Origin of the sequence: Brevundimonas terrae (assembly GCF_011761985.1) — a bacterium.
GTDB classification, from domain to species: domain Bacteria; phylum Pseudomonadota; class Alphaproteobacteria; order Caulobacterales; family Caulobacteraceae; genus Brevundimonas; species Brevundimonas terrae.
The window spans coordinates 672,633-726,403 of record NZ_JAASQT010000002.1; the positions used below are offsets into that span (position 1 = coordinate 672,633).

General features: G+C 57.9%; 66 protein-coding genes and 7 tRNA genes (2 of these 73 cut by a window edge). 42 read left to right on the top strand and 31 right to left on the bottom strand.

Features of this window, described 5'->3' with window-relative positions:
* Positions 1–471, top strand: partial view of a thiamine-phosphate kinase gene (gene thiL, locus FHS64_RS07975; RefSeq protein ID WP_167177472.1) — the end only. It extends 519 nt beyond the left edge of the window; the window shows 471 of its 990 coding nt (coding positions 520–990); its start codon lies off the left edge, out of view; its stop codon occupies positions 469–471.
* A 37-nt stretch (positions 472–508) separates the two neighbouring features.
* Positions 509–943 carry a hypothetical protein gene (locus FHS64_RS07980; protein ID WP_167177474.1) on the top strand — a complete coding sequence of 145 codons (435 nt, stop codon included), beginning with the start codon at positions 509–511 and terminating at the stop codon, positions 941–943.
* Between the two features lie 57 nt (positions 944–1,000).
* Here the strand turns inward: FHS64_RS07980 and FHS64_RS07985 are convergent, their stop codons facing one another.
* The gene (locus FHS64_RS07985) at positions 1,001–1,480 is read right to left on the bottom strand and encodes an outer membrane protein assembly factor BamE (protein ID WP_167177476.1); all 480 of its coding nucleotides are present in this window, start codon (positions 1,478–1,480) and stop codon (positions 1,001–1,003) included.
* A 91-nt stretch (positions 1,481–1,571) separates the two neighbouring features.
* Here FHS64_RS07985 and FHS64_RS07990 point away from each other — a divergent pair, with 91 nt between their 5' ends.
* From FHS64_RS07990 to FHS64_RS08020, 7 genes are all read left to right on the top strand, one after another.
* Complete coding sequence (locus tag FHS64_RS07990) at positions 1,572–2,099, top strand: ubiquinol-cytochrome C chaperone family protein (protein WP_167177478.1); 528 nt, start codon at positions 1,572–1,574, stop codon at positions 2,097–2,099.
* Positions 2,096–2,617, top strand: a complete 522-nt coding sequence (locus FHS64_RS07995; RefSeq protein ID WP_167177480.1) for a YceD family protein — start codon at positions 2,096–2,098, stop codon at positions 2,615–2,617. The genes FHS64_RS07990 and FHS64_RS07995 overlap by 4 nt, the downstream gene beginning before the upstream one ends.
* An 81-nt stretch (positions 2,618–2,698) precedes the next feature.
* The gene (gene plsX / locus FHS64_RS08000) at positions 2,699–3,766 is read left to right on the top strand and encodes a phosphate acyltransferase PlsX (protein WP_167177482.1); all 1,068 of its coding nucleotides are present in this window, start codon (positions 2,699–2,701) and stop codon (positions 3,764–3,766) included.
* Complete coding sequence (locus tag FHS64_RS08005) at positions 3,763–4,740, top strand: beta-ketoacyl-ACP synthase 3 (RefSeq protein WP_167177484.1); 978 nt, start codon at positions 3,763–3,765, stop codon at positions 4,738–4,740. Before plsX ends, FHS64_RS08005 begins: the two co-directional genes overlap by 4 nt.
* A 73-nt stretch (positions 4,741–4,813) precedes the next feature.
* On the top strand, positions 4,814–5,122 hold the full coding sequence (locus tag FHS64_RS08010; protein WP_167177486.1) for an integration host factor subunit alpha: 309 nt from the start codon (positions 4,814–4,816) through the stop codon (positions 5,120–5,122).
* Positions 5,123–5,124: 2 nt separating this feature from the next.
* The gene (locus FHS64_RS08015) at positions 5,125–5,508 is read left to right on the top strand and encodes a MerR family transcriptional regulator (RefSeq protein ID WP_167177488.1); all 384 of its coding nucleotides are present in this window, start codon (positions 5,125–5,127) and stop codon (positions 5,506–5,508) included.
* Positions 5,509–5,583: 75 nt separating this feature from the next.
* Positions 5,584–5,660 (top strand) — tRNA-Pro (locus FHS64_RS08020).
* A 66-nt stretch (positions 5,661–5,726) separates the two neighbouring features.
* On the opposite strand, the gene FHS64_RS08025 is transcribed toward FHS64_RS08020, so the two are convergent.
* Both FHS64_RS08025 and FHS64_RS08030 read right to left on the bottom strand, forming a co-directional pair.
* Entirely contained in the window at positions 5,727–5,957 is a 231-nt protein-coding gene (locus tag FHS64_RS08025) for a DUF2842 domain-containing protein (protein WP_167177490.1), read from the bottom strand.
* Positions 5,957–6,208 (bottom strand): transglycosylase, encoded by a 252-nt coding sequence (locus FHS64_RS08030; RefSeq protein WP_167177492.1) that lies wholly within the window; start codon positions 6,206–6,208, stop codon positions 5,957–5,959. Before FHS64_RS08030 ends, FHS64_RS08025 begins: the two co-directional genes overlap by 1 nt.
* A gap of 138 nt (positions 6,209–6,346) precedes the next feature.
* On the opposite strand from FHS64_RS08030, the gene FHS64_RS08035 reads away from it, so the two are divergent.
* Complete coding sequence (locus FHS64_RS08035) at positions 6,347–7,405, top strand: COX15/CtaA family protein (protein WP_167177494.1); 1,059 nt, start codon at positions 6,347–6,349, stop codon at positions 7,403–7,405.
* Positions 7,406–7,449: 44 nt separating this feature from the next.
* On the opposite strand, the gene FHS64_RS08040 is transcribed toward FHS64_RS08035, so the two are convergent.
* Complete coding sequence (locus FHS64_RS08040) at positions 7,450–7,821, bottom strand: hypothetical protein (RefSeq protein ID WP_243862860.1); 372 nt, start codon at positions 7,819–7,821, stop codon at positions 7,450–7,452.
* Complete coding sequence (gene phaC, locus FHS64_RS08045) at positions 7,821–9,530, bottom strand: class I poly(R)-hydroxyalkanoic acid synthase (protein ID WP_208380810.1); 1,710 nt, start codon at positions 9,528–9,530, stop codon at positions 7,821–7,823. Before phaC ends, FHS64_RS08040 begins: the two co-directional genes overlap by 1 nt.
* A gap of 345 nt (positions 9,531–9,875) precedes the next feature.
* Here phaC and FHS64_RS08050 point away from each other — a divergent pair, with 345 nt between their 5' ends.
* From FHS64_RS08050 to FHS64_RS08085, 8 genes are all read left to right on the top strand, one after another.
* On the top strand, positions 9,876–10,313 hold the full coding sequence (locus FHS64_RS08050) for a hypothetical protein (RefSeq protein WP_341771114.1): 438 nt from the start codon (positions 9,876–9,878) through the stop codon (positions 10,311–10,313).
* A 117-nt stretch (positions 10,314–10,430) separates the two neighbouring features.
* Positions 10,431–12,236, top strand: a complete 1,806-nt coding sequence (gene recJ / locus FHS64_RS08055; RefSeq protein WP_167177500.1) for a single-stranded-DNA-specific exonuclease RecJ — start codon at positions 10,431–10,433, stop codon at positions 12,234–12,236.
* Between the two features lie 105 nt (positions 12,237–12,341).
* Positions 12,342–12,416, top strand: a tRNA-Glu gene (locus FHS64_RS08060).
* A 134-nt stretch (positions 12,417–12,550) separates the two neighbouring features.
* Positions 12,551–12,625: transfer RNA gene (locus tag FHS64_RS08065), tRNA-Glu, on the top strand.
* A 60-nt stretch (positions 12,626–12,685) separates the two neighbouring features.
* Positions 12,686–12,760: transfer RNA gene (locus FHS64_RS08070), tRNA-Glu, on the top strand.
* 227 nt (positions 12,761–12,987) lie between these two features.
* Positions 12,988–13,506, top strand: coding sequence for a cold-shock protein (locus FHS64_RS08075; protein WP_167177502.1), 519 nt, complete (start codon positions 12,988–12,990; stop codon positions 13,504–13,506).
* A gap of 30 nt (positions 13,507–13,536) precedes the next feature.
* Positions 13,537–14,010, top strand: a complete 474-nt coding sequence (locus FHS64_RS08080; protein WP_167177504.1) for a DUF192 domain-containing protein — start codon at positions 13,537–13,539, stop codon at positions 14,008–14,010.
* 55 nt (positions 14,011–14,065) lie between these two features.
* A tRNA-Pro gene (locus FHS64_RS08085) sits at positions 14,066–14,142 on the top strand.
* A gap of 28 nt (positions 14,143–14,170) precedes the next feature.
* On the opposite strand, the gene FHS64_RS08090 is transcribed toward FHS64_RS08085, so the two are convergent.
* Entirely contained in the window at positions 14,171–14,788 is a 618-nt protein-coding gene (locus FHS64_RS08090) for a polysaccharide biosynthesis/export family protein (protein WP_341771115.1), read from the bottom strand.
* A gap of 199 nt (positions 14,789–14,987) precedes the next feature.
* Here FHS64_RS08090 and FHS64_RS08095 point away from each other — a divergent pair, with 199 nt between their 5' ends.
* Positions 14,988–16,430 (top strand): GumC family protein, encoded by a 1,443-nt coding sequence (locus FHS64_RS08095; RefSeq protein ID WP_167177508.1) that lies wholly within the window; start codon positions 14,988–14,990, stop codon positions 16,428–16,430.
* A gap of 43 nt (positions 16,431–16,473) precedes the next feature.
* Entirely contained in the window at positions 16,474–17,172 is a 699-nt protein-coding gene (locus FHS64_RS08100; RefSeq protein WP_167177510.1) for a CpsD/CapB family tyrosine-protein kinase, read from the top strand.
* Here the strand turns inward: FHS64_RS08100 and FHS64_RS08105 are convergent.
* Genes FHS64_RS08105 through FHS64_RS08120 form a run of 4 tightly spaced genes read right to left on the bottom strand, consistent with a single transcriptional unit; the run spans position 17,169 to position 21,932 of the window.
* The gene (locus tag FHS64_RS08105) at positions 17,169–18,107 is read right to left on the bottom strand and encodes a glycosyltransferase family 2 protein (RefSeq protein ID WP_167177512.1); all 939 of its coding nucleotides are present in this window, start codon (positions 18,105–18,107) and stop codon (positions 17,169–17,171) included. The two genes, FHS64_RS08100 and FHS64_RS08105, sit on opposite strands and share 4 nt — an antisense overlap.
* Positions 18,104–19,033 (bottom strand): glycosyltransferase family 2 protein, encoded by a 930-nt coding sequence (locus FHS64_RS08110; protein ID WP_167177514.1) that lies wholly within the window; start codon positions 19,031–19,033, stop codon positions 18,104–18,106. The genes FHS64_RS08105 and FHS64_RS08110 overlap by 4 nt, the downstream gene beginning before the upstream one ends.
* On the bottom strand, positions 19,030–20,442 hold the full coding sequence (locus FHS64_RS08115) for an oligosaccharide flippase family protein (protein WP_243862861.1): 1,413 nt from the start codon (positions 20,440–20,442) through the stop codon (positions 19,030–19,032). The genes FHS64_RS08110 and FHS64_RS08115 overlap by 4 nt, the downstream gene beginning before the upstream one ends.
* Positions 20,443–20,483: 41 nt before the next feature.
* The gene (locus tag FHS64_RS08120; RefSeq protein ID WP_243862862.1) at positions 20,484–21,932 is read right to left on the bottom strand and encodes an exopolysaccharide biosynthesis polyprenyl glycosylphosphotransferase; all 1,449 of its coding nucleotides are present in this window, start codon (positions 21,930–21,932) and stop codon (positions 20,484–20,486) included.
* A 242-nt stretch (positions 21,933–22,174) separates the two neighbouring features.
* On the opposite strand from FHS64_RS08120, the gene FHS64_RS08125 reads away from it, so the two are divergent.
* The 7 genes from FHS64_RS08125 to egtD all read left to right on the top strand — a co-directional run bounded on the left by FHS64_RS08125 (position 22,175) and on the right by egtD (position 28,832).
* Positions 22,175–22,266: transfer RNA gene (locus FHS64_RS08125), tRNA-Ser, on the top strand.
* 399 nt (positions 22,267–22,665) lie between these two features.
* Complete coding sequence (locus tag FHS64_RS08130; RefSeq protein WP_425542294.1) at positions 22,666–23,982, top strand: ammonium transporter; 1,317 nt, start codon at positions 22,666–22,668, stop codon at positions 23,980–23,982.
* A gap of 180 nt (positions 23,983–24,162) precedes the next feature.
* Positions 24,163–24,843: a TorF family putative porin gene (locus FHS64_RS08135; protein ID WP_167177520.1), complete on the top strand. Its 681-nt coding sequence runs from the start codon at positions 24,163–24,165 to the stop codon at positions 24,841–24,843.
* Between the two features lie 123 nt (positions 24,844–24,966).
* Positions 24,967–25,269: an SCP2 sterol-binding domain-containing protein gene (locus tag FHS64_RS08140; protein WP_167177522.1), complete on the top strand. Its 303-nt coding sequence runs from the start codon at positions 24,967–24,969 to the stop codon at positions 25,267–25,269.
* Positions 25,270–25,383: 114 nt separating this feature from the next.
* The gene (locus FHS64_RS08145) at positions 25,384–26,595 is read left to right on the top strand and encodes an acyl-CoA dehydrogenase family protein (protein WP_167177524.1); all 1,212 of its coding nucleotides are present in this window, start codon (positions 25,384–25,386) and stop codon (positions 26,593–26,595) included.
* 84 nt (positions 26,596–26,679) lie between these two features.
* Positions 26,680–27,933: an ergothioneine biosynthesis protein EgtB gene (gene egtB, locus FHS64_RS14255; RefSeq protein WP_243862863.1), complete on the top strand. Its 1,254-nt coding sequence runs from the start codon at positions 26,680–26,682 to the stop codon at positions 27,931–27,933.
* Positions 27,909–28,832, top strand: coding sequence for an L-histidine N(alpha)-methyltransferase (egtD, locus tag FHS64_RS14260; protein WP_243862864.1), 924 nt, complete (start codon positions 27,909–27,911; stop codon positions 28,830–28,832). Before egtB ends, egtD begins: the two co-directional genes overlap by 25 nt.
* Before the next feature lie 48 nt (positions 28,833–28,880).
* Here egtD and FHS64_RS08155 read toward each other — a convergent pair whose 3' ends face one another.
* Positions 28,881–29,123, bottom strand: coding sequence for a con-10 family general stress protein (locus tag FHS64_RS08155; RefSeq protein ID WP_167177526.1), 243 nt, complete (start codon positions 29,121–29,123; stop codon positions 28,881–28,883).
* A 145-nt stretch (positions 29,124–29,268) separates the two neighbouring features.
* Complete coding sequence (locus FHS64_RS08160; protein WP_279588493.1) at positions 29,269–29,997, bottom strand: MBL fold metallo-hydrolase; 729 nt, start codon at positions 29,995–29,997, stop codon at positions 29,269–29,271.
* 143 nt (positions 29,998–30,140) lie between these two features.
* Between FHS64_RS08160 and tig the strand changes: the two genes are divergently transcribed.
* The 6 genes from tig (at position 30,141) to FHS64_RS08190 (ending at position 35,477) form a co-directional block, all read left to right on the top strand.
* The gene (gene tig / locus FHS64_RS08165; RefSeq protein WP_167177528.1) at positions 30,141–31,484 is read left to right on the top strand and encodes a trigger factor; all 1,344 of its coding nucleotides are present in this window, start codon (positions 30,141–30,143) and stop codon (positions 31,482–31,484) included.
* 216 nt (positions 31,485–31,700) lie between these two features.
* Positions 31,701–32,660 carry a hypothetical protein gene (locus tag FHS64_RS08170; protein ID WP_167177530.1) on the top strand — a complete coding sequence of 320 codons (960 nt, stop codon included), beginning with the start codon at positions 31,701–31,703 and terminating at the stop codon, positions 32,658–32,660.
* Between the two features lie 104 nt (positions 32,661–32,764).
* Positions 32,765–33,730, top strand: coding sequence for a hypothetical protein (locus FHS64_RS08175; RefSeq protein WP_167177532.1), 966 nt, complete (start codon positions 32,765–32,767; stop codon positions 33,728–33,730).
* Positions 33,731–33,838: 108 nt separating this feature from the next.
* A complete protein-coding gene (locus FHS64_RS08180; protein ID WP_167177776.1) occupies positions 33,839–34,480 on the top strand; it encodes an ATP-dependent Clp protease proteolytic subunit in 642 nt (213 codons plus the stop codon).
* Positions 34,481–34,577: 97 nt separating this feature from the next.
* Complete coding sequence (locus FHS64_RS08185; RefSeq protein WP_167177534.1) at positions 34,578–35,111, top strand: cytochrome b; 534 nt, start codon at positions 34,578–34,580, stop codon at positions 35,109–35,111.
* A gap of 45 nt (positions 35,112–35,156) precedes the next feature.
* Positions 35,157–35,477, top strand: a complete 321-nt coding sequence (locus tag FHS64_RS08190) for a hypothetical protein (RefSeq protein ID WP_167177536.1) — start codon at positions 35,157–35,159, stop codon at positions 35,475–35,477.
* A gap of 5 nt (positions 35,478–35,482) precedes the next feature.
* Here FHS64_RS08190 and FHS64_RS08195 read toward each other — a convergent pair whose 3' ends face one another.
* The gene (locus tag FHS64_RS08195; protein ID WP_341771117.1) at positions 35,483–36,070 is read right to left on the bottom strand and encodes an HAD-IB family hydrolase; all 588 of its coding nucleotides are present in this window, start codon (positions 36,068–36,070) and stop codon (positions 35,483–35,485) included.
* Positions 36,071–36,338: 268 nt separating this feature from the next.
* On the opposite strand from FHS64_RS08195, the gene clpX reads away from it, so the two are divergent.
* From clpX to FHS64_RS08215, 4 genes are all read left to right on the top strand, one after another.
* Positions 36,339–37,607, top strand: coding sequence for an ATP-dependent Clp protease ATP-binding subunit ClpX (gene clpX / locus FHS64_RS08200; RefSeq protein ID WP_167177540.1), 1,269 nt, complete (start codon positions 36,339–36,341; stop codon positions 37,605–37,607).
* 256 nt (positions 37,608–37,863) lie between these two features.
* Complete coding sequence (gene lon, locus FHS64_RS08205; RefSeq protein ID WP_167177542.1) at positions 37,864–40,263, top strand: endopeptidase La; 2,400 nt, start codon at positions 37,864–37,866, stop codon at positions 40,261–40,263.
* Positions 40,264–40,371: 108 nt separating this feature from the next.
* On the top strand, positions 40,372–40,647 hold the full coding sequence (locus tag FHS64_RS08210; protein WP_167177544.1) for an HU family DNA-binding protein: 276 nt from the start codon (positions 40,372–40,374) through the stop codon (positions 40,645–40,647).
* A gap of 53 nt (positions 40,648–40,700) precedes the next feature.
* A tRNA-Val gene (locus tag FHS64_RS08215) sits at positions 40,701–40,777 on the top strand.
* A 97-nt stretch (positions 40,778–40,874) separates the two neighbouring features.
* On the opposite strand, the gene FHS64_RS08220 is transcribed toward FHS64_RS08215, so the two are convergent.
* From FHS64_RS08220 to FHS64_RS08285, 14 genes are all read right to left on the bottom strand, one after another.
* Entirely contained in the window at positions 40,875–42,065 is a 1,191-nt protein-coding gene (locus FHS64_RS08220) for a tyrosine-type recombinase/integrase (protein WP_167177546.1), read from the bottom strand.
* A gap of 220 nt (positions 42,066–42,285) precedes the next feature.
* Complete coding sequence (locus FHS64_RS08225; protein ID WP_167177549.1) at positions 42,286–42,630, bottom strand: hypothetical protein; 345 nt, start codon at positions 42,628–42,630, stop codon at positions 42,286–42,288.
* Positions 42,624–42,842, bottom strand: coding sequence for a hypothetical protein (locus FHS64_RS08230; RefSeq protein ID WP_167177551.1), 219 nt, complete (start codon positions 42,840–42,842; stop codon positions 42,624–42,626). Before FHS64_RS08230 ends, FHS64_RS08225 begins: the two co-directional genes overlap by 7 nt.
* Positions 42,842–43,084: a hypothetical protein gene (locus tag FHS64_RS08235; protein WP_167177553.1), complete on the bottom strand. Its 243-nt coding sequence runs from the start codon at positions 43,082–43,084 to the stop codon at positions 42,842–42,844. Before FHS64_RS08235 ends, FHS64_RS08230 begins: the two co-directional genes overlap by 1 nt.
* Positions 43,081–43,239 carry a hypothetical protein gene (locus tag FHS64_RS08240; protein WP_167177554.1) on the bottom strand — a complete coding sequence of 53 codons (159 nt, stop codon included), beginning with the start codon at positions 43,237–43,239 and terminating at the stop codon, positions 43,081–43,083. Before FHS64_RS08240 ends, FHS64_RS08235 begins: the two co-directional genes overlap by 4 nt.
* Complete coding sequence (locus FHS64_RS08245; RefSeq protein WP_167177556.1) at positions 43,236–43,652, bottom strand: TetR family transcriptional regulator; 417 nt, start codon at positions 43,650–43,652, stop codon at positions 43,236–43,238. Before FHS64_RS08245 ends, FHS64_RS08240 begins: the two co-directional genes overlap by 4 nt.
* Complete coding sequence (locus FHS64_RS08250; protein ID WP_167177558.1) at positions 43,649–44,026, bottom strand: helix-turn-helix domain-containing protein; 378 nt, start codon at positions 44,024–44,026, stop codon at positions 43,649–43,651. Before FHS64_RS08250 ends, FHS64_RS08245 begins: the two co-directional genes overlap by 4 nt.
* A gap of 88 nt (positions 44,027–44,114) precedes the next feature.
* Positions 44,115–44,348, bottom strand: a complete 234-nt coding sequence (locus FHS64_RS08255) for a hypothetical protein (RefSeq protein WP_167177560.1) — start codon at positions 44,346–44,348, stop codon at positions 44,115–44,117.
* Complete coding sequence (gapR, locus tag FHS64_RS08260; protein WP_243862865.1) at positions 44,345–44,581, bottom strand: nucleoid-associated protein GapR; 237 nt, start codon at positions 44,579–44,581, stop codon at positions 44,345–44,347. The genes FHS64_RS08255 and gapR overlap by 4 nt, the downstream gene beginning before the upstream one ends.
* A gap of 47 nt (positions 44,582–44,628) precedes the next feature.
* Positions 44,629–45,303, bottom strand: a complete 675-nt coding sequence (locus FHS64_RS08265; RefSeq protein ID WP_167177562.1) for a hypothetical protein — start codon at positions 45,301–45,303, stop codon at positions 44,629–44,631.
* Positions 45,300–45,605, bottom strand: coding sequence for a hypothetical protein (locus FHS64_RS08270; protein WP_167177564.1), 306 nt, complete (start codon positions 45,603–45,605; stop codon positions 45,300–45,302). Before FHS64_RS08270 ends, FHS64_RS08265 begins: the two co-directional genes overlap by 4 nt.
* On the bottom strand, positions 45,602–45,790 hold the full coding sequence (locus tag FHS64_RS08275) for a KGG domain-containing protein (RefSeq protein ID WP_167177566.1): 189 nt from the start codon (positions 45,788–45,790) through the stop codon (positions 45,602–45,604). Before FHS64_RS08275 ends, FHS64_RS08270 begins: the two co-directional genes overlap by 4 nt.
* The gene (locus tag FHS64_RS08280) at positions 45,787–46,014 is read right to left on the bottom strand and encodes a hypothetical protein (protein ID WP_167177568.1); all 228 of its coding nucleotides are present in this window, start codon (positions 46,012–46,014) and stop codon (positions 45,787–45,789) included. Before FHS64_RS08280 ends, FHS64_RS08275 begins: the two co-directional genes overlap by 4 nt.
* Positions 46,015–46,172: 158 nt before the next feature.
* Positions 46,173–46,568, bottom strand: coding sequence for a helix-turn-helix domain-containing protein (locus FHS64_RS08285; protein WP_167177570.1), 396 nt, complete (start codon positions 46,566–46,568; stop codon positions 46,173–46,175).
* Positions 46,569–47,504: 936 nt separating this feature from the next.
* On the opposite strand from FHS64_RS08285, the gene FHS64_RS08290 reads away from it, so the two are divergent.
* The 5 genes from FHS64_RS08290 to FHS64_RS08310 all read left to right on the top strand — a co-directional run bounded on the left by FHS64_RS08290 (position 47,505) and on the right by FHS64_RS08310 (position 50,492).
* Complete coding sequence (locus tag FHS64_RS08290) at positions 47,505–47,933, top strand: hypothetical protein (protein WP_167177571.1); 429 nt, start codon at positions 47,505–47,507, stop codon at positions 47,931–47,933.
* On the top strand, positions 47,930–48,613 hold the full coding sequence (locus tag FHS64_RS08295; protein ID WP_167177573.1) for a hypothetical protein: 684 nt from the start codon (positions 47,930–47,932) through the stop codon (positions 48,611–48,613). The genes FHS64_RS08290 and FHS64_RS08295 overlap by 4 nt, the downstream gene beginning before the upstream one ends.
* A 476-nt stretch (positions 48,614–49,089) precedes the next feature.
* Positions 49,090–49,791: a hypothetical protein gene (locus FHS64_RS08300; protein WP_167177575.1), complete on the top strand. Its 702-nt coding sequence runs from the start codon at positions 49,090–49,092 to the stop codon at positions 49,789–49,791.
* Between the two features lie 73 nt (positions 49,792–49,864).
* Complete coding sequence (locus FHS64_RS08305; RefSeq protein WP_167177577.1) at positions 49,865–50,053, top strand: type II toxin-antitoxin system HicA family toxin; 189 nt, start codon at positions 49,865–49,867, stop codon at positions 50,051–50,053.
* Positions 50,054–50,096: 43 nt separating this feature from the next.
* Complete coding sequence (locus tag FHS64_RS08310; RefSeq protein WP_167177579.1) at positions 50,097–50,492, top strand: type II toxin-antitoxin system HicB family antitoxin; 396 nt, start codon at positions 50,097–50,099, stop codon at positions 50,490–50,492.
* A 5-nt stretch (positions 50,493–50,497) separates the two neighbouring features.
* On the opposite strand, the gene FHS64_RS14385 is transcribed toward FHS64_RS08310, so the two are convergent.
* The 4 genes in view from FHS64_RS14385 to FHS64_RS08330 are tightly spaced (at most 32 nt apart) and all read right to left on the bottom strand, a layout consistent with a single transcriptional unit that may run on beyond the window.
* A complete protein-coding gene (locus FHS64_RS14385; RefSeq protein ID WP_424945234.1) occupies positions 50,498–50,857 on the bottom strand; it encodes an Ogr/Delta-like zinc finger protein in 360 nt (119 codons plus the stop codon).
* A gap of 32 nt (positions 50,858–50,889) precedes the next feature.
* Positions 50,890–51,933, bottom strand: a complete 1,044-nt coding sequence (locus FHS64_RS08320) for a contractile injection system protein, VgrG/Pvc8 family (RefSeq protein WP_167177583.1) — start codon at positions 51,931–51,933, stop codon at positions 50,890–50,892.
* Positions 51,930–52,346 (bottom strand): phage tail protein, encoded by a 417-nt coding sequence (locus FHS64_RS08325; RefSeq protein ID WP_167177585.1) that lies wholly within the window; start codon positions 52,344–52,346, stop codon positions 51,930–51,932. The genes FHS64_RS08320 and FHS64_RS08325 overlap by 4 nt, the downstream gene beginning before the upstream one ends.
* Before the next feature lie 2 nt (positions 52,347–52,348).
* A protein-coding gene (locus tag FHS64_RS08330) for a phage tail tape measure protein (protein ID WP_167177587.1) crosses the window boundary here: on the bottom strand, positions 52,349–53,771 show its 3' portion. It continues 1,139 nt past the right edge of the window; the window shows 1,423 of its 2,562 coding nt (coding positions 1,140–2,562); the start codon falls outside the window, past its right edge; the stop codon is at positions 52,349–52,351.

The window sequence follows — 53,771 nt, forward strand, 5'->3', positions numbered from 1 at the left end:
CAGGCCTGCCAAGGCACGTTGAAGCTGGAGCAGGACCGGCTGGACTATCTGTGCCGTGCCTATCGCCAGCCCTTGCCACAGACCGAGTTTGCCGATGCCATCCTGAAATCGGCAACTGCCAGCGCCGATGTGTCGGATGGATTGATGGCAGACGCAGGCCGCATTGCCGAAGCCAGCGGTGTTTGCATCGAGCTGGATCTGGAAGTCACCCCCTTGTCGGCGGCGGCCGATAGCTGGTTTGCCGGACGGGTCGATGAAGAGGCGGCGCTGGAACAGTTGGCCAGTGGTGGCGACGATTACCAGATCATCTTTACCGTTCCTGCCTCTCAGGAAGAGGCCATGCGTCGTGAGGCCGACCGGCGTCATGTGCGCTTGACCCGCGTCGGTCAGGTTGTCGAGGGTAACGGGCTTGTGGTTCGCTATCGCGGCGAGGATGTAACCCCCGCCAAAACGGGTTGGACCCACGACTAGCAATCAGTTGCTAAGAGCTGTGCCATATTATGGGATCATGCAGAGACGCACACTGATCCTCTCGATGGCTGCTTTGGCGCTTGGCGCAAGCTCAGTCATGGCCGCACCGGAAGCTTCGACCCCCGAGGCCGCATCTGTCACTATGACGGGTCTGGGACTGCCCGTTTTCGTGGACGGGCGGGTCCGTAACCACATTTTTGTCGAACTGAAACTGCACCTGAAGGCAGGCTTTGCTGTCGAACAGGCCCGCGCAAAAGATACCATCATGCGCGATGCCCTGATCCGTGAAGGCCACAGGCGTTCTTTCGGCATGGCCGATAACTGGAACCGTATCGACGAGCGTGCGCTGGCGTCGGCGGTGATGCAGATTGCCAATACCCAACTGGGACGTGGCAATGTGGTGCGGGTGGAGATCGTGCGACAGACCCCGCGTATGCGTGTGCGGACAGTCGCTGCGGCACCAACCCGCTGAACAAACAAAAACGGCCCCGATTTTTCGGGGCCGTTTTGATTTTTGGCTGACGACAGCTTAGTCGCGGCGCTGCTGGCCGGGCTGGTCTTCGTCTGTGCGGGGCAGCTGACCGCGGCCGACGTTACCCAGAAGCTGTTCCAGAACCGTCAGCGAACGGCCACGTGTCGGAGTTTCGCGCTTGTTCATTGCGATATCGACCTTGTCGTCCAGGTTCAGGCTGCGAACAGCCGTCACCGTACCGCTGTCCTCGTTAAAGGTGATCTCGGTGATGTTGCGCTGGGTGACCTTGGGCGTGCTGTAGGTATAGCGCTCGGTCGTCTGCGAGATGTAGTACCAGACGTTTTCGGCCTCGAAGGTCGAAGCGGTCGAAGGCGAACCCAATTTCGTCAGGACGGATTCGCGGGTATCGGTGCCGACGACAATGTCTTCGGGCTTGTTGTCGATGACCTGAAAACCCTGTGGCGAGACGCGCGGCGCACAGGCAGCGGTCAGAACGGTCAGGGAAATCACGGCAAGAAGCGACTTGGTGCGGAGCATCTGCGATAGGCCTCTGCGAAAACTGTTCTTTGACCTAACCTCCGGAGCGCCTTAGTGCAACGTCGCGGAGTCACGAGGGCCATGAAATAATATGTTCAAATCACTATTCAGACCCAAACCCGTCGAACGTGACGCGCTGGAGCTGTATGCCAAGGCGGTAGATCAGGCGCGCCAGCCGGTCTTTTATACCGATCTGGGTGTCGCAGACCGTATCGATGCGCGATTCGAGATTTATACGCTCCACGTCCTGCTGCTGTATGTGCGCCTGCGCCATGAAAACGAGCGCGGTGCGGTACTGGCCCAGAAGCTGTTCGATCACTATGTATCCGCACTGGATAATGTGCTGCGCGAACTCGGCGTCGGCGATGTTGCGGTAGGCAAGAAGATGCGCAAGCTGGGCGAGGCTCTGTATGGCCGTATGGCCAGCTATGAAAAGGCGCTGTCGGAAGGTGACCGCGAGGCTCTGGTCGTTTCCATTGCCCGCAATGTCTATGAAGCCGAGGATGCCCCGCACGCCAACGCCCTGGCTGACTACACCCTTGCCAGCCACCAAGCCCTGAGCCGTCAGACGATGGCCGAGATTGAACAGGCGCCGCAATGGGCGCAAATTAACGGATGACCCAGATTCAACTCCCCTATAGCGAGCCTGTCCGGCTCCATCAGATCGGCGCAAGTCTAGAGCGCACCCTTGTGCCCGAGGCGGCCGATCTCGTGCGTATTGCCAAGGCGCTTAATCTGGCGTCGCTGGCTTCTCTGTCTGTCGATATGACGCTGGTTCCGACCGTTTCGGGATTTCGCATGGACGGGCGCGTAAAGGCCGAGGCCGAGCAGACCTGCGGTCTGTCGCTGGAGCCGATGCCGGTTAGCGTGGATCGTCCCTTCACCGTGTATTTCGTCCACGAAGCCGAACCGCAGAATAACGAAGACGGCGAAATCGACATCGAACTCGATGACAACTTCCCCGATGTTATCGAGGAAGGAAAAATCGACCTTGGCCAACATGCGGTCGAACAATTGTCGCTGTCGCTTGATCCATTCCCGCGCAAGGAGGGTGCCGTGTTCGTGCAGCCGCCGGAGCCGGTGGATATTTCACCGTTTGCGGCACTGAAAGCGTTGAAAGATACGAGCCAAGGTTGACCTAGGGTTGCCTTGGTAGCATCCACACTGAATCTTACCCCCACTAAGTGCAGCAACAGCTGTGCTGGAGAACCGAAGCCTTTGGCATCCAAGACCCTGATTTCTCTAGACGCCATGGGTGGCGATCACGGCCCGTCGGTCGTCGTCCCCGGTATTAAGGCTTACCGTGCCCGTTTCGGCGGCGAACAGGTTCATTTCCATCTGCATGGTGATGAAGCCCTTATTCGCGCCGAAATGGACAAGCACGGCCTGACGGATGCTGACTGCACCATCTTCCACACCGACAAGGTTGTGGCGATGGACGAAAAGCCTGCCCAAGCCATGCGTCGTGGCAAGGGTTCCAGCATGTGGAACGCCATCGAAGCCGTGAAAACCGGCGCGGCTCAGGCCGTGGTTTCGGCGGGTAATACCGGCGCGTTGATGGCGATTTCCAAGCTGCAACTGCGTATGGCGGCAACGGGTCTGGAGCGTCCGGCGATTGTGGCTTCGTGGCCGACCCTGCGCGGCACCACGGCGGTTCTGGATGTCGGGGCCAATATTGGCTCGGATGCCAAACAACTGGTTGAGTTCGCCATTATGGGCGAGGCCTTCCAGTCGGCTGTCCACGGCATTGAAAAGCCGACAGTCGGCGTTCTGAACGTCGGTTCCGAGGAAATGAAGGGTCATGACGAGGTACGCGAGGCACATGCCATGCTGCGTTCCGGTCATCTGCCGATCAACTATTACGGTTTCGTCGAGGGCGACGATATCGCCAAGGGCACGGTCGATGTGATCGTCACCGACGGCTTTACCGGCAATATCGCGCTGAAGACCGCCGAGGGTACGGCCCGCTTTATCGGCACTCTGCTGAAAGATGCGCTGAAGTCGGGTCTGCAATCCAAGATCGGTGCGTTGATCGCCATGCCGGCGCTGAAAAAGATGTCGCGCAAGATTGACCCCAGCACCGTGAATGGCGGCCCGCTTCTGGGCTTGAACGGTCTGGTTGTGAAAAGCCACGGCGGGGCAACCGCCGAAGGGTTTGGAAATGCTATTCGCGTCGCCGTTGATCTGGCGCGCAGTGATTATCTGTCCAAGGTCGGCACCAATCTGGCCCGCATGGCCGAAATGGCCGATATGGGCGCAAAGACGGACGGGGGAGTAGACGAGTGAGCGTAGTTCGGACGGCTGTAACGGGTGTGGGTTCCTATCTGCCCCCGCACATTGTCACCAATGAAGAGCTAAGCAAGACCGTCGATACATCCGACGAATGGATCATCGAGCGGACAGGTATTCGCCAGCGCCACAAGGCGGCTGACGACCAGCCGACCAGTGATCTGGCCGTAGAAGCCGCGCTTCGTGCACTGGCCGATGCCGGCAAGACGGCGGCGGATGTCGACCTGATTATCGTCGCTACCACGACGCCGGATAATACCTTCCCGGCGACGGCGGCTATTGTTCAAAAGAAACTTGGCGCACCTGTCGGCATCGCTTTCGATGTTCAGGCTGTCTGCTCGGGCTTTGTCTATGCCATGAGCGTGGCTGACGGTTTCGTTGCGCGTGGTCATTCCAAATGTGCGCTGGTGATCGGTGCCGAGGAAATGACCCGTCTGATGGACTGGGAAGACCGCACGACCTGCGTTCTGTTCGGTGACGGGGCAGGGGCGTTTGTTCTGGAGCCGCGCGAAGGTCAGGGCACCAAGGACGATCAGGGCCTTCTTGGCTTTGCCTTGCGCTGTGACGGGTCCAAGACCGATCTGCTTTATGTCGATGGTGGCCCTTCGACGACGGGCACAGTCGGACATCTTCGTATGACCGGCAATCAGGTGTTCCGCCATGCTGTGGTGAACATTTCCGAAGCCATCGTGGCCGCAACCGAAGCGGCGAGCATCGCCATTCCGGATGTGGACTGGTTTGTGCCGCATCAGGCGAATGCGCGAATCATCCGTGGTGTCGGTGAACGGCTGGGTCTGGACGAGAACCGCGTAATCTCGACCGTCGATCTGCATGCCAATACTTCTGCGGCTTCGATCCCGCTGGCTATGGATACTGCGATCAAGGATGGCCGCATAAAACGCGGTGATTTGGTTGTTATCGAGGCCATGGGCGGAGGTTTGACGTGGGGAGCATGCGCTTTCCGTCTATGATTCCGCAAAGAGTGCTTTGATTTTTCGTAGTTTTGGCTTTGTATGACTCCTGATTGACAGCGGGGAGACGCAAGTGTCGGGACAGCACACCCTTACCCGGGCAGATCTGTGTGACGCGGTTCACGATGAAGTGGGCCTTTCACGTCAGGAATGCTCTAATCTTGTAGAGCGTACACTCGAGTTGGTGGTTGAATCTCTGGAGCGCGGCGAGACGGTCAAACTGTCCGGCTTTGGCGTGTTCCAGGTTCGAGAAAAGCGGGCCCGTATGGGCCGTAACCCGAAGACAGGTGAACCGGCGGCGATTAACCCGCGCCGTGTCATCAGTTTCCGCGCTTCCCAAATCATGAAATCGAGGGTCCACGACGCCGTAGTCGAGGATTGATTTTGACTAAAAGCCCACAAGCCTTTCGTTCCATTTCCGAAGCCGCCGACGAAGTCGGAGTTCCGCAACACGTTCTGCGGTTTTGGGAAGGGAAGCTGGACTTTATCCAGCCGGTAAAGCGTGCGGGCGGCCGGCGCTTCTATCGCCCCGAGGACATCCAGATTCTAAAGGATGTCCGTCGCCTTCTTCATGATGAAGGTATGACCATCAAGGGCGTAGAGCGCCTGTTTAAAGACAAGTCGGTTCGCTCGGGCAAAACGCCAGCGACCGTAAAGGCGCTGAATAAACCGGAAACGGTGTCTTCGGGCGTAAACCAGCCTCATCTTGTCCGTGTTCTGGAGCAGATCGAGGCGGCGCAGGCGCGACTGAACGCTGTCTTGGCATAATAGTCGCAGCTTATTGTTCATAAGCCACTTTTTTGGTTTGCGATCGACGATTTGCCCGTCTATACGAAGCGTCTTCGGAGCGTGGCGCAGCCTGGTAGCGCACTTGACTGGGGGTCAAGGGGTCGCAGGTTCGAATCCTGTCGCTCCGACCATTTCCTCCAAGGAATTGGTTGAAATGAAAAGGGCACCCTCGGGTGCCCTTTTTTCGTATCTGGATTCTATCGAGGATCAGCGGGATGATTCTGTGCGCCCTTGCCTGGCTTTTCAGCCCAGCGCAACATGGGGATCAGCGGAACGCCCCAGCCAATCCCTGCAATGGCGTAATAGATGGCCTCCACCCAGAAGATATCGGGCAAGAAGCCGGACAGGGTGACAGCGCCCCACACCCAGAAGGTCAGGAAGGCCATGACCATAATGGTGGCAATCAGTTTTCTGAGACGTGGCGGCATCAGCGTTTCTTCCGGAAGATAAAATACAGCAGCAGACCGGCGACAGCGCCGCCAGCAGCCCATACGGGCCATATCCAGCTATCCAGCGTGACGAGCGCAAACACCCGCAAGACAAGGAATACGCCGCAGATGGCCCCCGCATAGGCCACAATAAAGAAGGCCGGCATTTCACGGCGGCCAGCCAGAAGGTCGGCCAAAAGAGCCAATACGGACACGACCACAACGGTCACGGCCAGTTCAATATAGGGCATAGGCAAATTGCCTCCTCAAACAACCGTGACGCTTAATGCAAGAATGCGACTCGAAATCGTAGCGAGACAGGGGCATACCCCTCTGTTCTCCGTCTGACGATAGACGGTCACCATATCGGGGCAAAGAGCAGGCGTCGAATGATGCGTATAGGCGAAGTCACCCACAGCCGGTCTGTGGCAATCTGGTTGTTTGTGTGTGCGGTCCTGGTGTTTGCCATGGTCGTTGTTGGCGGTGCGACGCGTCTGACCGGATCGGGTCTGTCGATTACGGAGTGGAAGCCGATCATGGGGGCTATTCCCCCGATGACGCACGCGCATTGGCTTGAGGCGTTTGAAAAGTACAAGGCGATTCCGCAGTACCAGTTGGTCAATGCGGGTATGACCCTTGGCGAGTTTCAGGGCATTTTCTGGTGGGAATGGATCCACCGCCTTCTGGGCCGTCTGATTGGTATAGCGTTTGCGGTACCGTTCCTGATTTTCGTGGTGTTCCGCATCATGCCGCGCCGTCTGGTGCTGCGCTGTGCGATTCTGCTGGGTCTGGGCGGTTTGCAGGGGCTTATCGGCTGGTGGATGGTGACATCCGGCCTGAGCGAGCGTGTGGATGTGGCACCCGAGCGTCTGGCGACGCATTTGGGGCTGGCTTTCATCATTTTCGCGGGTCTGATCTGGGCTGGCCTCGAGGCATGGTCGGGCGAGCAGTTTAACCGCCCTTCGCGTGGCTGGAATATTGCGGCTAATTTGCTGTTGGCCGCAGTGTTCATCCAGTGCCTGTTGGGCGGTCTCGTGGCCGGTTCCAAGGCTGGCATGGTCTTTACGGACTGGCCTATGATGAGCGGTGCCATATTCCCGCCGGTCGAATGGGGGCAGGGCGGTCTGGCCTTCCTGCACGATCAGGGGCTGGTGCAGTTCAATCACCGTCTGGGTGCCTATATCCTGCTGGCCTTCGGTACGGTCTATGCTGTTCAGGCATGGCGCTGGCGTTTGTCCGAAGGCTCGGGCGCGGCGGCCTATGCGCTGGCGCTGAGCCTGTGGCTACAAGCTGTTCTGGGTATTCTGACCCTGATGCATGCCGTGCCGATCACGCTTGGCGTGGTTCATCAGGCAGTGGCTGCGCTTGTACTGGGTCTGGCGACAGTGAACCTGTGGTTGGTGCGCCGAGCGCGTCCCCGGATATTTAATTCTGGGCCTCGTAGTTGAACCAAAAGAAAAGCGCCGGAGACATCCTCCGGCGCTTTTTTGTATCAGGCTTTGCGGGCCGCGATCGCCGAAGCCACGGTACCTGCAAACCAGACCGAGGCGATGACGATCAGCAGACCGTAATCGTGCCCCATCCAGATAACGGGGATGAAGGCCGCCAGAGCGATGACCGCCGGAAACATGTTCGACCACATGGCCGAAACCTGTGATTCCAGATGGATCAGCGGGCGGACCTCTTGTCCGGCACGTTTCTTCATCCAGCTGTTCAGCGGGACGTAAAGAGCAGTCACGACAACCGCGATCAGCACATATTTCAGCAACTGGCCGGCCTCGCCAAAAATGGCGGCACTGCCGATCAGAACGCCCAGCGCACAGCCAGTCGTGACGGCGAGCAGGGCATTGGGTTCAAAACGCATCAAGACTTGACCTTAACATAGGATCCGGGTGCGGGCTCCAGCGGAGCCAGCACGCCCTTGGCAGGATCGCGTGCGGGGATTTGTTTGCCGGACAGAGCCGACAGCCATTCCCCCCAGTGCGGCCACCAGCTACCCGGATGTGGTTCAGCGCCCGCTTGCCATTCTTCCAGCGTTTCGGGAAGCGATGGATTGGACCAGTGCTGATATTTTCCGGCATCGGGGTGGTTGATGACGCCCGCAATATGGCCCGATCCGGCCAGCGTATAGGTGACGGGACCGCCAAACAGGCGTGCCGAGCGATAGACCGAGCGCATGGGCGCAATATGGTCTTCGCGACTGGCCTGGAAATAGACCGGTACAGTGATGCGACCCAGATCAATGGTTTCGCCGCCCATGGTGATCTCGCCCTTGGCCAGAGCATTCTGGCCGTACATGCGGCGCAGATAATCCAGATGCAGAGTCTTGGGCATACGCGTCTGGTCGGCGTTCCATGCCAACAGGTCGAAGGCGGGCGGGTCTTTGCCCATCAGATAGTTTGAGACGAAGAACGACCAGATCAGATCATTGCTACGCAGGGCATTAAAGGTATCGGCCATGGCGGTGCTGGGCAGTACGCCGCCCGCCTCGTCCATCTGGCGCTCGATTTCGGCCAGCCAGTGCTCGTCGGTGAACAGGGCCAGATCACCGGCTTCGGCAAAATCGTGCTGGGCGGCAAAGAAGGTGGCGCTGTTGATGCGGGTGTCGTTCTTGGCAGCAGCATGGGCGAGGGCGGAGCCGAGCAGGGTGCCGCCGATGCAATAGCCAACCGTGTTCACGGTTTTCTGGCCGGTTTGCTCCAGTACTTTTTCAACGGCGCGGTAAATGCCTTTTTCGAGGTAGTCGTCGAAATTGTAGTGCGACTTGTCCTTGTCCGGATTGACCCACGAGCAAACAAAGACGGTAAAGCCTTGCGCCGTCAGCCAGCGCACCATCGAGTTTTCGGGGCGCAGGTCGAGGATGTAGAACTTGTTGATCCACGGCGGGAAGATCAGCAGCGGGATCGCATACTGTTTTGGCGTCGCTGCATCATATTGCAAAAGCTCGAACAAATCGTCGCGCCAGACCACTTGCCCCGGTGACGTGGCGACATTTTCTCCGACTTTGAAACTGTCCGTATCGGTCTGGCGAATTGCAAGGCGACCGCGCCCACGTTCCAGATCAGTCGCGAAGTTCTGCATACCCCTGACCAGAGTCTCGCCATTGCTCTCGGCCAGAGCCTTCAGAGCAACCGGATTGGAAGCGAGGAAGTTAGAGGGCGACAAGGCATCGGTCAGCAGACGGGTAAAGAACTCGGCCTGACGTTTGACCTTGGGATCGATGCCATCGGCACTGGCGACCAGTGCGTGCATCCATTCCGTTGTTGTCAGATACGACTGACGCATCATGTCAAAGACAGGATTTTCCGACCATGCAGGGTCGCGGAACCGTTTGTCTGTGGCAGGAGCGGCTTCGGTTTCTTCACCCAATGCGCGACGCGTGGCCGTGGTCCACAGACCCAGATAGCGGTTGAACAGGTCGGCCTGCGCTTGAAACAGCTTTTCGGGCTTGGCCGCCAGACTGCTCATCACCGCGCCCATGGCGGGGGTGACATTGAACGGATCAGAGGACAGTGCCGCAGGACGATCGGCCTGTGTCAGGGCCGCTTCGGCAAGGGCGGACTGGGCCAGCATCGCAGCCTTGGCCAGATTCAGCGACAACTGCTCGATCTGGTGAATATGCTCTGCACCGAAAGCGGCACCGCCTTCGGTGCCAGACGACGGCTTTTCGGTTTGGGGCGGAGCCTTGGGGGTGGCCTTGGCCTTGGAGGCTTTTTTCACCGTCTCGGCCGTTTTTACATCAGGTTTTGAAGCGGCGTCCAAGGAGGCCGGACGGGCGCGCTTCGCTGCTGCGGGGGCGCGTTTTGCGGTGGATGTCGGGGCCTTGGATTTGGTCACCGTTCAGTTCTCCAGAGCAAGGAATGGGCGTATGCCTATCGCCGCACCCTATGTTGGCATATGAATGCTCGGGACATGAACGTGAATCTTGTGAAAATCGTATTGCAGCCGTTTGCTGCTCTGGCCCTGTGTGCAGGGCTGTCGGCGTGTGCCTTTGATCCTCCGGCTGATCCGGCCTCGCCATTGGCTAGCAGAATAGATTCGCTTGTGGCCGAGAAACGCGATTATCCGCGCTGGCAGGACTTTCCGGCGGCACCTGTGAATGTGCCTGATGCCGCAACGGTTCGCACGGCTGTGACAGGGCTTGAGGCTTCTCAAGGTGTACTTAACACCGAAGTCGCGGCGATTGACTGGGAACTGGGCGATGCCGAGCAGTTTGTGACGACGATCCGTCAGCGTCTGGCAGCGGACAATGTCGAAATCCCGACCGCCGATACGCCGGCACAGATAGAGGCTTTGGCGGCGTCCTTGCGCGCCCGCGCCAAGGCTCCGCCGCCTGTAGATCGCCCCCTGCGCTAAAGGCCTTATACGTCCGTGCCTGACGTGATCGTAAGATAGGCGTCGAGAATCGGTTTCTGCGCCATGCAGCGCGGAGCTGACAGCACGAGGATACCGATATTCGAGGATACTGGCCGCATGGCTGATGATATGACGCAAAAGCCGTTTCTGGGATTCAGCCGGTCTGCATCGGGCCGGAACTGGCGCATGCGTCCGGCAGATTCTGATGTCACGCGGGCGCATATCCAGTCGCTTGGTTTGAGCGAGCCTCTGGCCCGTGCGCTGGCCTCGCGCGAGATTGCACCGGATCAGGGCGAGAACTTCCTGAACCCGACCTTGCGCGCGCTATTTCCCGATCCTTCTACCTTTATGGATATGGATCAGGCCGCCACAGCCATTCTGGATGCCCTGCAAGCGGGTGAAAGCATCCATGTGTTTGCCGATTACGATGTAGACGGGGCATCCAGTGCAGCGCTTTTGGTGCGCTGGTTCCGCTGTCTGGGGGCCGAACTGCCCATCTATGTGCCGGACCGCATGAAGGAAGGCTATGGCCCCAGTGCGCCAGCCTTTGACCGATTAAAGGCCAGCGGTGCCGATCTGGTCATTACGGTCGATTGCGGTGCCGCCGCCAACGAGGCTGTGGCCCATGCGACCGATATCGGCCTGAAGGTTGTGGTTATTGACCACCATATGATGCGCGAAGAGCCGCCAAAATGTCTGGCGGTTGTAAACCCAAACCGGCCCGGCTGTCCGTCGGGACAGGGCAATCTGGCTGCGGCGGGGGTGGTGTTTGTGCTGCTGGCGGCGCTGAACAGGGAAGGGCGCAAGCGTAACCTGTTCGCCGCGACGCCCGAGCCGGACATTCGCCAGTGGCTGGATCTGGCCGCTATGGGCGCAATCTGTGATGTGACCCGCCTGACGGGCTTTAATCGGGCCTTGGCCAGTCTAGGCCTGAAATCAATGTCGGGATGGAATAATCCGGGCTTGTCGGCCCTGATGAGGGTGGCGGGTGCCGAACTGGGCGAAGCCAAGTCGCAGACGGTGGGTTTTGTGCTGGGGCCGCGAATCAATGCGGGCGGACGTATTGGCCGTTCCGATCTGGGGGCCAGCCTGTTGTCCACGCAGGATGCGCGTGAAGCCGATATGCTGGCGCGTGAACTGGACGAGTTGAATCGCGCCCGTCGTGATGTCGAGGCCGACGTTACAGAGCAAGCTATCCGCATGGTCGAGGCGACGGGCGCACATCAGGATGAAACCGCCTGTGTGCTGGTGGCGGGCGAGGATTGGCACCCCGGCGTGGTGGGCATTGTGGCCGGACGTCTGCGTGAGCGCTGGCGCAAGCCGGTAGTTGTGGTTGGTCTTGATCCGGTGACCGGCATCGGCAAGGGCTCGGGACGTTCCCAGCAGGGCATGAATCTGGGCCGTGCGGTGCAAAAGGCCTGGGAAGAGGGCGTCCTGATTGCGGGCGGTGGACACGCTATGGCGGCGGGTTTGACGGTGGCCACCGACAATCTTGAAACCTTGCGGGCCTTTTTGAATGACGCCTTGAGCGGTGAGCAGGAAGCGGCACAGGCTCTGGACTGGGTGGAGATTGACGCCCTGATTGACGCTCGCTCGGCTACGCGTGACCTGTTCGAGAGTTTCGAGAAGCTGGCTCCCTATGGTCCGGCCAATCCCGAGCCGATGTTTGCATTCGAGCATATTCAGGTGCGCGAACCGGTGGCTATGAATGGCGGGCATGTGCGCTGTCGTCTGGTGGGGCCGGACGGGGCGTCGGTACGGGCCATTGCATGGCGCTGTGCTGACCTGCCTTTGGGGCGGATGATCTTGTCCGGGCAGGGTGGCTTGTGTGTTTCCGGTCGCCTGAAGGCCGATGACTGGAACGGTCGTCGCGGTGTGCAACTGGAAATCGAAGACATCGCCGACCCGCGAATGGGCGCATAGGATTTACGATCCTGCGTCACAGGTCTTTGAAAAAAGACGCAGAAATCGTTCTAGCCCGTTGCGTTTCTTGGATTCGCCGTCTATCTAGCCACACGTTCGCGACGCGGTCCCTTCGTCTATCGGTTAGGACGTCAGGTTTTCAACCTGAAAAGAGGGGTTCGATTCCCCTAGGGACTGCCACGCGACGTTGTTTTCGAACTTCGGTTCAAGCCTGACGCATCTCGGTTTTGGAGATTTTCCGAATACCGAAGAAAGATGAAGAAGCCGCTTGCATCAGGGTTCGGAGGCAGATAATAGACCGCTCCTCGCGCTGCGGTCCCTTCGTCTATCGGTTAGGACGTCAGGTTTTCAACCTGAAAAGAGGGGTTCGACTCCCCTAGGGACTGCCACGCGGACCGGCTATCCGACTTCGGTCGGAGCCATACAATTTAGATCGCTTCTCGCGCTGCGGTCCCTTCGTCTATCGGTTAGGACGTCAGGTTTTCAACCTGAAAAGAGGGGTTCGACTCCCCTAGGGACTGCCACGCGGAGCTCTAAGCCCCCATCACCGGACAATCTGATTACAGCCTGTAAGTACAGGGCTGATCTGTTTGCGCTCGTAGCTTTATTGCTCGCGCAAATCACAGAGATGTAAAATCGTCATTTTTCACTCTGCGTGACACTAAATAGTGTGTTAAGTTTCGTTGTTCGTTCAATCCAAGGTTTTGGCCTAGATTGAAACTCTTGTTCGCTTTTGCTTGGGTCTGTGGGGATGGAAGATAACGATACTGTACGTGTCGAGGGGCACGTAAAATGGTTTGATCCCGGTAAGGGCTACGGCTTCATCGTGCCTGATGATGCGAATCATACCGATCAGAAAGATGTTCTTCTGCACGTCAGCAGTCTTCGCGACATCGGGCGTGAAGATGCCGGCGAGGGTGCCCGCATTAGTGCGGACTGTGCGCGTCGTGCAAAAGGCTGGCAGGTCGTGCGTATCGAGGTGCTGGACGAGGCGCTGCCTGATTCCCGCCCGCAACGTCCCTTGATCCAGCGTTCCGGCGTGGATGCGACCCCGATCGGTGAAATGGAACCGGCGGTCGTGAAGTGGTTCAACCGCACCAAGGGCTATGGCTTTGTTGTTCGCAACAGCGCCGAGGGCGACATCTTCGTCCACGTTGAAACCCTGCGCCGCAACGGTCTGGAAGATCTTTTGCCGGGCGATGCGGTCGATGTGCGTTTTGCCGAAGGACCCAAAGGATTGGTGGTAGCCGAAATTCGTCCCGCGCAGTAAGGTTCGCGCCTGTTTTTGGAAGGCGAAACCATGAAGTGCTCGCGACGCGGCCTTGCCGTACTTGCTTTGGGACTGGCTGTATCTGCTTGCGCGGCAGGCAAGCAGGTCGTTGACGAACGCGGACGTCCGCTAGAGCCGCTTTCTGTCGTTACGCAAAGCGGCGAGCATCATTTCATGGTCGAAATCGCCGATGACAATGCGTCGAGGGCGAGGGGGCTGATGTACCGCCCGCCACTGGCCGATGATCGCGGGATGCTTTTCCAGTTCCCGCAAGCCAGCGAACAATCTTTCTGGATGCGTAATACGCCCAGCTCGCTGGACATCATCTATATTGCGCCGGATGGCAAAATCATCTCGATTGCCCGCCATACAACCCCCTATTCGGAAGCCCCTGTACCGTCCTATGGCGCAGCGAACGGCGTTCTGGAATTGCGTGCGGGTCGTGCTGACGAAATCGGTGCCAAGCCCGGCGACCAAATTAAACACAACTTCTTCAAAAAGTAGGTTTTTTCTGTTGCGGTAAACGACAAGCCGTGACATTAGAACGGCTTCCGCGGCTCGGGGTATGGCGCAGTCTGGTAGCGCACCTGTTTTGGGAGCAGGGGGTCCGAGGTTCGAATCCTCGTGCCCCGACCACGGAAAAAATCTCTCCCTAAAATTTAACTTAGTTCCAGCCGTTCAGCGCATAGCTGAACCCTATGGGCATGGCCTCGCGGACCTGCGTGAAGAAGGCCGTGACTTCGCCAAGGGCCGTACGCGGAACAAAGATGATGTCGCCACGACGAATGCGCGGCGAGAACAGGCTGCGATTCCCCAGATCAACCGTCGTCATCATCGGATAGCCATCCGGCCCGCGACGAATCAATGCGGCCTTGCCGGTTCTTGCCCCGAGTGATTCACCACCTGCCATCAGCATGGCCTGATAGGCATTGATGGGCTCTCCGGGCAGGTCATAGGCACCCGGATTACGCACCTGACCGTTCACCCAGACCTTGGCAGGACCAGAGCGGCGCAAAGAAAGCTCGACGGCAGGGCGCACCAGATGCTCGGCATAGGCTGTGGAAATATCGGCCTCCAACGCATGCAGGCTGCGTTCTGCGGCCATAACATGACCCGCCATCGGCAAAGAGATGCGGCCATCGGGGGCCAGTGTTAGGGTACGGTTCAGTTCGGGCGCTGAAGGCAGGGCCAGATCGATCTCGTCACCGGGGAACAGAACATAGGGCGGCTCGATATCCGACCATGGCCGAAAACCGGCAATGACGGCAGCATCGTCACGCACAGACGCACCAGAAGATGCGCATCCTGCCGTGGCGATAGCCAAGCCGCCTAGAAAAAACCTACGGTCGATCATTCGTTTCCCCCGGCGAGCCCAGTGCCGATACCTTGAATATCAATGATCGTAATTTATGGTTCACGCCTGATTAACACCCTGTAGGGCATTCATGTAGCAGAGGTTCACCTTTCGCAGGCTTGTGCGCATGGCGTCAATCAGCTCCGGATATGGCCGCCCACGTTATGGCGTGGTCGATGTCATTGCTCTGCTGCTGCGAGAGCTGTGGCTGATGGTTATTGTCTTCTTGGTCATTGTGGCCCTGGGCACTGTTGCCATCATCAGCCTGAAGAAGACGTATTTTGCCGGTGCGACCCTGTTTGTCGGGGTTGGTCAGGAATATGTGTATCAGCCGCGCGTCGGCACCCAAGGCAACGGCTCTCCGCCCAATGCGTCCGAAGTGGCGCAGTCCGAAGCGGCCATCCTGAACAGCCTTGAGGTCAAACAGCGTGTTGTCCGCGCTATGGGCGTGGAAACCTTCCATAATGCGCCTGCCACTCCTATTGCAGCATCGCGGGCAGAGGCTTCGGCAGTTCAGGCCGTCGGCAACGCCCTTAAGGTCTCTGTCTCGCCGGAAAGTCCGGTGATCGGTCTGTCCTATAGCAGCCATGACCCACGTCAGGCCGCACAGGTGCTCAACACCGTCATCGATCAGTACCTGACCTATCGCCGCGAAGTTTTTCGTGACCGCGCCACACCCGCTATCCGTAGCCAGCGCGCCGCATTCGAGGGCGAGCTGGAAGCGGCGGACCGCGCCTATGAAGAGTTCCTGACCTCCAACGATATCGGTGATTTTGCGACGGCCAAGGCGGCATTGTCGCAAAGCTATCAAACCGTATTTGCCGAACGACTGTCGGTTCAGGCCCAACAGAATCAAGCGGCGCAGCGCCTCACGACACTGATGGCGCAACAGGCCCGGACGCCCGCAGAAATTGCGCTACAGCAAGACCTGAATGTGTCAGCGCAGGACCAGATTTTGCAACTGCGCACTGAACGCGAGCAGCTTTTGTCGCGCTATCAGATCGATGCTGCACCGGTTCAGGAAGTCGACGCCCGTATTCGTCGCCTGCAAGCCTTTGTCGAAACCGGCACCTCGGTAGGGGCCAAAGAGGTTCGCACCGGCCCTAATCCGATCTGGGTCGAGCTGGAAACCAACCGTATCTCGACCTTGGCCGAGCGCGATGCCCTGTCGGCCCGTCTGGCCGTTCTGAACCGGCAAATGGCGGATCTGACAACGAAACAGGCACGCCTGACCGATCTGGAATCGCGAAACGCCACCTTGGCGGGCAATCGTGAAGTGCTGAGCCAGTCGATTCGCGAGTTCCAGTTGCGCGAGACGCAAAGCCGCGCGGATGGTGAACTGGTGTCGGCCGGTGCCGATAATGTCACCGTCATTGAGCGCGCCCAGCCGCCACTGTCGGGCCGTAGTCTCAAAATGCCACTGATGGCGGCCCTGATCCTGTTTGCCGGTTTTACCGCCCTGTGTGCCGGTCTGTTGCGCGTTTTCCTGCGTCGGAGTGTCCTGACCCGTTCCTCGGCAGAGCGTACCTTTGGTTTGCCAGTTCTGGCCGTAGCCCCATCAAAGACCTAAGCCGTGCTAGGATCGTGACAGGACAGGCATCTTAGCGATTCGCATGGTGGATTTGACGGCGGAAATGGCGGGGCTATGGACGGCGCTTGGCGCTGCGCCAACCCATCGTGGCCGCCTGATTATGTTTGTCAGCGCCGTTAAGGGCGAAGGCGTTTCCACAGTCTCGCGCGAGTTTGCCCGACTGGCTGCGGTAAGGGCTACGAAACCGGTTTGGTTGATCGATGCGGACCTGATGCACCAGCAGCAGCAGGTTCATATGATCCAGCACCCCGACCGCTTTGGGCGAGCAGGGGAGACTGTCGCCGGATCTCCCGATGGATCGAGTTTTTTCACGATCAAGCCGCCATTTTTGGATAAAAGCGGACAGCGCATCCGCCCTGCACGTCTTTTAACGGCCAAGCCTTTTCTGGGGCGTCGCCTTTATGCCACGCGCTTTCAACAGGAAGCCCTGAAAGCGGGCCAATCTGCGGACATCCTGAAACAGGGGGACTATTGGTCGGGTCTGAGCCAGCATGCCGAGGCTGTGATCGTTGATGCGCCTTCGGTGGATGTCAGTGATGCGGCGCTGATGATGGCACCGTTCATGGACGAAGTGGTGATCGTCGTCGGCGAAAATGCCGCCATCGAACCGCCACTGCTGCTGAAAGAGCAGATATTGTCTGCGGGCGGGCGCGTTACAGGCATGGTCATCAACCGCGCGACCTATCAACCGCCCAAGTTAATGCAGAAATTTATGGGTTAAGCGCCTTGGTCACGGCGCTTTAATTCGGCTGATCCATAAAGTTTTGGTTCAAAACTATTGAACCATAAGACCTTTCCGATGCCCTCGGCGCTGCGGGTCATCAGTTGCGCACCCGTTCGGGTCAGGCCCAAGCCGGTGCCGATACTGCCCAAACCAAATACGGCAAACTGACCCAAGCCAATGGCCATCCAGCGTATCAGAACCGCGATATCGCCTCTATGGGCTGCACTCTGGCTGGGTCCCTGTCCACGAGCAAAGGCGCGTTGCAGTAGGTAGGCCAGATTGGCGCGGTGGGGCGGGGCATGTTCCTGCACCCATGCGTTTGCGGCCCAGGCAAAGCGGGCACCCTGTTGTTGCAAGGTGGCGAACAGAACATCGTCTTCGCCGCCGGTCTGGTTGGTAGAGATGGCAAAAGGCGCATCGCCGCTAAGCGCGGTCTGGCGTTTCATCAGGCTATTCCCGCAGCCATAGGTCCGCGCGATCAAGCCGTCAGTGTCCGGTCCATGACGGCTGAAGAAGGTTTCGACCACTGGTCGGATAACGGAACGTGCCTGTGGCGCTATGCCCTTGATGGGGCCAAACACCACATCGGCATCAAACTGATTTTGCACATCCAGCAGGGATTTCAGCCAGTGGGAACTGGCGATTTCATCATCATCCAGAAAGGCGATGAAACGCGCATCGTCGACATGCACGAGGCCGGTATTTCGGGCCGTTGCAATACCGGCCTGTGGCTGATGGACATAGATAACCGAAAAAGGGGCGTCGGTGATCAGGGCGCGGGCTGTGGCCTCGGCGGTGGCCTGCGGGTCGTTGTCGACGATAATTAGGCGCTCGACCGTATCGGTTTCGCTTAGGTCGAACAGGGAGCGTACTGCACGGTTCAGACTGTCGGGACGGCGCAGGGTCGGGATAATAATAGTCGCCCGGTTCATGTCAGCGCCTTGGCATAGAGGGCTGCCCGATAAAAACGCAGGGCAAGTCCGCGAACTGATACCGGCATGTACGAACTGACGGCGAACCGCTCGGCCACGATCCGCACCGGTGTGGCCAGCCGCAGGGCCTTGAGCTTTTGCGCGATCCGGTAAGAGGGATAGCGCGCCACATATTGCGGATGCAAACGGGCTATGCGGGCAAAATTGGTCGCGGACTGCCTGTATTTGCCCATCAGGGCAGGGACGGTGTCCAAGCCCAGATGGGTGGCAGTATTGTCGATATGGGTGATGGCATGCGTCTTGGTCACGCGCATGGCCCACTCCACGTCTTCCCAGCCCCAGCCTTGAAAATTCTCGTCAAAGGGATTCTGCAAGAACACGTCTTTTCTGATCAGCAGGTTTGACGTGAAGACGTACTTTTCTGGTTGCTGGCTGCGGACACTGGCTGGAACACAGTCGGACTTATTCGCCATGCTGCGGTGAACGGCATATTCCGGCGCGGCCGAGGCCTGGGTGACGCTGAAGCCGCCAAAAGTGGCTGCGGGTGTGTGGTCATCGATATGCGAGAGCCAGCTCCGTAGGAAATCGGCATGGTCCGGCAACATATCGGCGTCGATGAACAGCAGGTATTCGCCACGCGCCTGACTGGCCAACAGGTTGCGCCCCTTGGAGCGCCCCAGATTTTCTGTTGAGGACCGCAGACAAGTGGCGAGATGCGATTGGTTGACTAAACCCTGTAGCGTGCGGGTCAGGGTTACGTCATTGGTGCCATCATCAAGAATAATGACCTCGATCCGGTGGGTATGTTCGCCTTGGTCAGCCTCAAGCGCCAGCAACAGTTCTGTGGGATCGTCACGCAAAAACGGTACCAGCACAGACAGAACAGGTTTGACGTCCGGCCAGCGGGCATTGGGGTGGAGGATCATAAGGCCTGCTCTTCGGGGTTGAGGCGAAGATCGCGAATCCGTTTCAGCAAATCACGCACGCCGCCCGCATTGGTGCCATAGGCTAGAACGCCATACACCAAGGCCCCGACAACGGCGTCCAGCATCAGTTCTGCAAACCCGCCGATTTGCGGCAGGCAGAGCACGGCAATGGCCATGGTCGCAGCGCACAGGCTGCACAACATGACGTCCTTCCAGGGGAGGGGCATGGTCATGATGCGGCGGGCCATGATCACAGATGCCAGCACGCCGATGAAATAGCCCAGTACGGTCGATATGGCGGCCCCCATCAAGCCCAACTTCGGGATCAGGATAATGTTCAGAGCGATATTGGCGATGGCCGGAATGATCATCGACATCAACAACAGCAAGGTGCGCTTGGACAGGGTAAAGGCCTGATTGAAATAATAATACAACCAGCCTGACAGGAAGGCAGAGGCCGCAATCCACGGCGTGACCATGGCGGAGGCGGTACGCAGTTCGGGGCCGATCACCACCTCGGCCAGCGGGCGCGCCACAAGTGCGACGCCAACGGCAGCAGGTACGGTGACGAGCATCAAGATACGCGCCTGATCCTCGGCGGCTATCTTCAAGGCACGGGCACCGCCTTTTTCCAGAGCCATGACCAAGGCCGGTGCTCCTGCGGTTCCCAGCCAGAGGAATATGATGTCCAGCGTACGGTTCGCGATGCTGTAACTGGCGTGATATGCCCCGACAGCCGCTTCGTTCATCAGCCATGCCAGCATAAAGCGATCGGTCGAAGCGAGGATCAGAGCCATGCTCAGCGACATCGAAATAGGATAGCCGTAAGCGATATAGGCTTTCAGGCGCGATGGGTTGTACCGGCCGTGTCGCTGCTTGCCCCGTTCAAGTGGCAAGGCGATGGGAAGGGCCAAAAGGGGCGCTACCAACAGACCGACCAGAGGTGATGCGCCGCCAAGGCCCAGCCATGCGGCGGCGATACCCAGAATGAAAACCGCGAGGGTGAAAAAGATATCCAGACCTGCCGCCTGTCGCACTGCGCCGCGCGCACGCAGGGCAACCTTGACCATGTTCAACAGGCAGCGGATTGGCACGCCTATCAGGCCGACAGCCATGGCAAGGCGTATTTCCATGCCCAGCGGAAGCAGAAGACAGACCGCAATCGCGGCCGGTATGAATACGAGGCTGAGGACCAGTCCGACGCGGTAAAGCGTGGCATAAAGATCGGCCAGACCTTCGGGCGTGGCCTCTCCGGCCCAGTAGCGGGCCATGGCGGCTTCGAGCCATGTGAAGACCAGCACATGGGCCAGCGAGCACACGGAGAAAGCCAGCGCATAGATGCCGAATTCGGTCGATGACAACAGGCGCGTGAAGACCAGAATGGTCAGCACGCCGACGACAGCCTGCAAAATACTAGCGGGAAAATTTCCCAGTAATCCGCGTACAAACATCAGCGCATCGCGACCTTGTCACCCAGCAGAACCGGCAGGGTCCGCAACATGATCCATATGTCGAACCAGAAGCTCTGTCGTTCGATATAGTCGATATCCAATTGCACGCGGCGGCGTACATCGGAGGCATTGTGCATAGGCCCGCGCGAACCCTTGATGGCGGCCCAGCCGGTCATGCCGGGTTTGATGCGATGACGATGTGCATACTCGGCCACGATATCGGCAGAAACGACATGCCCTGTCTTCATGCCAATGGCGTGCGGGCGGGGCCCCACCAGGCTCATATGGCCCAATACGACGTTCAAGAGTTGCGGCAGTTCATCCAGGCTGGTCGCGCGCAGAAAGCGTCCGGCACGGGTTACACGATCATCGTCAGCCGTGACTTGCTGGGTGCCCGCAATATCGGCGCGATGATGGTGCATGGTACGAAACTTCCACACCACAATCTCTTCGTGGTTGAAGCCGTGACGGCTTTGCCGGAACAGGGCCGGACCGCGGCTATCCAGACGTACCCATGCACCGATCAGAAGCAATGCCGGCATGAGGGCGCACAAGGCTAGCGATCCCAGAACAAGGTCCTGAAGCCGTTTGTAAAAGGCGCGCCGATCATCATTGTCCGGCGAATTCAACAGGTGAACCGGCGTATAGGCCAGCTTGTCGAGCGCGCGGGTGATTTCAACCGCGTCAGGTGCATCGCTTTGCAGCAGCACCGCAATCCTGTTGGGCAGGATCGAAAGCTGTCTTTCCAACTGGCCGACACGCTCGACCGCATCGGGCGAGAGCGTCAAGGCGATACAATCCAGATACGGCGTCAAACGATGTGCCAACAAATCGCTGGCGCGGCCCAGTACAGGAACCCCGCATATGGCCTCGGGGCTGCGATCACTACGGTCGTCGAATATGCCTAGAATATTGATATCGCGACGTTCCAGCGCCTGGGTGATCAGCAACTCCGCATACTGGGTTGCGCCGACCAGCACGACATTGGGGGTCAGGGCTCCATTTTTGCGACCGCGCGCTGCAACCGAGGCCCAGATCAAATGCAGAATAGTAATGGCGAGTACGGTGAAACCGGCCCACTGCAAATAAGGAATCAATGCCGATGTCGAGACGAGCGCCTGCACAACCAGTCCGACCAGCAATCCGATTGCCGACACCAATGCCGTTGCTACGACATGTCGCCATACGCCGGTCGAGGCAGAAAACTTGTACAGATTGGCGCTGATGATGAACCACATGGCGCACAGCCAGCCGACGGCATAGGGCGCGACCTGGGCCACCGTTAGCTGGCCAATGCTGGAAATCGCCGAGGGATAGGTTAGCCAGCCAAGCGTGAGCAGGGCCGTCAGGGCTACATCCAGCCCTCTATAATAGAATGTACGCAGGCGCAGGGCATTACGCTGGCGTGCATTGACCCAAACATCCGGACGAAAAGGCCCGCGCCGCATGCGCGGCAAGGAATCATGCGGCGCATTTGATTCGGCTCTTGATGAGTCGGCGACGTCGCTTTCAGCCTGGCTACCCGTGCGAACTTTCAAAAAAATGCTCATTTCCACCCCGTCCGGCGCATAAAAGCAGCCTGGATCACGGCGAAATCTGACTTGCTTGCCTATACGTGGGGTTAACAGACAAGATTTCTTGAAAACCCCGTTGCATACCCGAGAGTTACGGGCTACCTACGCCGCCTGCCGGAGACGTGGCCGAGTGGCTGAAGGCAACGGTTTGCTAAATCGTCGTACCCTGTAAGGGGTACCGAGGGTTCGAATCCCTCCGTCTCCGCCAGATCTTCTCCAGATCGGCAATCGTACATGGACCTCGGCTTTGGCCGGGTTCCGTTTACGCGTATGGCGCAGGGATAACCTGTTGGCTCGGCTCGCTATGCCCGACCTGTGGACGGGCTGAAAATTTTCTGGACGTGTTGTTTCCCTTGATGAAGCCGTTCTAGTGGTTTCGTGTCCTGCTGGCCGTTCTTCATGTCATTTGAGCAAAATATTTTCAGAAATCGGTATTTTTAACTTGTCGATTTCGCAACTGCGATGAACATTTCGCAAATGCGTAAACGAAGAGGGGGATACTCAAGTGACGCTATCCATAAAGATGGGACCAAGGCTCGTAGCCTTGGGTTGTTTAACGGCCGGTCTACTTGTTGCGGGCAGTGCGCTTGCTTCAGGATCGCCGGAAGTGGCAACCACTGCGGCGCTTGCCGCAGGAACAATATCGGAAACCGCTAGAACAGCGTCGGAGCAGGCTCCGGCGCTGTTTTTACATCAGGTTCCGCTCGAACTGAACGAAGCGTCAACGGCATGGCTAGGGACATCGACAGCATTGGTGCTGCTGATGACCTTGCCGGGACTGGCGCTGTTTTATGGCGGCATGGTGCGGCGCAAGAATGTGATTGCGACCATCACCCAGTCGGTGGCCGCCTTTGCGGTCGTGACACTGGTATGGTTCGTGGCGGGTTATTCGATCGCCTTTGGTGTGAACCCCGACGAAGGACTCAACCGTTTTATAGGCAGTTTTGACGCTGTTTTTCTGAACGGCGTCACTAAGGATACGGCCTATTCGGCATTGCCGGGCATTCCGGAATACCTCTGGATTTCATTCCAGTTGACCTTCGCCGTCATTACGCCGGCTCTGATTACCGGTGCCTTTGCCGAGCGAATTAAATATTCGGGGTTGCTGCTGTTCATCGCCCTCTGGTCGCTTATTGTTTATGCGCCGATAGCCCACTGGGTTTGGGGCGGCGGCTTCCTTGGTGCCGAGGGTGTGCTGGATTTCGCGGGCGGTGCCGTTGTTCATGTGAACTCGGGTGTCGCGGGACTTGTCTGCGCCTTGTTCCTTGGTGCGCGTAAGGGGTACGGCGTCGTGCCGATTACCGCGCACAATCCGGTCCTGACCATGATTGGCGCATCGCTGCTTCTGGTGGGCTGGATCGGCTTTAATGCAGGCTCGGCGGGCGCTGCCGATGGGCTCATGAGCGTCGCTCTGATCAATACACTATTGGCGGCGGCGGCGGGTTCGCTGAGCTGGAAGTTCATCGAGCGTATCGAAAAGCGTAAATGGTCGCTCATCGGTGTGCTGTCAGGTGTGGTTGCCGGTTTGGTGGCCATTACGCCCGCGGCCGGATTTGTTGATCCAAAGGGCGCAGTCATCATCGGACTGATTGCCGGTCCTGTTTGCTATGTCTCGTCGGTGTGGCTGAAGAAGCTGCTCAAATATGACGACAGCCTCGATGCCTTTGGTCTGCACGGTGCGGGCGGTCTGGTGGGCGCGCTTCTGACCGGTGTGTTCGCCACAACGGCCGTCAATGATCTGTCGGCAGACGCAACCGTTTGGGCTCAGTTTATGGGCCTGGTCTGGACGATCGTGTGGAGCGCTATCGGCACACTGATTGTGCTGGTGATATGCAAATACACCATTGGACTGCGTGTGAAGGAAGAGGTCGAGGACGAAGGTCTGGATACCCACCTACATGGCGAGGCTCTGGAAGCATCCTAACCAAATGGCCTTGGGCCACTGGATCGTCTGATCCGAACCAAGTCGTGTCGGGAGGTTGTCCTCCCACAGCCTTCCGGCACGCAGATTTCTATCAGTGTGTACCCGATTTCTCCGACAGCAATGTGCGCTGTCGGTCGAGTTTGCGTGTCTGATTTTCAATGATGACCAGGGGATACGACAATGAAAAAACTGCTGTTTAGTATGGCGGCTCTGGGGCTTCTCGGCTTTGCCGGTGCCGCTTTGGCCGAAGAACCTGTGCCGGAGTTTTCCTTCAATACAGGCGTAACCAATGACTATGTATGGCGCGGAGCCAGCCAGTCCGGAGAGGACGCAGCGGTTCAGGGCGGTATCGATTTTGCGTATGGAAGTTTCTATGCGGGCAGTTGGGCCTCGACCGTAGATTTCGACGATGACACGGATGTCGAGTGGGATTTCTACGCGGGCCTTACCGGAACGGCAGGGGCCATAGATTGGGATTTGGGTGTCACCTACTATTATTACGTAGGGGCTCCATCCGGCGCGGATTACGACTTCGTCGAGTTCAAGGCAGCCGTCTCGCACAGCTTTGACAAGCTGACACTAGGTGCGGCGGTTCACTACTCGCCCGATTTTTATGGTGTGGACGAGACGGCGACCTATCTGGAAGCCAACGGTGCTTATGAATTTAACGACCGATGGAGTGTTTCCGGAGGTGTCGGGCGTCAGTTTGTAGACGTCACGTCCGATTACACCGCGTGGAATTTAGGTGTCGGTGTGAATCTGACCAAAGCCTTGTCGATGGATGTTCGGTACTGGGATGCATCGATCAGTTCACCCCTGACCGATCCTCGTCTTTCGGCCACTTTGGGCGTGGAGTTTTGAGGCTTGTCCTAATTTCATTGATGAAAATAGTGTGGAAGTGATCGAAGACTTACCCTAGGTGATCTTGGCATAGGGGCTGCGAGTCGCTAGCTCTTGAACATCAACGTCTAAGGGATGACGCTCATGGCCGATTTGGCTCAAATCACTGCAAAAATCCAAGAAGCCATCAACACGAATGGCGGCTTCGGCAAGACCATCAAGCTGGACCTTGGCGAAGCTGGTAAAATCTTCATCGACGGCATCAACAACACCGTTTCGAACGATGACAATGCCGCAGACGCCACCGTGTCGCTGAAAATGGAAGACTTCATGGCTCTGGCCGAAGGCCGCCTCGACCCGATGATGGCCTTCATGCAAGGCAAGCTGAAGGTTGCTGGCGACATGATGCTGGCCCAAAAACTGGCCCCGCTGCTCAAGGGTCGTTGATCCTTTGATCGCTTAGGCTGACAGTGAAGGCGCGGTGCCCAAGGGGCCGCGCCTTTTTCTTTGCCGCAAACCGCCAACAAAGAGCGGGTGGCAGATCATTACGGGGGATATGCCATGGATTTTCGTTTCTCTGACCGTTCGCTGGCGTGGCAGGAAAAGCTGTCGCGGTTTATGCAGGATCAGGTCATTCCGCGCGAAGAGGCCTATGTAGCCTCGGTACGCGCCAACCCTAAATTGATGTCGCCTGTGATGGTGGAACTGAAGACCAAGGCCAAGGCGGCCGGTCTTTGGAATATGTTCCTGCCGGGTGAGCATGGGGCGGGGCTGAACAATCTGGACTATGCGCCTCTGGCCGAGATGATGGGACGTCATCTTTGGTCGGCCGAGGTGTTCAACTGTAATGCGCCCGACACCGGAAACATGGAGGTGCTGCACCTCTATGGTAATCCGCAACAACAGGATCTGTGGCTAAAGCCGCTGATGGCCGGTGATATCCGCTCGGCCTTCCTGATGACGGAACCGGCTGTGGCATCGTCGGACGCCACCAATATCGAAACGCGCATCGATCGCGACGGTGACCACTATGTCATCAATGGCCGTAAATGGTGGTCCACCAATATGGCGCACCCCAATCTGGCCATGACCATTGTCATGGGCAAAACCGATTTTGATGCACCAGTTCACCAGCAACAGAGTCAGGTCATCGTGCCGGTCGATACACCGGGTTTCCGCGTCGAGCGGATGTTGTCGGTGTTCGGCTATGACGAACTGCCCATTGGTCACGCCGAGGTGGTGCTGGAGAATGTGCGTGTTCCGGTCGAGAACCTGATTGCAGGCGAGGGCAGGGGCTTCGAAGTGGCCCAAGGGCGCCTCGGGCCGGGCCGTATCCACCACTGTATGCGTGTGATCGGGGCGGCGGAACGGGCGCTTGAGTTGATGGTGGATCGCCTGATGTCACGTGTGGCCTTCCGCAAGACATTGGCCGAGCACTCGGTGTGGGAACAGCGCGTGGCCGAGGCCCGCACCCAGATCGAAATGTGCCGTCTTCTGGTCCTGAAAGCGGCATGGATGATGGACGAGGTCGGTGCCAAGGGTGCGCGTTCCGAAATCGCCCAGATCAAGGTTGCGGCACCGAGCATGGCCCTGAAAGTCATCGACGATGCCATTCAGGCCTTTGGCGGGGCAGGGGTTTCCGGCGACACACCATTGGCGGAAATGTACGCTTCGGTGCGGACCTTGCGCATCGCCGATGGTCCGGACGAGGTTCACAACCGCACGATTGCGCGCCTAGAATATGCAGCTCGCTCTATGAAGGCAGGCCATTAAGCACAAGCTTTTGCGGAACAGGCTATAGCCGCATCGCGTTCCTTCTATCGAGGCCACTAACTGGCACAAGCATAGAGGGAACCGATGCCGCCAGCTTCAAGCCCCCTTCCGCTCGCATCGACCGTTCTGGTCGAGCGGTACAAGCGCGTAAGAGCCAAAACCCTTGATCTGGTATCGGGTCTGTCACCCGAGGATATGGTGGTGCAATCCATGCCGGATGCCAGTCCGGCCAAATGGCATCTGGCCCATACCAGTTGGTTCTTCGAAGCGATGATCCTGTCGCGTGACAGTGATTACCAACCTGTCGATCCGCGTTTTCAGGCGCTTTTCAACTCCTACTACGAAGCCTTGGGACAGCGCGTCGCGCGGCCCGACCGAGGCCTGATGACGCGACCATCTTTGAGCGAGGTCGTAAGCTATCGTCGTGAAATCGATCGCCGGATGGCGGCACGATTAGCGCAGTCACTGTCGACGATAGAGACCTATCTGTTCGAACTGGGTTTGAACCACGAGCAGCAGCATCAGGAATTATTGCTTCAGGATGCGCTTCACCTGTTCTCTTGCAGTCCCTTAAAGCCGACTGTTTGGCGGGTAGAGCCTAGAACCGCGCCACGGGCCTTTTCAAAAGGCGGACAGGTCCGCTTTGCCGAAGGGCTGAGCGTAATCGGTGCGGCCAAGAATGACGGCTTTGCCTTTGATAACGAAATGCCCGCCCAGCGCGTGTGGCTAAACGCCTATGCACTGGATGCCGATCTGGTCACCAATGGCGACTGGCTGCGGTTCATGGAGGATGGCGGGTATCGCAATCCCGCGCTGTGGCTGTCGGACGGTTGGGCGACATTGCACCAGCTGGGCTGGGATAGTCCGGCATACTGGACGGCCGGTAGCACAGGCTGGACGATCTACACTCTGACCGGTGAGGTTGATCTAGATCCCGCCGCGCCTGTGCGCCACGTCAGCTATTACGAAGCCGATGCCTATGCGCGGTGGGCAGGGGCCAGACTACCGACCGAAGCGGAATGGGAACATGCCGCCCGCCATAGCGGTAACGCCTTCAGCAATCTGGACACCGAGGTGTGGCAATGGACACGTTCTGCCTATGCCCCCTATGCCGGTTTTAGCCCGACTGAGGGAACCGCGTCCGAGTACAACGGCAAGTTCATGGTCAACCAGATGGTCTTGCGTGGCGGCAGTTTTGCGACGCCGCGCGATCATCTGCGTCCCACCTATCGCAACTTCTATTACCCGTCACAGCGCTGGGCCTTCTGTGGTTTGAGGCTGGCACACGACATATCAACGACAGAGGAGGCGACATGCAAACCTTTCGAAGTGACCTGATTGAGGGACTATCTGCTTCACCCAAATCACTCTCGCCGAAATGGTTTTATGACGCCGAAGGGTCGCGGTTATTTGAAGAAATCACACGCCTCGACGCGTATTACCCGACACGACAGGAAACGGCTCTGTTGCGGCAGACAATCCCGTTATGGCTGGACCTTATCGGGCCGGAAGCGGTGCTGGTGGAGCTGGGCTCCGGGGCCAGCGAGAAGACGCGGATATTGCTGGATGCCATTTCGGATCTGGCCGCCTATGTGCCGCTGGATATCAGCGTAACGGCCCTCAATGCCGCGGCTGATGCCTTACGGGACGATTATCCTGAACTGGATATCCGACCGGTATCGGGTGATTTCGAGCATCTGCCGGACCTGCCCGCTGATCTACCTACAGGGCGGCGGATCGGCTTTTTTCCGGGCTCTACGATAGGCAATCTGGATACCAACGCTGCGATTGAACTTCTGGCGGCATCACGCCGGATGCTGGGCCACAACAGCCTGTTCATTCTGGGTGTCGATCTCATCAAGGACCGCGACACGCTGGAAGCGGCCTATGATGACCAACAAGGGGTGACGGCGGCCTTTAATGTGAACCTGCTACACCGCGCCAATCGCGAACTGGGTACGGATTTCGATATAAACAGCTTTCGCCACCATGCTGTCTGGAATGAAGCCGAGGCGCGTATCGAAATGCATCTGGAATCGTTGAAGGATCAGACGGTGAAGCTGGATAATCACCGGTTCCACTTTAAGGCGGGGGAGACTTTGCACACCGAGAACTCCCGTAAATTCGATCGTGCGCGTTTGGTCGAACTTGTCGAGGCTGGTGGCTGGGCACTGGCCGATATGCGTGTCTCGACGGCACCTTATGTGGCGTTGGCGCTATTGAAACCCAAAGAATAAAGGGCGCTGTGAAAACAGCGCCCTGAAAAGTTGTTCTTTTGAAGCGGCCTAGTTTGGCTTGCGGTCTTCCGACTGCGCTTTGACGGCGTCTTTGTTGCGCGTGCCATGTGAGGCTTCGCCACCTTTGCGGCCAGCTTGCGCGGCCAGCGATCGGTCCTGAGAGAAGCTGCGCTTTTCCGAAGGAACGCTGGCACCACCCTTACGGGCAATCTCGCGCTGACGCGCCGGGTCCATAGATGCAAATCCCCGCTTGGAGATGCCCGACGGTTTGCTCTGCACTGGATCGGCCATACTAAGAACTCCTCTTGTAACTGTGCGGCTCACAGGACAGAAGAGACAAGGATGGCTAAGGTTCCTTTTGGTAGATTTCAAATTTTCAACTTTAGCGTGACCCAATAGTCAAATATCTGAAATATTTAATATAATTAGTTGTAACCTACGATGGGCCGGAAATATTTCCAGCCATCTTCGCGCTGTTCACTACCGCATCGCCCACAAAGGGATTGCTGCGGCGTTCATGGCCAAAGGTCGAGTGGGGACCATGACCGGGGATGAAGGTGACATCGTCGCCCAGCGACCAGAGCCGGCCAACAATCGAATTCACCAGATCCTCGTGCGAGCTTTGCGGGAAATCGGTCCGACCTACTGATCCCTTGAACAGAACATCGCCAACCTGAGCGAATCGCGCCTCGCGATTAAAGAAGATGACGTGACCGGGCGTGTGGCCGGGGCAGTGATAAACCTCCCAGCGCGTCTCGCCCAAGCTCAGTACATCGCCATTTTCAAGCCAGCGGGTAGGGGTGAAACTACGTGCATCGGGCAAACCCCATTTCAGGCCTTGCTCGGGAATCGCTTCGATCCAGAACAGGTCCGCCTTGTGCGGGCCGATGATTTCGACGCCTGAAATCTGCTGCAGGTCCTGCGCACCGCCCGCATGGTCAAGGTGGCCATGGGTAATCCAGATGGCTTCAAGGGTCAGGCCGCGTCGCTGGATTTCAGCATAAAGCGCTTCGGCCGAGGCACCCGGATCAATGACTGCTGCCTTCAGGGTCTTGGCGCACCAGACAATGGTGCAGTTCTGCTGAAGCGGTGTGACGGGGCTGACGAGAACGCCAATCGGTGCAGTTTGCTGGTTCATACCCATGAAATAGCGCCGCTGGGACATCAAAGAAACCCGCCGCGCGTTGACGTAAGCGCCCCTTGTCTACATAAGGCGGGCTTCGAGGTGCCGCCTGCAGTGGGCGGTCCTTTTGCGTATTCCACTCGCGCGCCTTTCGGGCGTCGCCCCAGAGCGTCAGATATCCGACCATGCAAGTCGTCGAAAAGTCGAACGAAGGCCTCAGCCGCGTGATCGCGGTGACCATTCCGGTAGCCGAGCTGAACGAAAAGCTTGAAGCCCGCATCAAAGAAGTCGCCCCCCAGATGAAGCTGAAGGGCTTCCGTCCGGGCAAGGTGCCGGCTTCTTATGTCAAGAAGACCTTCGGTCGCGACCTGATGGGTGAAATCGTCAATGCCGAGCTGAACTCCACCAGCCAGGGCGCTCTGGATGAACTGAAGGTTCGTCCGGCTGCTCCGGCCGAGATGAAGCTGATTTCGGACATGGACAAGGTTATCGCCGGTAGCGAAGACCTGACCTACGAAATGTCGCTGGAAATCATGCCGGAATTCACTCCGGCTGATCCGAAGACCCTGAAGCTGTCGCGCCCGACCTACGAAGCTTCGGAAGAAGACATGGACGAAGCCCTCAAGGAACTGGCTTCGCAAGCCAAGTCCTACGAGGACAAGAAGGGCAAGACCGTCAAGGCTGCTGAAGGCGACCAACTGACCATCGATTTCGTCGGCAAGATCGACGGCGTAGAGTTCGATGGTGGCGCTGCGACCGATGCCGATCTGGTCATCGGTTCGGGCCGTTTCATCCCGGGCTTTGAAGAGCAACTGACCGGCGCCAAGGTCGGCGAAGAGAAGACCATCGAGGTCACCTTCCCGGAAGAATACCAAGCCGCCCATCTGGCCGGTAAGGCTGCGACCTTCGACGTCACCGTCAAGGCCATCAAGGCTGAAACTGAAACCGCTATCGACGACGAGTTCGCCAAGCGTATCGGCCTTGAGTCGCTCGACAAGCTGAAAGAGCTGCTGAAAGCCAACCTGAACCAGCAATATGCCGGCGCTGCCCGCTTCAAGCTGAAGCGCGCCCTGCTGGACGTTCTGGACGAAGCCCATGACTTCCCGCTGCCGCCGAAGATGGTGGAAGCCGAGTTTGAAGGCATCTGGGCTCAGGTGTCGGCTGACAAGGAAGCTGGCAACCTGCCGGAAGACGACGCCAAGAAGTCGGAAGACGAACTGAAGGCCGAGTACAAGAAGATCGCTGAACGCCGCGTGCGTCTGGGTCTGGTCCTCGCCGAAATCGGCCGCGCCAACAATGTCGGCGTGACGGATCAAGAGCTGTCGAACGCCATCATGGCCGAAGCCCGCAACTATCCGGGCCAGGAAAAGATGGTTCTGGACTTCTACCGCCAGAACCCGAACGCAGCCGCCCAGCTGCGCGCTCCGATCTACGAAGAGAAGGTCGTTGACCTGATCGTCTCGGTCGCCGACGTGACCGACACCCCGATCAGCAAGGAAGAGCTGCTCAAGGACGAAGACGAAGCTTAATCGGCTTCATCTTTAACTAGAGAATATGGAAAGGGCGGTGCGAAAGCGCCGCCCTTTCTTTTTTACCAGTGACCACGCTTGCCTACAGTCGTTATTCAACATTTTCACAAGTTACATGATGACAAGATCTAATTTTCAAAGAAATTAAGATTGATGAAAATAGCAGTTGCTAACAAGCCACACTAGCGGATATCACTGGTATATATTTTAGGGGAGATGACCACGATGTTTATCGCAAGCACACTGGCCGCTAGCCTGTTATTGAGCCCAGGACCTCAGGAGGTCGAATCTCCGGTGGCTGTTGATGATGTCGTGGTGTCGGCTCGTCAACTTGATGAGCAGGTCACTGGCTTTGTTCGAGATATCAATGTCCCTGATTTTAATCTGAACGTAGCCCGTTGGCATTACGACATGTGCGTTAGTGTCGTGAACATGCAAAATGATGCAGCGCAGTATATTATCAACCGTGTTGCCGAAGTGGCGCTCGAGGTCGGTGTAAAAGCAGGTGATCCGGGGTGTTCCCCCAATGTGACGGTCATTGCGGCTGCAAACGCAACTGAGACAACAGGCCAGATTGTCAATCGATACAGAAATACACTTCTACCCGATGTAAGTGGGGCGAGAAGATCGCGGCAAGCATTGGAAAAATTCGTTGAAAGCGATTTGCCTGTGCGCTGGTGGCATACTTCCATGCTTATTAACTCAGATACTGGGCAAGTCGCTTCAAAAATTCAGAACGATCATATAACTGGTTGGTATAATGCCGGGGGCATTGATTTACCTATAAATTTTCCTAGGGTCGAGGTAACATCGACGTATCTTAGGACTGGTCTTAGATCAAATCTAACTAGCGCAATCATCATTCTTGATATGGAAAAGTTATCAGGCATCAGCGTGCCTCAGATTGCGGACTATATCTCCATGGTTGCACTAACTCGTGTCAATATGGACGCTGATTACTCAGGATATCATTCTGTTCTATCGCTCATGTCAGATAAGGACGTTCCTGGCCTGACAGAATGGGATATGGCGTATCTAAAGGCTATTTACAGCGCTGATATCACCCATAAACTTAAATCTCATCAGTTGACAGAATTGCGTTTCCTGATGGCGGATTGGCAAATCCGACGCCCTTTGAGGCGGCAGGAACAGAGTGTAGCAAGCGTAATGCCGTAATCGTACAACTAAATCATTCGCTCTATTATTTGAGGTGGTAGTAATAACTACTAATTCTGAATAGGGCATATGAGCATTATTGACGCTAAGGTTTAGAGGTGACTGTGATGTTGGTAGCAAGCGCTCTGGCCTCAAGCCTGTTATTGAGCCCGGGGCCACAGGAGGTTGAATCTCCGGTGGCGGTTGATGAAGTTGTGGTGTCTGCTCGTCAACTTGATGAGCAGGTCTCTAGCTTTGTCCGAGATATCAGTGTCCCTGATTTTAATCTGAACGTAGCCCGTTGGCATCGCGACATGTGCGTTAGTGTCGTGAATATGCAAAATGACGTAGCGCAATATATCATTGACCGAGTTGCCGAAGTGGCGCTCGAGGTCGATGTGAAACCCGGCGATCCAGGATGTTCGGCCAATGTGACGGTTATTGCGACTGCAAACGCTAACGAGACAACGGGCGAGATTGTCAATCGATACAGAAACACTCTTCTACCCGATGTAAGTGGGGCGAGAAGGTCGCGGCAGGCATTGGAAAGATTCGCGGAAAGCGATTTGCCTGTGCGTTGGTGGCATATCTCCATACTGATTGATCCGGATACTGGGCAAGCAGCCTCGAGAATGCAGAACGGTCACATCACGGGTGAATATGCGGTCGGACATGAATCAGATGGCCTTAAATCTATAGTTGATTTTCCTTCGGTAGAGGTCAGATCAACGAATCTTAGAAGCGGCCTTCGATCAGATTTGGCTAGCGCAATCATAATTCTCGATATGGAAAAGGTAGCTGGCATCAGCGTACCTCAGATTGCGGACTACATTGCCATGATTGCTTTAACTCGTGTCAACATGGATGCTGATTACTCAGATTACAACTCAGTGCTTTCGCTGATGACCGACAAAGATATATTAGGTCTGACGGAATGGGATATGGCTTTTCTTAGATCCATCTACAGTGCTGATCTTACCCATAAACTCAAATCCCATCAAATGGCGGAACTGAGATACCTGATGGCGGAGCGGCAGATTCGACGCCCTTTGAAGCGTCAGGAGCAGGTTGACGCGAAGGAAGTGCCATAATCGACATCTTGTGTGCGGATGGCCTTGCATCGCCCTTGGTGGGTGATGATATCCTTATGAGCAAAGCGGGTGGCTGTGAGTCGCCCCGAGATTCTCGAAAAGGCCAACATGCGCGATCCGATCGATTACATCTCCAACAACCTCGTTCCTATGGTGGTGGAGCAATCCAGCCGTGGCGAGCGTGCGTTCGACATTTTCTCGCGTCTGCTGCGCGAGCGGATCATCTTCCTGACCGGCCCGTTCGAGGACGGTATGGCCTCGTTGATCTGCGCCCAGCTGCTGTTCCTTGAATCGGAAAACCCGAAGAAGGAAATCAGCATGTACATCAACAGCCCCGGCGGTCAGGTGACGTCGGCGCTGGCGATCTACGATACCATGCAATACATCAAGTCGCCGGTTTCGACCGTGGTGATGGGTATGGCGGCTTCGGCCGGTTCGCTGATCCTGACAGCAGGTGAGGCGGGACAGCGTATTGCTCTGCCGAATGCCCGCGTCATGGTTCACCAACCGTCGGGCGGCTTCCGTGGTACGGCCTCGGACATCGAGCGCCACGCCGAGGACATCATCGCCACCAAGCGTCGTCTCAACGAAATCTATGTGCACCACACCGGCCGCACCTATGAGGAAGTCGAGCGTACGCTGGACCGCGACCACTTCATGACGGCCGAAGAAGCCAAGGCCTGGGGTATTGTGGACCACGTCTATGACCGCCGCATCCAAGCCGATGCTGACGGCGTGAAGGCGCCCTAAGCTAGACTATCAAGTCTGATTGTTCGGGGCAGCAGGGTTCACCTTGCTGCCCCGAATCGTGTTTGCTCTCCAATCGGGATTTGATGGAGGGTGGCGCATGAGCCTGATGGATAACGGTCTGAAATATGGACTGGTAACGCGCATACTGCATTGGGGCATCGCCCTGCTTTTACTGTGGCAGGTGGGGGCTGTGATCGCCGGTGAGGTTTTGGGAGAAACCCCGTTTACCGATGCGATTGGCTCCACGCACAAGCCAGTGGGATTACTGCTGTTTGTTCTGGCAGTCGTTCGTGCGGTTTGGGGGCTTTTGAACCTGTCGCGCCGACCTAGAGCGCATACGGGCCTGATTGGCAAAATGGCTGTGGCTGGCCATCTGGCTCTCTATGGTCTGCTTTTGTTTGTGCCAAGCGTCGCTCTGATCCGCCAATATGGTTCGGGCCGCCCCTTTGATGCCTTTGGCCTAACGATCATGCAGGGCGGTCACGAGAAGATTGAATGGATGACCAAGCTGGGCGGCGATTTTCACGGCGAGTTCGCATGGGTCTTGGTCGCGATGATCGTGCTGCATCTGGGAATGGCACTGGTTCACCAGTTTGTCTGGAAAGACGGTACGCTCAAACGTATCGCCTAAACCTTCATGGCGGCCAGATGCACTTTTTATGCTATCAGGCCGCCTATGCAGTACACTAACGAAACCAGCGGGACCGTTGAGGTCGATGGCGAAATCTATGTTTGGGAAATTCGCCGTCAGCCGCGCCCCGTAGGCAAACGGGAATGGGAAGGGATGGCGATCACCCTTCGCCATCAGGAATACAAGCGCGAAGCCATCGTCGAGTTTCCGATGGTCTATCGCCCTAATGGCTCACCGAATCTGGAAAAACAGAAGGTTGATCTGGACGTCGTCAAGACCAGCGTCCGCTCGATCCTTGAAGCCGGATGGGAACCGGCTTCGCGCGGGAAGGCTGTCAATTTTGGCGTGGATGCCAAAGGCTATTGATACAGTCAGGGGCGACCGGTGAAAACGCGGAAGCCCTTTTCCTCTGCCTCGGCGATCATTTGCTCGTCACCGGATGTGTCGCCATAGGCGGCGAGAATACGCACATCATCGCCATAGACCTCGCGGATACGCAGAACCTTTTGTTCGCGTCGGCAGTTTGGCGTGGCGAAGCGGCCGGTCAGTTTGTCGTCGGCGTCGAATTCGAACTGTGTGCCGATCAGGTTGTCGGCGTTGAGGCGACGTGCAAACGGTTCGATAGTCGTTTCGGGCGAGGCCGTAACGATCACTCGGTGTACGCCCTTCTTGCCCCATTCCTCCCAGCAGGCGAGGGCGTCGGGGCGCATGAAGTGCGCATAGACAGATGCGGCATAGCTTTCGGCCTCGTCGCTGATTTGCTTGCGGCTTAGCCCCTTGAGGAACAGGTCAACCGATGCGGCCTTGATGGCACCGCGATCGCGATCAACGACATAACGCAGGGCAGCGGGAATCAGCTGGACCATACCTGCCGCCCACACCATCGGGCCGACGCGCCATTTCAGAAATGCGGTAAAGCTGTCACGAATCGACAGGGTGCCGTCGAAATCAAACGCCACTATTTCCTTTGGCATTTCGCTTGTGCGAAAAGAGGACTGGCGCTTTGCGTCCGGATTACCCATTTGTGACATTCCAATTATGTTCCGCATAATAACCCATAGAGTGGCCGTTAAGTACGCCACGCTTGCTAATCGGGCTTGTGGCGGAACCTCTGATGGGTGATTGTTATTTTTTGAAGACTTTGATGCTTAGATTCTAGTGTCTAACATCAAGGAAGTCGCCTTTTCCCCCAATCCCGGTGGAGATGGCGGAGAGTGAGATGGGTCTATGACCAAAGCCGCCGGTACCGACGCCAAAAGCACGCTCTACTGCTCTTTCTGCGGAAAGAGCCAGCATGAGGTCCGCAAACTGATTGCGGGCCCGACCGTGTTCATCTGTGATGAATGCGTCGAGCTGTGCATGGACATCATCCGCGAAGAACAGAAGATTACGCTCAAAACGTCGAAGGACGGTGTTCCGACACCGAAAGAGATTCGCGACGTTCTGGACGACTATGTGATCGGCCAATCGCACGCCAAGAAGGTGCTGTCGGTTGCCGTACACAACCACTACAAGCGCCTGAACCACGCGACGAAGAATTCCGACGTCGAACTGGCCAAGTCGAACATCATGCTGATCGGTCCAACCGGCTCGGGTAAGACCCTGCTGGCCCAGACCCTGGCGCGCATCATCGATGTGCCGTTCACCATGGCCGACGCTACGACCCTGACCGAAGCCGGTTATGTCGGTGAAGACGTCGAAAACATCATCCTGAAGCTGCTTCAGGCATCTGATTACAATGTCGAGCGTGCCCAGCGCGGCATCGTCTATATCGACGAAATCGACAAGATCAGCCGCAAGTCCGACAACCCGTCCATCACCCGCGACGTGTCGGGCGAGGGCGTGCAACAGGCCCTGCTGAAGATCATGGAAGGCACCGTTGCTTCGGTTCCGCCGCAAGGTGGTCGCAAGCATCCGCAGCAGGAGTTCCTGCAAGTGGACACGGCCAACATCCTGTTCATCGTTGGCGGTGCATTTGCCGGCCTTGAAAAGGTGATTTCGGCACGCGGCGAAGGTGCCTCGATCGGCTTTGGTGCCAAGGTCAAGGAAATCGACGAGCGTCGCATGGGCGAGGTCCTCAAGGAGGTCGAGCCTGACGATCTGATGCGTTTTGGTCTGATCCCGGAATTCATTGGCCGTCTGCCCGTTCTGGCCACGCTGGAAGACCTCGACGAAGCGGCGCTGATCACCATCCTGACCGAGCCGAAGAACGCTCTGGTCAAGCAGTACAAGCGACTGTTCGAGATGGAGAACGTCAATCTGAGCTTCACCGATGACGCGCTGTCAGCGGTGGCCAAGAAGGCGATCACCCGCAAGACCGGTGCCCGCGGCCTGCGTTCCATTCTGGAAGGCGTGCTTCTGGAAACCATGTTCGACCTGCCCAGCTTCGAGGGCGTGGAAGAGGTGGTGGTCAATGCCGAGGTTATCGAGGGCCGCGCCCAACCTCTGCTGATCTATTCGGAAACGAAGAAGAAAAAGGCCGATCCGGCAGCCTAAGCCGTATAAAGCCATAGAAAATGTTGCAGGGCGGCTCGGAAACGGGCCGCCTTGTTGCATATATGGCCCTATGAACCCATTGGGCCTTAGACTTCTGTGGGCCAATCCGGCGTTAAGCTTGAACCTGCGTGCGCACGTCCCACATAATCTTCCGAAATGCCGCAATGCGGGTCGAGTCGGGAAGGAGGGGCGGGTTGTTCCTTTTGATTGGCTTTGACGGGCCGGAGATTCACAAAGGCCCCAGAAAGTAAGCACCATGACCGAGAGCAAAATTCTCCCAGTCCTGCCGTTGAGAGACATCGTCGTCTTTCCGCACATGGTTGTGCCGCTGTTTGTCGGCCGTGAAAAATCCGTGCGTGCACTCGACGAAATCATGAAGGGTGAAAAGCAGATCCTGCTGGCCACCCAGAAGAACTCGACCGACGACGATCCGGCCACTGACGCCATCTATCCGACGGGCGTGATCGCCAGCGTTCTGCAACTGCTCAAACTGCCCGACGGCACCGTAAAGGTTCTGGTCGAGGGCAAGTCGCGCGCGCGTCTGCTCAGCTATACCGACCGCGAAGACTATTACGAAGCCGAAGCCGTAGCGATCGAAGACGAGCAGGGCGATGCCTCGCAGTCCGAAGCCTTGCTGCGTGCCGTGGTCGAGCAGTTCGAAAACTATGTGAAGCTGAACAAGAAGGTGCCGCCCGAGGCGCTCAGCTCTATCCCGCAGATTTCGGACCCGTCCAAGCTGGCCGACAGCGTGGCCGCGCATCTGGCCGTCAAGATTGGCGAAAAGCAGTCTCTGCTCGAAACTGTCAGCGTGCCGGCTCGCCTCGAAAAGGTTTACGGCCTGATGGAGGGCGAAATCTCGGTCCTGCAGGTCGAGAAGAAAATCCGCTCGCGCGTGAAGCGCCAGATGGAGAAGACCCAGCGCGAGTACTATCTGAACGAGCAGATGAAGGCGATCCAGCGCGAGCTGGGTGAAACCGACGACCAGCGCGACGAGTTGATGGAGCTTGAAAAGCGCATCGCCAAGGCTCGCCTGTCGAAGGAAGCCCGCATCAAGGCGGATGCCGAGCTCAAGAAGCTGCGCAACATGTCGCCGATGTCGGCGGAATCGACCGTGGTTCGCAACTATCTGGACTGGCTGCTCTCGATTCCGTGGAGCAAGACCAAGGCCAAGCCGATCGATCTGGAAAAGGCCGAGGCCATTCTCGAAGCGGACCACTATGGTTTGGAGAAGGTCAAGGAACGCATCATCGAGTACCTGGCCGTTCAGGCGCGTACCGGTTCTCACAAGGGGCCGATCCTGTGCCTCGTCGGTCCTCCGGGTGTCGGTAAAACCTCGCTGGCGCAATCCATCGCCAAGGCAACGGGTCGTGAGTACGTCCGTATGTCGCTGGGCGGCGTGCGTGACGAGGCCGAGATTCGTGGCCACCGCCGCACCTATATCGGCTCGATGCCGGGCAAGATCATCCAGTCGATGAAGAAGGCGAAAACCACCAACGCCTTCATCCTGCTGGACGAGATCGACAAGCTGGGTGCCGACTGGCGCGGTGATCCGTCTTCGGCCCTGCTCGAAGTGCTGGATCCGGCTCAGAACAACACCTTTGGCGACCACTATCTGGAGGTCGATTACGACCTGTCGCCGGTGATGTTTGTCACCACAGCCAACAGCCTGAACATGCCCCAACCTCTGTTGGACCGCATGGAGATCATCCGCGTCTCGGGCTACACCGAGGACGAGAAGGTCGAGATCGCCAAGCGTCACGTTCTGCCCAAGCAGATGACGGACCACGGCCTGAAGGACAGCGAACTGATTGTGCCGGAAGACACGATCCGTGACCTGATCCGTTATTACACCCGTGAAGCAGGCGTTCGTAATCTGGAGCGCGCTCTGGGCGGTCTGGCCCGTAAGGCTGTGCGCGAAATGGCCAAGACCAAGGCCAAGTCGATCACGGTTGATGCGGCCAAACTGGCTGAATATGCGGGCGTGCATAAGTTCCGCCATGGCGAAACCGAAGCTGAAGATCAGGTTGGTATCGTGACCGGTCTGGCCTGGACCGAGTTCGGCGGTGATATCCTGACCATCGAGGCGCTTAAAATGCCGGGCCGCGGTCGCATGACCGTGACGGGGAACCTGCGCGATGTGATGAAGGAATCGATCTCTGCGGCGGCATCCTATGTCCGCAGTCGCGCTCTGAGCATTGGCGTTAAGCCGCCGATGTTCGAGAAGATCGATATCCACGTCCACGTTCCGGACGGCGCTACGCCCAAGGACGGGCCGTCGGCCGGTGTGGCCATGACCGTGGCTATGGTGTCGGTGCTGACGGGTATTCCGATCCGCAAGGACATTGCCATGACGGGGGAAATCACCCTGCGTGGCCGTGTGACGGCGATTGGCGGCTTGAAAGAGAAGCTACTGGCCGCCCTGCGTGCTGGCGTGAAAACCGTACTGATCCCGCAAGAGAACGAGAAAGATCTCGAGGATGTGCCGGACAATGTGAAGGCCGAGCTCGAAATCATCCCGATCTCTACGGCGGACGAGGCTCTGAAATGGGCACTGACCGGCACGCCGACTGCGGTGGAGTGGGATGAAGAGGCAGAGCCTCTGACGCCTGCTGCTGCACCCGCGCCATCGGGTAGCAGTGCATCAGTCAGTCACTGACTGCAGCGATGACGAACAGAAATGCGGTCCGGTTCTCCGGGCCGCATTTTTTCTTGTCCATCAATGATATGGATTTGGCAGAATCATAAACGGTGGAGGAGGGGGCTTATGAGCAAAACCGAACTGATTGGCCGCATGGCCGAGGCTGCTGGCATATCGCGCGAACAGGCCAAATTGGCTTTCGAATCGGTCACAGACCAGATCGGGCAGAGGCTAAAGGACGGAAAAGACGTGCGTATCGTTGGTTTCGGAAGTTTTTTTGTATCTGAACGAGCCGCCGGAAAAGCCCGAAATCCCCGTACTGGCGAGGAAATTGAGCGATCGGCATCCCGCACTGCACGCTTTAGAGCGGGGGAGGGATTAAAAAGCCTCTTGAATGGTTAGCCGAATATGGGCAAAGAGACCGCCTCGCAGCGCTGCAACAGCAACGCGGGAATGGGCGGCTAGCTCAGCTGGTCAGAGCACCTCGTTTACACCGAGGGGGTCGGGGGTTCGAACCCCTCGCCGCCCACCATCTTAAGCCCTTAAATCATTGAACTATTCTGATTTAAGGGCTTAAGACGGTAATCACCAGTCCCCAGAATGGTCCCCAGAATGACGGCGATTTTCGGCTATCCGAAGCGATTCCTGACGTCGTCCTGGTAGTCTGGTCGCTGGTGTCCGTAATTCTTGATCAGGGTCGCAGGCGACATTCCTAGGAAGCCTGCCGCAGCCCAGACATCGACGCCCGCTTCCATCAACCACGTCGCGCATGTGTGTCGCATCCAGTGAGGCGAGATCTCGTCTGACAGGCCAGAGTCGGCCACACAGCTGGCGAAGGATGTCTTCACTCTCTCTATCGGCTTGCCTCCAAAGTGGATGACCGGCTGATAGCCTTTGGCTTCGTCCAATCTTTTCCAGCGGCGCATGTGGGACAGCAGTCGATCGGGGAATGCGACGACGGGGCGGCGCTTGGTACGGTGATCGATTTCATTACGGCCCCGGCGATAGAGGACGCCCGAATCAATATCAGCCCAAGGGTGCAGCGGACTTTCGTTCCAAAGGGCGCGACACGTTACCCCCGCTCTTGATCCCGTATAGATCGATATCAAGATGAAACGGCGAAGGTGCATGCGGTTGGAGCGCGTCGTTTTCGACAGGCGCACCCATTTACCGTCTCTCAGCCCCCAGCCCATCGACGCCCAAAGCAGGCGGGCAGCTTGGCTGCGTGTGAGCGCGTCGCGGGGAGTTTCGGCCTTACGAGGGAGGACGATCTTAGGAACGACGGACAGGTGGTGTTCTTCGTGCCATTTGCTGATGGCGGTCCCTAAACATTCCAATTCGCGGCGGGCAGTCTGGTCACTGACTCGAGGTGCCGACGCCGGATCCTTTTTGTAAGCCTTGTGAGGTTCGGTGATGCGCTTTGCGACATAGCCTTCGCAGGTGGATCTCCGAACGTCCGCTAAGGTCATGTCCTGCCAGAATGGCAGCAGTGTTTCGATCAGACTGGCTTCGTTCGCCGGATTGGCGAGGCGCTGGGCGGGGCCAGCGGCGTACTCGGCCAGCACCTCGGCTACATAGACCTCAGCTGGATTACTTTTTCGCACTCGCGCTTCACGCGCTGGCTCGACGTCGTTCGCGTATTTCTGGATGATGTACTGGGCGAGTTGTTCTTGAGCTTCGACAAAGCGGTCTGGGCCGCAGCCTGTGCCGATTTCAGTCTTATCATCTCGGATGAAGTACCTGTCCGGCAAGGTTGTGCCGCAGGCTTTACGGCGGCCTTTGCGGAGGTAGAGGCGGGGGCCTTTTGCGGTACGGGACATGCGAACAGAGCCTTGAGGTTGGCGGGAGTGACCCAGAAAGCGCCGCCAACTTTTGAAGCTGTCAAGCGGCCACGGCTTATTTCAAGGCGCAAGGTCGAAGGTGTGCAGGGATAGTGCGGCCCGAAGACTGCGACGATTTCATCCAGCCTCATAGGCGCATCGTCTGGCCAGTCATGCGGATTCGGACGGGTGAGAATCCGCTTGAGTTTCTTGTCTGACATCACAGCACGGGTTCTCCCATGGCATTGCGGATACGCAGGCGGCCCAGCGGAGTAAGGCGGATCAGGCCGTTTTCGGTGAGGGTGCTGTCGGTGCCGATGGCGTCGTGGATCTGATTGACCAGGCGGGTCATCAGCGGAGACTGGCGCAGGAAGGGAAGCTTCATGAAGGCGTCGTCGTGGGGGAAGTCCTTGGCATTGACCCCGTCACGTTCTGCTTCCATCTGGGCCAGCATCCATGCGGCGGCGGGTGACAGGGCAAGGGCGGCCTGAATGGTGATGGCCCTTGCGTCCTCGATGGCAGCACAGGCGCGATCGGCAAGCTCCAGTCGCAGGAAGATCAGCATTGGGGCGCTCCTTCGAAAAGGTCGGGGTGCTGTTCGCGTTCGCCATAGGTGATGCGGGAAGATGCATCGACCCAAGTGCGGTGGCCGGTGGCATCGTGATGGCGGGCGGCGACGGCTTGGGCGTTGCGGCCCAGCCAGTGGACCTTGTCGCCATGACAGACTGTGCAGCCAGCTTGTAGTGTCATGGAAATTGAGCGAGGGCGCTTGTTCATTACGCCGCTCCGTTGGTTGTCACGATCCCAGCGGCATCATTCAAAACTGCGGCAATAAAGATGGCCGTCTGTTTGTCGAACAGCTTACCCAAACTGCCCTCAATGCTGATGCCGTTGAAACCCACAGCATCGGCAACGAACCAGAAAGGCCAATCAGGATTCTTGTCTGATGCCGACCGAGCGAGATACGGGGCGGGGCCAGTGTGGGAGATGTTTCGATCGCCAATCTTCACAGAGATCATGCCTTCAGCCCCATGTTCAGTTCGTGGGGGTCACAGTCGAACAGGTCGGCGATGGTGCGGACGTTGTATCCAGCGGCGATGAACCAGCGTGCCCAGACGAGAAGGCGCGGGTGGCGGTCCAACAGGACGGGCTTGTCGCAAGGGTCGAAGGTCATGCGGCCATCAACTCCTGTGCGGGCAGTTGGCTGGCCAGCTCGAGATCCTTCAGATGCTCGATGATGCGCTCGGCATCATCCCAATCTTTGGCGATAGGGGCGGGCAGGGTGCCGATGACCTCGGGGCGTTGCTCGATCAGGTTCTGAAGTACGCGGCGCATTTCGGGGGCGGCGCGGGTCAGGGCGCTGTCGATCGGGGCGGGGCATTCGAACACGGCCAGCCACAGGTCTTCCTTGGTGTCGAAGTTGGAGAACACAGAGCCGGTGGACAGGCCCGCTTCTGCGGCGATTTCGCGGATGCCTTGCGCCGTATAGCTGCCCGGTGTGGCCCAGAGAGTGCGGGCGGCGTCCATGACGCGCTGGCGGGTGCGGATCTTGGCGAGGATGCGCTTGTTGGTGATCTGGTCGGTCATGTGGCGCTCACGGCGTCTGGAACGATGGCCTTGGCCACGTTCAGCAGGGATTGTTGTTGGTCGGGGCGCATGCGGCCAAACAGGTTGGCGAGGCGCAGCCCGGTGATGGATTGGCCCATGTTGGCCAGAGGATCGGCGACGGCGGTGCCATCGGCGCGGATGGCGGGCAGCAGGTCGGCTGGTTCAATGCCGGTGTGCTGGCGCAGCTGGGCCAGAGTAGACAGCGACAGGCGGCTATCGCCGTTCTCGTATTTCTGGATGGCCTGATGCGACAGGCCGACACTGGCGGCCATGTCTTTCTGGGTCAGGCCTTTGGCGATGCGGGCTTGGCGCAGACGGCGGCCTATCTCGACATCGAGGGATTTGTTACCCATCAGCAGCAGCTCCGGAACAGGTAGGTTGCCGCGCCGTACAGAATGGCGGCAGCGATGATGGCGACGAGCGCGCGTTTGCGGTTGCGGGTCACGCGGACCTCCAGACGCGCCAAGCGATGAAGGCGAAGATCGCGCCGAACACAGGCACCTCGATCACGGCATCGATCCATGCACCGAGGATCACGGCGACAGCGGCACCGACGATCCACGTCCAGACGGGCACTGCCCGACGGCGGGGCAGGAAACGGACCTGAAGGGCAGGGCGGTGGGCATTCAGGGCTTCACTGCCGATGATGCGCTTTTGCGGGTGTGCCATGGTCACAGCTCACCCAAGGCCGACAGGTACAGATCGAGGATGGCTTCCTCTTCCTGTCGCTTGGCCTTGTCCTGCTTGCGCATGCGGATGACCCTGCGCAGGACTTTGACGTCGTAGCCTTCGCCCTTGGCCTCGGCGAAGACCTCTTTCATGTCCTCCATGACGGCCTTCTTGTCCTCCTCGAGGCGCTCGATGCGCTCGACGATGGTGCGAAGGCGGCCTTGGGCGGCGGCAGTCATTACGTCCGGATTATCGAACGCGGCTTCATTTGAGATTGGATGGCCCATCAGTAGTCACCGACCGAGGTGACCACGTTGTCCTCGTCCAGAATGATCTTGGTTCCGGCGGCGTAATAGGCACGGATTTGGTCGCCCAGACGCCAGCTACGTCCAATATGGTGAACGTCTTTCAGATCGCGCTTATCGATAGTCGCGCTGGAAATAGTGCCGTCTTTGTTGAGCAGTATCTGGTGGCGGCAATTGTATTTATCGCTCTCGGATAGGTGCTCTTCTTCATCAAGGTAAAGCCATGCAGAGTCGTATTCCGTGTGGCGGACTATGACCGTGATAACCTCACCATAATCATCAGTGTATCCGTACCGTGCTTTGATCATGTTTCTGGCGATCTCGGACAGCTTGATTTCGGCGGGCGCGATGTTCAGCAGTTCGCGGATGTCGTCTGCCAGTCGGGCGTTGATCAATGCGCCCGCGTGATCCTTCACCTGTTTTTCGATCATGCCTGTCACTAGCGCGCCGTAAGAAGGCAGGTTCAGATCATTGACCTTCAGGCTGGCTTCCACGGCTGCTTTGATTATCTCCCCGATATCGCTGTAGCTGCGAAGGGCGTCGTCGATGACTTCCGTGACCAGCTTTTCGACGCGGGTGGCCACCTTGTCCTTGACGAACTCGGGCGTCATGACTTCGGCAACGGCTTTGTTGATGATGTCGAATGTATCGGTCATGCGGCTATCATCCGTGCGCGGGCATTGAGGAGCCAGTTGGTCAAGGCGCCTTCGATGCTGCCGCTGCTGCTGGAAGTGATGCCCGCGAGCGTCACTTTGTGGCCGTCGAACTTAGAGCTGACGCAAGCGTTAAGTCGGGTGACAAGATCATCTGTCAGAGCCTGTTGGACGCCATGGCGCCGTGCCTGATATCCGGGGGCGTTAATCGGCCCTGCCGCTATTCGGGCTGCGAGGAGCATACGCTCGACCTCAGCGGTCAGCGCTTTCATCTCTGGAATGGAGAGTTTGAGGAGCCGGCTCATTTTGCTTCGGCCTTTTTGACTGCGCCGCCTTTTGCGCCGGCAGTGCGGGCCAGAGTGCGGTTTTGCGAGAACGAACGCTTCTCAGCGGGCACAGAGCCACCGCCCTTGCGGGCAATCTCTACGCGGCGTTCGGGCGACAGGCTGGCAAAGCCGCGCTTGCGAATGTTGCTGGTGGTCTGGGTCATGCGGCCACCAGTGCGATTGGGTGGCGGCGGGCCATGACGATGGCGGCTTCGGTGGCGCTGCGGCCCAGAAGCACGAACAGGGCGACGTCGCATTCGGTGCGCGTGCGGCCTGTGGCCATGGCGGTTTCGGTCAGATCACCACGGAATGAATGGTGCAGATCTCGAAGGTCTTGAAGTTGGCGCTCTGTCCATGGACGTGCGCCTTTGTTTGCAAATGCGGGCATTGGTCCCCCGTTCAACGACAAGGGGAAGTTCTCATATTCAGAACTTTGGAGTCAACCTATAAAGTTCTGCTTTTCAGAACTTTATTGTTGCATCTAGATTCAACACGCAACCAAACTGATAAAACAGGCAGTGGTGACCAGGCTTTGGGGGCAGCGCCCTAGCGTTGCTGATTGCTGTTTTGGGCCTTCGCAATTCCGATAGCTGCGTTTCTGAATTGACGCATCAAAAGGGCGTCTTCTGGCTTCATCAGAAGTTCGTACATTTCGATGCCAAGCCAATCGGAAATCTCGATTAGAAGGTCGCGATTAAAGCGCTGCCTTCCGTGCCAAATGTTTGACATTCGGGATTTAGTCCAGCCGAGCTCATTGTTGAGAGCGGCTTGTTTCTTGCCGAAATGCTCCATCCATTCCTGCAAATACCAGTCGCGTTCATCGATTGTGCTCATGCTGGCATTAGTGCCTGAACCGTAAGAGTCGTCGTTTCCAAAAAACTGAAATCTCTTCCTTGACTCATAGTTCTGAAAATAAGAACTTTGGGTATGGACCTTCAGCATTGGCGAAAATCCAAAGGCATTACCTTGGAGCGTATGGCTTCAGGCGTTGGCATTCGTTCGAAAGGACGAATGAGCCGCATCGAGCGTGGCATGGAGAGATGCCCAACTGATCTTGCGATCGCCATCGACCGCCTGACATCAGGCGAAGTCCCTGTCGCAGTCCTACGTCCTGATTTGCATGACGTGCGCGTCATCACAGCACTGGCTCCCTAGCTATGAGTGCGGGGGGTGTTGCGTATTGCGATGATTGCGGGTGGCAGGCGTGCCTAAAGGAAAGCCGCTGTCTAGAAGCGGAGGCCGAGGCGCAGGGCGTGTCGGCGTCCGACCTCGAGTTGGAACTGTTGCGGTATCCACCAGCGGTCCTGACGGTGCCTGACCTCTCTGCTGACGAGTTGGAAGAACTCGCCAGTGCGTTGAAATCTGACAAGTTATCCACAGGCGGCGGTGTCGTGTCGCGCTGTGTCAAAATCGGCGTCCCCCTAACGCCGATGCCTGCCGGATCGGGGTCATCAGCCCCCCTCCAGCCCTGTTCCGGCAGGCCCACCATATTCTCGCATGACGGTGATTTTTGATCTCCGCCATGCATGACCTGATCCGCCGACTGCTGAGGCAGCTTGCGCTGGACCGCGAGCGTGGTTGCGCCGCGCAGGGATGAACCCTGCATCCGCCCTACATCGGGATACGAGCCAGCGGGGCAAGCCCCCTGATGCTGTTTGTCGTCCGGCCCCATTCGTCGGGGTGACACAGATTTCGCCAGTCGGCTGACAGCCGCCTGCGCCGCTCTCTCTACGCCCAAAGCGCTGACTATTTCCGTGCGGATCGCCACGGTCATCGGGATGCCTTTTGCCAACGCTGGGCCGTAATGCGCCACAGCGAATGCCTTTGTGCGGCCCAAGACCGAACGGCGTCACGCGGATTCGAAGATAGAGAATCCACTTGAACATTCGACAACACGCCTATCTGGCGCGCGCCCTGCAGGATGCCTGCGGGGGCGCAGACCGTTGTGTGACCCTGTTGGAGGAGACGCCCTTTGCCATGGGGCGAACGGCCATGTACGGGTGCCGATCATCCGAGGGCGGCAAGACGATGCCGATCGGGGCACTGCACCTGCTGGAGCTGGAGTGCGCAAAACCGATCTATAGTCAGGCTCTGGTCAATGCCGGTCCCGCCCCCAGCGAAGCCGAATGCGCGATCAGCGAGGCGTGCGAGGCGTCGGAGACAATGGCGCGGGCGCAGTCCATGATCCGCAAGGCGGGCGCGGATGGCTTTTATGACGAGAATGAAAAGCGCGAGATCGAACCCGAATTACAAAGGGTCGAAGCCCATGTGCGCAGCATCCGAGCGGGCATGGAGGGCGCGAAGTGAGCATTGCCCCCGCCCAGACCTTCAAGACCCCCGAACATCGCCGCACATATCAGCGGGTCCGCCGTGAAAGCCGCTGGGCCGGTAGCGAGCGGTGGCAGTCCATCAGCCTCGAGCATGGCAAGGACATGCTGCTGGCGTTGACTGTCTATCGCGAGAAGCTGCGCCAGCCCGGCCAACGCTGGGGCGCGAAAGGCACCATATCGTCCGGTGCGGTCGAGATGTATCGACTGATGATCAATATGGCGGTGCGCGGGCGCGGGCGACTGGAGCCGAGCGTAGGGTGGCTGGCCGAGAAGTTGAACGTACCGGCCAAGGTCATCCATGCGTGGAAGAGCCAGCTGAAGGAGCATGGCTTCCTGCGATGGCAGCGGCGCTATGTTGAAAGCGGTCTGAGGGGGCGGCGTGGCCCGCAGGTCAAACAGATCTCGAACGCCTATGCCCTGCTGACGCCGACCAAGGCGTGGGAGGGCATCAGCAAGATCATCCGCAGACGCCCGAAAGCGGCGCGTGGAGCGGCATCATCCGTTTGTGGGGCGCTGCCCATGACCGCCAAGGCGCAGCGGCTGGAGGCCCAGCAAAAGGCGGGCAGGGCGGCCATGCTGGAACAGTTCGATACGCTCGGCACCCTGATCGCACTGGATAGCGCTGAAAACGACCCGTCCGGTCTGGAAGGAACGTGAATCACCTGAGGGTCGAGAATCCATCCTGATATCTATTATCTAATGCGTCTCGCTGGTCGCGAGACCACTTTGATACCAGATAGAAGGCGTCGTCCTGGTCGGACGACCACTTAAATCCCCGATCGATGATGCAGACGGGGTGTTTCCAACAGAAACCGCAGGGCGGACAGGCTCCGCCTGTCCTTTGACGCCCACAGGCTGCCGCGCGAAGCACGGCGGCCGTTTGTGTATGGGGCCAGCGTGGCTGGCTCTGCGAAGGGTGAGGGGTTTCGATTTTCGCGCGCGTGGGGGCGGGCCGAGCGTGTGAAGCTGGCGATACAATCGCTTGGCTTAGACGTGACGGGCCATAGGTACCGTTATGTCTGGGTCAAATGGAGGGACGGGCGCGCGGGCGGGGCGGGCGCAAAAGCTTGACCATATTGAAATGCGACCAAAACAAGGCCATTGGGAACTATCGTTCGCATCGGAGATCTTGGATGGAAACCCTCGGCGGAATTCTGCTGTTCGCGGCTATGGCTGCATCTGTGTTGGGCGTTCTCAACCTCATCAAGCCACAAGCTTGGATGAAAATTAAGAAGCGCCGCTATGGGGCGCTCATGATCCTTGGGTCTTTATTTGCCACTGGTCTGGGCGGATCAATGCTGCCAGTACCTGAAGACAGCGCCGTTAAGGCCGTGGCCGACCAGACAGACACCAACCCAATTGTTCGCGACGGCGTGACGCAGGAAGAGTTCGAAGTGATTTGGACGAGCGTCAAAAACTACATGGCTAGATGTGATGGTCCGCTGACTGCGGCAGGAACGGCACTAGAAAGCGGTGATGTTTACGCCGCCTACGGCCCGACGAAGTCGGCAGCTGAGGCATGCGAGGCCGCTTGGTTAGACATGGGGAAAATTAGGATTCCCAAAAGCGCCAAAGGGGATGCCAAAACGGCTCTTAAAGACGCGTTGGATACCTGCAACACAGCAATTTATCTAAAACGCGAAGCCTTGAAACAGCTTCAAACGGTGCTCGATGGAGATGTGCGCCCATCCATCATGGAAGATACTAAAGACAAGCTGGAAAGAGGTGGCGGGCTATCGACAAAATGCACCTTTGATTTCCTTGCTGCTGCAACACAATCCAAACTGATGCTGCCTGAATTGCAGGAAGCCTTTGATCAAGCAAAAGAGAAATAAACACATTTAAGTGTGTACTGCGCTTGTGTAGATGATCTGCCGTGTGTATATAAATACACATGAGGAGGCGGCGATGGAGCTGGAAACAAACTCTCGGAAGCTTTTGAGGGTTCTGAAGGAGGCGGGTTTCGAAGAGGTGAGCAAACGAGGCTCGCATCTGAAACTTCGGAAAGGCGATCTAACAGTGATCCTGCCCCATCCGAAAAAAGACCTGCCCCTCGGGACCGTCAAAAGCATCTACCAGATGGCCGGACTTTTATAGTCCGGCCCACATCCATCGCCGCATCAATGCCAAGGAGGGCCGTATGCGATATTTTACAGCCATTGTTCATCAGGACGCCGATAGCGCGTTTGGTTTGACGTTCCCCGATCTGCCCGGCTGCTTTGCTGGAGCTGATAGCTGGGACGGTATTCCGGCTGCTGCCAACGAGGCGCTCGATCTGTGGTTTGAGGATCAACCTGATGTTGAGCCATCATCATTGGATGCGCTTCGCCAGATGCCCGCCGTTCAGCAGGCTTTGTCTGAAGGAGCCAGCCTGATAACGCTGCCCTATATTCCGGCAGACACCGCCATCGAACGTATCAATGTGACGATGGAACGCGGGCTGCTGCGTTCGATCGACGAAACCGCCAAGGCGCGGGGCATGACCCGTTCCGGTTTTCTGGCCGCTGCTGCCCGTCACGAACTGGTCGGGGCGTAGGGTCTTTAACCCGCCGGTGACGCTAGGGCGGTGCGGTTTGTGCGCGGCTGTGCGATGGGCAAGTTGATGCGCGGGTTCGGTCGGGCGGATGGCACGATGGTCCGCTCGATTGTCAGTGCGGCGACGAAGGTGTGACCGCAGACGTCGTCACCCTCTACATTGGTGCATTGAAAGCGCAATTCCCTGAAAAGGGGTGTGATGGTGCGCGTTGTACGAGTCGTTGCAACGGCACCACAATGGGGACAAATCTGCTTAAGAGTGCTGCCGCCCTGGTGTCTACGATTGGCATTTGCGCCGCCAAAACGGGTGTCGTTTTCCATATCATTCCCCGACTTTGCCCCGGTTGTATTTTTATCATATTTCATAGGTGCTTACCTCTGTTTCTTTGGGGGATTGTTCAGGTGTTCGCATTGCGTTGCGTATTTGCCGAACCGCCGAGTTCCATCTGAATGACGGTGCCCAAGCCTGAACTGTTGAGGGTGTGACGGGCTTCATCCACCAGCCAACTGGCCGCATCGATTTCGGGCTTGAAGCCGGTGACCGCCACGGTCTTTTCCGGAAAGATATCGGGGCGTCCTTGGGCGAGGGTCAGAGAGAATTTTGCCGCGCCACGCTCCAGCCGTTTGTATTCTGCATCGGCGGCACGGCGGGCGTTCGCTTCGCTGGCATAGGTGCGAGCCAGTTTCTTGGCGTTGTCGTCATCTCCGACCACCACCTTTCTGCGCTGGCCGCCGGCACGGTCATGCCATTCGGCGATGACACCGGAATAGGATCCGCGCTCTGCAGACTCCCAAGTGTGGCGGTCGCCATCTCTGCGGGTGATTGTGGCCAGCCCCAGTGGTTCACCCCCGGGGCTTTCACCGGCACCACAAGCCATGAAGATCAGTGCGCCGGCCTTAACGGTGGCCACCGCATCGTGGGTGCGGCCCAGACGGGCTATCAGGGCCGCGTCGGATTCATTGCTCTGGGCCAGATGGGCGATATCGACCGCGGCCTTGTCATCGGAGCATTTGAGCTGAAGGCCGTTTCGACCGGCCAGATCGTTGAGGATCGCGCCAAGTGTCGTCTGCGTCCACGACTGGATGCGGCGCTGGCGAAAGGCGCGTGTCAGATCGGCCGATCGGGCGCGGATGGTCAGGGTGTCGGGTGTGCCGGCGTGTGTGAGCTGGTCCACCTTGAACCGGCCCTTGTCGATCAGTTGTGGCGGATTGGCTGTGCCAAGGTCTTTCCAGCCCAGTGAAACCGCGATGATGACACCGGGACGCGGGACGACCAGTTGGCCATCATGGTCGGACAGGACCAGTGACAGCTCGTCAGCATCGGTGCCGCGTTTTTCGGTCAGATCGAGAATGATCAGGCGCGGGCGCAGGGTGTCGGCGATATCGACACCATCAACTGTGATCGACCATGCGGCCTGACGGTGAACATACTGGCTGGTCATGTGGCGGCCACCTGTTCCGGTTCTTCAGGCAGCGGGTCATCCATACGTTTGAGCGACAAGGTGAAGTCGCTGATACGCGAACGGCCATTGTCCATGATCGAGCGCTGGGTTTCGTCCAGCGACGTAATGGCGTAGGCCCCGTAGATGTGGCCCGAGCCATCGACCAGCGGGAAGGCCTCGCCGGTGTCAGCCATGGTGCGTAGGTCATCCAGACTGTCGGCCTTGCCGAAAGCCACAGGGGCCAGCATGCCGGTCAGGGTGATGTCATCGTCACCGGCACCGGCGAACTGGCCAGCAGGGCGTGCGCCGACGCGATCGCTGGTCGGGTGACGCCACGATGACCGGCGTTGAAGCTGGTTATAGGTGAGGGTGGGCAGGTCGAAAACGAACATGCCAAGCGTCATCAGGGCCATGATTAGTCGAAGCCCTCTGGATCATCACCGAGTGTGGACAGATCAGGACTTTCGAGCATGGCCTTGATCCGGCGTGCAATCGCGGCCTCGTCCTGACCCGGTTGGGCATAGACGTTGATGACTACCTGACCGATCGATGGCCTTGTCTGGTTCTGACTGGCGACCGACTGAACCGGCGGTGCAATGCGCGGGCCGTTATCGAACGACATCGATGGCGATGCACCGGCCCCAACGGCAAGGGCGGCGGTCATGCCGGCACCGACACGCGCTACGGCGCTGACGGCACTGCCGCTGGAACGGTTCAGGCCCTGGGCCAGACCCGCCACAGTTTCATCGCCCAGTCCGGCGAAGACACGGCTGGGCGATCTGATGCCCAGCTTGTTCTTCAGGCCGGTGACCAGTTTGCCGCCTAGATTAGCGATCGTTGAAAGCACGTTGGGCAGCCCGCCCATCAGGCCGTTGATCAGGCCTTTGATCAAATCGCCACCGATGGATTTGAACCGCTCGCCCAGACCCGACAGGGCGGGCCAGACCTTCTGGAAGGCCTGTATCAAGATGCCGACCGGCGAGAAGTTCATGAAGACGAAGATCAGGGCCTGAATGGCCGCGCTGCCGATCTCTTTGATCTTGGTCCAGACACCGGCGAACCAAGGGCCAATCGTGCCCCAGTTTTTATAGATCAGGAACACGCCACCTGCGAGCAGGGCGACAGCGGCCACAATGGCCAGAACGATCCATGTCATAGGGTTGGCCAGCAAGGCGGCTGTCCATGCCCATGTGGTACCGATCATGCCGGTCAGGCCCGCGATAACAGGGGCGAACAGGGCGCTGGATCCAGCCAGCGCGAACTGGAGGAGGGCAAATGGGCCAAGCACGGCGGCGACGGCCAGTGCCAGACCGCCAAAGATCAGAAGAGCGCCAGCCACAATGGCGAGCAGGGTGCCGGCAACCTTGATGACATTGGGATGGGCGTCGGCAAAATTGGTGAAGCGTTCAGAGGCATCGCGAACCTGAATTGCCACTTCGCGGATGACGGGCAGGAAGTTTGTGCCCGCCGTAATAGCCACGCCCTTAATGCCTTCCTTGGCTTGATCCATGGCCCCTTTTGTACCGGACATGCGGTTGGCGAACTCGACGGCCATCGAGCCTGAGGTCTTGCTACTGTCGGCCACGGCATCAAGATTGGTTTTGAGAACGTCCAGCTGTGACAACATGGGCGCGATAGCCGCCACGGATTCAGAACCGAACAGCTGTGTCAGGGTTGATGCCTGCTCATCCGCAGACAGTTTGCTGACCCGCTCAAGGACATCGACAATGGTGCCTCCGGCATCGGCCTGCATGGCCTTGGCTACGGCACCGGCTTCCAGTCCCAGCGCCTTGTAGGCAGTTACCTGTGCCTTGGTGGCGGCCTTGCCCTTGGTCAGG

Coding starts and splice junctions, on each gene's coding strand:
- FHS64_RS08120 (WP_243862862.1), bottom strand. CDS start 21,932: ATGCGGCGCGGGCCTTTTCGTCCGGATGTTTGGGTCAATGCACGCCAG.
- FHS64_RS08275 (WP_167177566.1), bottom strand. CDS start 45,790: ATGACCCAGACCACCAGCAACATTCGCAAGCGCGGCTTTGCCAGCCTG.
- FHS64_RS07985 (WP_167177476.1), bottom strand. CDS start 1,480: ATGCTCCGCACCAAGTCGCTTCTTGCCGTGATTTCCCTGACCGTTCTG.
- FHS64_RS08325 (WP_167177585.1), bottom strand. CDS start 52,346: ATGGCCCTGATGACGCTTGGCATGTTCGTTTTCGACCTGCCCACCCTC.
- FHS64_RS08310 (WP_167177579.1), top strand. CDS start 50,097: ATGCGATATTTTACAGCCATTGTTCATCAGGACGCCGATAGCGCGTTT.
- FHS64_RS08300 (WP_167177575.1), top strand. CDS start 49,090: ATGGAAACCCTCGGCGGAATTCTGCTGTTCGCGGCTATGGCTGCATCT.
- egtB (WP_243862863.1), top strand. CDS start 26,680: ATGCCGCCAGCTTCAAGCCCCCTTCCGCTCGCATCGACCGTTCTGGTC.
- FHS64_RS08075 (WP_167177502.1), top strand. CDS start 12,988: ATGGAAGATAACGATACTGTACGTGTCGAGGGGCACGTAAAATGGTTT.
- FHS64_RS08025 (WP_167177490.1), bottom strand. CDS start 5,957: ATGCCGCCACGTCTCAGAAAACTGATTGCCACCATTATGGTCATGGCC.
- FHS64_RS08235 (WP_167177553.1), bottom strand. CDS start 43,084: ATGATCTCTGTGAAGATTGGCGATCGAAACATCTCCCACACTGGCCCC.
- egtD (WP_243862864.1), top strand. CDS start 27,909: ATGCAAACCTTTCGAAGTGACCTGATTGAGGGACTATCTGCTTCACCC.
- FHS64_RS08145 (WP_167177524.1), top strand. CDS start 25,384: ATGGATTTTCGTTTCTCTGACCGTTCGCTGGCGTGGCAGGAAAAGCTG.
- FHS64_RS07990 (WP_167177478.1), top strand. CDS start 1,572: ATGTTCAAATCACTATTCAGACCCAAACCCGTCGAACGTGACGCGCTG.
- FHS64_RS08270 (WP_167177564.1), bottom strand. CDS start 45,605: ATGAGCCGGCTCCTCAAACTCTCCATTCCAGAGATGAAAGCGCTGACC.
- FHS64_RS07995 (WP_167177480.1), top strand. CDS start 2,096: ATGACCCAGATTCAACTCCCCTATAGCGAGCCTGTCCGGCTCCATCAG.
- FHS64_RS08285 (WP_167177570.1), bottom strand. CDS start 46,568: ATGCTGAAGGTCCATACCCAAAGTTCTTATTTTCAGAACTATGAGTCA.
- FHS64_RS08180 (WP_167177776.1), top strand. CDS start 33,839: ATGCGCGATCCGATCGATTACATCTCCAACAACCTCGTTCCTATGGTG.
- FHS64_RS08220 (WP_167177546.1), bottom strand. CDS start 42,065: ATGTCCCGTACCGCAAAAGGCCCCCGCCTCTACCTCCGCAAAGGCCGC.
- FHS64_RS08035 (WP_167177494.1), top strand. CDS start 6,347: ATGATGCGTATAGGCGAAGTCACCCACAGCCGGTCTGTGGCAATCTGG.
- FHS64_RS08320 (WP_167177583.1), bottom strand. CDS start 51,933: ATGACCAGCCAGTATGTTCACCGTCAGGCCGCATGGTCGATCACAGTT.
- FHS64_RS08280 (WP_167177568.1), bottom strand. CDS start 46,014: ATGCCCGCATTTGCAAACAAAGGCGCACGTCCATGGACAGAGCGCCAA.
- gapR (WP_243862865.1), bottom strand. CDS start 44,581: ATGACTGCCGCCGCCCAAGGCCGCCTTCGCACCATCGTCGAGCGCATC.
- FHS64_RS08105 (WP_167177512.1), bottom strand. CDS start 18,107: ATGAACCGGGCGACTATTATTATCCCGACCCTGCGCCGTCCCGACAGT.
- FHS64_RS14385 (WP_424945234.1), bottom strand. CDS start 50,857: ATGAAATATGATAAAAATACAACCGGGGCAAAGTCGGGGAATGATATG.
- FHS64_RS08100 (WP_167177510.1), top strand. CDS start 16,474: ATGGTGGATTTGACGGCGGAAATGGCGGGGCTATGGACGGCGCTTGGC.
- FHS64_RS08190 (WP_167177536.1), top strand. CDS start 35,157: ATGCAGTACACTAACGAAACCAGCGGGACCGTTGAGGTCGATGGCGAA.
- FHS64_RS07980 (WP_167177474.1), top strand. CDS start 509: ATGCAGAGACGCACACTGATCCTCTCGATGGCTGCTTTGGCGCTTGGC.
- FHS64_RS08140 (WP_167177522.1), top strand. CDS start 24,967: ATGGCCGATTTGGCTCAAATCACTGCAAAAATCCAAGAAGCCATCAAC.
- phaC (WP_208380810.1), bottom strand. CDS start 9,530: ATGCTGGCCCAGTCCGCCCTTGCCGAAGCGGCCCTGACACAGGCCGAT.
- FHS64_RS08265 (WP_167177562.1), bottom strand. CDS start 45,303: ATGACCGATACATTCGACATCATCAACAAAGCCGTTGCCGAAGTCATG.
- FHS64_RS08110 (WP_167177514.1), bottom strand. CDS start 19,033: ATGATCCTCCACCCCAATGCCCGCTGGCCGGACGTCAAACCTGTTCTG.
- FHS64_RS08095 (WP_167177508.1), top strand. CDS start 14,988: ATGGCGTCAATCAGCTCCGGATATGGCCGCCCACGTTATGGCGTGGTC.
- FHS64_RS08245 (WP_167177556.1), bottom strand. CDS start 43,652: ATGACCGACCAGATCACCAACAAGCGCATCCTCGCCAAGATCCGCACC.
- FHS64_RS08080 (WP_167177504.1), top strand. CDS start 13,537: ATGAAGTGCTCGCGACGCGGCCTTGCCGTACTTGCTTTGGGACTGGCT.
- FHS64_RS08240 (WP_167177554.1), bottom strand. CDS start 43,239: ATGACCTTCGACCCTTGCGACAAGCCCGTCCTGTTGGACCGCCACCCG.
- FHS64_RS08230 (WP_167177551.1), bottom strand. CDS start 42,842: ATGAACAAGCGCCCTCGCTCAATTTCCATGACACTACAAGCTGGCTGC.
- FHS64_RS08170 (WP_167177530.1), top strand. CDS start 31,701: ATGACCACGATGTTTATCGCAAGCACACTGGCCGCTAGCCTGTTATTG.
- FHS64_RS08155 (WP_167177526.1), bottom strand. CDS start 29,123: ATGGCCGATCCAGTGCAGAGCAAACCGTCGGGCATCTCCAAGCGGGGA.
- FHS64_RS08160 (WP_279588493.1), bottom strand. CDS start 29,997: ATGTCCCAGCGGCGCTATTTCATGGGTATGAACCAGCAAACTGCACCG.
- FHS64_RS08185 (WP_167177534.1), top strand. CDS start 34,578: ATGAGCCTGATGGATAACGGTCTGAAATATGGACTGGTAACGCGCATA.
- clpX (WP_167177540.1), top strand. CDS start 36,339: ATGACCAAAGCCGCCGGTACCGACGCCAAAAGCACGCTCTACTGCTCT.
- FHS64_RS08040 (WP_243862860.1), bottom strand. CDS start 7,821: ATGCGTTTTGAACCCAATGCCCTGCTCGCCGTCACGACTGGCTGTGCG.
- FHS64_RS08030 (WP_167177492.1), bottom strand. CDS start 6,208: ATGCCCTATATTGAACTGGCCGTGACCGTTGTGGTCGTGTCCGTATTG.
- recJ (WP_167177500.1), top strand. CDS start 10,431: ATGGCTGATGATATGACGCAAAAGCCGTTTCTGGGATTCAGCCGGTCT.
- tig (WP_167177528.1), top strand. CDS start 30,141: ATGCAAGTCGTCGAAAAGTCGAACGAAGGCCTCAGCCGCGTGATCGCG.
- lon (WP_167177542.1), top strand. CDS start 37,864: ATGACCGAGAGCAAAATTCTCCCAGTCCTGCCGTTGAGAGACATCGTC.
- FHS64_RS08210 (WP_167177544.1), top strand. CDS start 40,372: ATGAGCAAAACCGAACTGATTGGCCGCATGGCCGAGGCTGCTGGCATA.
- FHS64_RS08225 (WP_167177549.1), bottom strand. CDS start 42,630: ATGCTGATCTTCCTGCGACTGGAGCTTGCCGATCGCGCCTGTGCTGCC.
- FHS64_RS08250 (WP_167177558.1), bottom strand. CDS start 44,026: ATGGGTAACAAATCCCTCGATGTCGAGATAGGCCGCCGTCTGCGCCAA.
- FHS64_RS08135 (WP_167177520.1), top strand. CDS start 24,163: ATGAAAAAACTGCTGTTTAGTATGGCGGCTCTGGGGCTTCTCGGCTTT.
- FHS64_RS08305 (WP_167177577.1), top strand. CDS start 49,865: ATGGAGCTGGAAACAAACTCTCGGAAGCTTTTGAGGGTTCTGAAGGAG.